Raw genomic sequence first — 57,671 nt, 5'->3', positions numbered from 1 at the left:
AAAACATAATATAACCATTCCTTCAGATTTAAAAGAAAATATAGAGCACTTAAGTTTTAGTCAAACTGCACAGTATTTTAAAGACAGATTTTCTCTTGAATCTTCCATAGAAGAAATAACAGATGAATGGAATAATATGGCCCTAAGTCAATACATCAATGATGTAACTCTTAAACCTGGAGCTAAGGAATTTTTGGCGCTGCTTAAATCTAATAATATTAAGATTGGTCTAGCTACAAGCAATTGTGATATGTTACTACAGGCTGCCTTGAAAAGCACAGGTATATATGACTACTTTGACTGCATCACCACTACTGGGGAAGTTTCAAGGGGCAAGAATTTCCCAGATGTATACCTACTTTGTGCAGAACGACTTGAAGTATCTCCTGATAACTGTATTGTATTCGAAGATATACTTCCTGCAGTAATAGGTGCTAAAGCTGCAGGGATGAAAGTAGTCGCAGTTCATGATTTATACGCTGAGCCTCAAAAGGAAGACTTAATGTCTTTAGCAGACTTATATATATATAAATATGACGACTTGATTGAAGCTGTTTAATAAAAACTCGTGCAAAGTCACGAGTTTTTTGTATATAAAAAACTTACATGAATAAAATATAATTATAAATAATTATATGGAGGCCCATATGTTTGCCTTTCTATTTATAATTCTTCTATGTCTATCACTTTATATTTCCTATTACTTTAATAATAAAGTTTATATTCAAAAAAGGCAGATAATGGTACTTAAGAAGCAATATGAAGAGCTTAAAGAATCCTGCAATGCAGAAGATAAAGCCTTAAATACTATAGTAATAAAATACAGGACACCTATTTACTCTAAAGTAAAAATTATGAGTTTTACTTATATTCATCTATCACCTTTAAATGACTCCCCTGTACTCTTCACTTTAAATCCCGAAACTATAATAAATGTGATAGACATGGGAGAAATACATGATATCCTTTGGCTTGAAGTCTTTTTCCCTCAAGAGGAACGAATTAATAATAAGGGATGGATTTTAGAATCGTCCATATGCTGGATCACAGAAGATAACCTAGACACTATACCTGATATAACTACTCTATAATTTTTATAGGGTAGTTCTATTATTGTATTATTCATTATGGTATACTACAAAAGTATTAAATATCGAGGAGGTTTTTTAATGGCAAGTAAGTTTTATTTATATAAAGGTCGCGGAAGAAAATCTGAGGCAGGTCATCCTTGGATATATTCTAATGAAATTGAAGGCTATGATGGAGAATACGTAAATGGTGATATTATAGAAGTTTATAATTTTAGAAATGAATTTATAGGCAAGGGCTATATAAATGATGCATCAAAAATCGCTATCCGTATAATGACTAGAGATATCAATGAGGAAATAGATGAAGATTTCTTTAGAAAAAGGCTAAAAAATGCATGGGAATATAGAAAAAAAGTAATAGATACTTCTAGTTGTAGATTTGTATTTGGTGAAGCAGACTTTTTACCAGGACTTATAATAGATAAATATGAAGATTATTATGTGATACAATCACTTGCCTTAGGTATAGATAAATATAAAGATATAGTAGTGAACATATTGAAAGAAGAATATGGTGCAAAGGGAATATACGAAAGAAGTGACGTTAGAGTCCGTGAATTAGAAGGAATGGAACAAACAAAGGGATTTCTTACAGAACCTTTTGACACTAATGTGATAATAACAGAAAATGGAGTTAAATATCACGTTGACTTGGAAAATGGTCAAAAGACAGGATTTTTCCTTGATCAAAAGGAAAATAGAAATGCAATACATAAACTTTGTAATGGTGCAGATGTATTAGATTGTTTTACTCATACAGGTTCCTTTGCGCTTAATGCCGGCATTGCTGGGGCTAAAAGCGTACTTGGCTTGGACATATCAGAACTAGCTATAAAGGATGCCACTAAAAATGCAGAACTTAATGGTCTTTCAGATATTGTAAAGTTTGAATGTCATAATGCTTTTGATGTTTTAAATAAATGGGCAAAAGAAGGAAGAAAATATGATGTAGTTATATTAGATCCTCCTGCCTTTACAAAATCCCGCTCCACTATAGATGGTGCAGTAAGAGGATATAAAGAAATTAACTTGAGAGGAATAAAAATGGTTAAACCTGGTGGTTTCTTTATGACTTGTTCCTGCTCTCATTTTATGAATCCAGAGTTATTTAAGGAAACCATAGCAGATGCTGCAAAGGATGCAAGAAGAACTTTACGCCAAGTAGAATTTAGAACTCAGTCTTCTGACCACCCTATATTATGGAATTCCGATGAATCCTATTATCTTAAATTTTATATATTCCAAGTAGTATAAGTATCAGTCTCTAGTAGTTGGGTGTAAGGGCATAGGATATATGAAAACTTTGCACAGCAAGGTTCATTAAAATTCTAATACCTTTAGCCCAACACCTATAAAAATGTCCGCATTTTTATATTATTAGCCCATCTACATATTCGGGAACTATGTCTATTATATCTTTTTTGCAACAGTATATTAAATCCTCTTCTAAGTTAAGCTCTTTTATCCTCTTAAAGTGACTGGCATTTTCTATGAACTCTAAGTTCGGGTTTTCCTTATATAAATAATGAGCTGTTTTAGCTATATCAGTTAACTCCACATCTAAATCCTTAACTAGGCATTCTATTATGTAACCGCTGCATAAAAAATCATCTATAGAAAACTCCCCATAAGTTCCTGCATTTACTAACACTATATCATTATTTAATTCTCCGAGCTTTTCAGCTACAGCCTTAGCATTTATTAAAGCTCCTATCAATATATTCCTTGCTCCCTCACTTCCTTTAATTGCTCTGGTTCCATTACTAGTAGTTATTACTATCACTTTATCTTCAACCATCTCGCATGTATATTCTAGCGGAGAGTTAGAACAATCAAATCCTTCTATCTTCAAGGCCTTTCTCTCTCCACCCAGTATATGTTTTTCTTTAGCCTTATTTACTATGTTTAATGCTTCTTCTATAGAAACCACTGGAATAACCTTATTACATCCATTATTTATTGCTGTTACTATAACCGAAGTAGCTCTTAGCATATCTATCACCACTACGGATTTATCAATAACTTTCTCCTTTTTTATATCATCAGCCGATATTATTAAGTCCACTTTCATTTTAACACCTCTATCTAAACTCTTTCTTTCCAAAGTAGGAATACTACATAAAAAACTATTGCATCCTTAAAATTTCTCAAATCAAAGTTTGTATCCTTATATATTTTATCTAGCCTATATATTAGAGTATTTCTATGTATATAAAGATTTTTTGCAGTATCGCTTATATTCAAACCACAGTTTATAAACTCTTCTATAGTAATAATTATTTCTTTATCTAAGTTATCAAGCTTATTTTTAAACATTTCTTTTATTTCATTCTTCATATTTATTGAAATAGCATCAACTATCTCCTCGAAAAATAATTTATCACTAAACAATACACCTTCCGGAACTTGAAATTTCTTTTTTAGGTATAACGTTTTTTTCCCATTACTATAGGCCCTCTTTAAAGAAAGGATACTTCTTATATTTATCCCAACACTTACCGCACAATCACAATATAATTCCATCATAATGGAATTCCTTATGCTTTCTGCATGCTCCATAACGTCTTCGAAATTTCCCAAAATTATAACATTGCCTTCATGGTATATGGAAATTACATCTTCACTATTATATGTTTCTTTTATAATTGCTAAGATTTCTTTATACTTATCTATTACATCAAATACTAACAGCGAACTATTATTAAATATGTATGGAATGACTTTTTTTGCATCTTCTTCTCGAATATCATTTCCAACCAAAATTTCCCTTAATAAATTTTCTCTTTTATTACTAACTTCCCTTAAATTATATTCTATTGTAAATTTAAGTAAAGGTGCATACATGTAGTTTTTCTCGTCTAGCTCTAATACGGCCCTATTATCAGATAAATTTAAATCCATGCTCATCAGACGTGTTTTATTAGTAATGCCAATAAAAGATATCCCCATTGTCTTACAGTAAAAATTAAATTTAATATTTGACTCATTAGAAAGCTCCATTAAAAAACTATCTATATTATGCACCTTTAACTCCCCCTAAAATATGGTTAACTCACTTTCTTTATCAAACAAGTGTATATTTTGAGGCAATAAAGCAATGGTTACTTTATCTCCTGATTTTGATTTTGATGAACCATTTACTCTTGCAGTAAAACTATGATTTTCCTTACTTAAATATAAATAAGTTTCAGCACCCATAAGTTCTGTTACTTCTACATCAGCAGAAAATACTGAACCTGGGTAAGTTTTAATTAGCTCCTCTTTATCACTTAAATGTTCTGGTCTTATACCCATAACCACTTCTTTTCCTATATATCCCCTATCCTTTATTATTTTAGCTTTATCCTGTGTCAATAGTACTTTATCTTGCCCAAATACTACATAGGCTTTGCCTTCAATTTCCTCAATCTTAGAATCTATAAAATTCATTTGAGGACTTCCTATAAATCCTGCTACAAACATATTCACTGGATGCTCATATATGTTTTGAGGATTATCCACTTGCTGTATTATACCATCCTTCATTACCACTATTCGCGTACCTAAAGTCATGGCTTCTGTTTGATCATGAGTTACATATATAAAAGTAGTTTGTAACTTTTTATGCAGCTTTGCTATTTCTGTTCTCATTTGAACTCTAAGTTTTGCATCTAAGTTAGATAAAGGCTCGTCCATTAAAAATACTTTAGGATTTCTGACTATTGCCCTTCCCATAGCAACCCTTTGTCTTTGTCCACCTGATAATGCCTTTGGTTTTCTATTTAATAGATGCTCAATATCAAGTATTCTCGCTGCTTCTTTAACCTTTTCATCTATCTCGCTTTTAGGAACCTTTCTAAGCTTAAGGCCAAATGCCATATTATCATATACAGTCATATGTGGGTAAAGTGCATAATTTTGAAATACCATTGCTATATCTCTATCCTTAGGAGCTGTATCATTTACAAGCTTATCCTCTATATATAATTCTCCCTCACTTATTTCTTCCAGTCCCGCTACCATTCTTAAAGTTGTAGACTTACCACATCCTGAAGGTCCTACAAATACTATAAATTCCTTGTCATTTATATCTAAGTTAAAATCCCTTACTGCTGTAACATTGCCTGGGTAAACTTTATACATATGTTTTAATGATAAACTAGACATATAATTCCCTCCTAATAACTTTTAATATATAATATTTTACCACCTAGGCAATATTAACTCAATTTACATAAATTACAAAATTATTAGTGATTTTTTGTATTATAATACAACCCTTGATATAAATTTCTTTCCTGAAGGCTTTTATCTATACTATTTAATATCTCCCATTTTTTTAAACTCCACTGTGGGCCTATGAGAAGACTTCGAGGAGAATCTCCTGTAAGCCTATGTATGACAATATCTTCTGGAAGCATTGCAATTGCTTCACATATTATATCTATATACTCTTCTTGTCCTAAAAATTTTAACCTTCCTTCTTCATATAGCTTTACCATAGGAGTATCTTTCATTAAATGAAGCAGATGGAACTTTACTCCTTGAATGTCTTGATGTGATAGATATCTCACAGTTTCAAGCATATCTTCTTTTTTCTCCTCTGGAAGTCCAAATATTACATGTGTTACTACATCTATATTTCTTTTTCTAAGTTGATTTAAAGCTTTTTCAAATACTTCTAAGGAGTACCCCCTATTAATTATTTTTGACGTTTTTTCGTGAATTGTTTGTAATCCTAGTTCTACCCATAAGTATGTCTTTTTACTGATTTCACTTAATAACTCTAGAACTTCTTCACTTAAACAGTCAGGTCTAGTAGCTATAGCAAGTCCTATTACTCCATCTTCTTTTAATGCTTGATTGTATTTTTCCCTTAGCTCCTCTATAGGAGCATATGTGTTAGTATACGCCTGGAAATACGCTATATATTTGCCTTCCTTCCATTTATTTTTCATCATTTTTTTTCTATCTTCAAATTGATCCGATATAGAAAACTTTCTATCCCCTGCAAAATCTCCAGAGCCTCTGGCACTACAAAATACACATCCTCCGCTGCTGATGGTTCCATCCCTGTTAGGACATGAGAACCCTGCATCTAAGGATATCTTGAATATTTTACCTCCAAATTTATTTCTAAGAAAATAATTTAAACTATTGTATCTTTTGTCTCCAAAACCTATCATATATACACCTCTTGTTTTTCAAGTAATAAGGTACTCATAAACATTATAATTTATGAGTACCTTCCTTTCAATTAACTCTACATCTTTGAAGGCTTAAATTCTTTTAAATCCAATTGCCATCTTCCTATATATTTTCCTATAGTTTTATCAGAATTTGTACGTGGAATAACCTCATAATTTAACACTTCCTCACTAAAAGAAGAATATACTATATCGACTTTATCTATGGGGTAGTTTTGCTCAAATTCATAAGGTATTAAATCTCCACCTTCACTTGCGTATAATCTTATGCATTTTCCTCCACCCTTCTTAGTATATTGCATAAGTATATATTTCTCATCTGATGAAAAAGTTAAAAAGTTTATTTTAGCATTTTCCAGTATATCAAGAGCCGTAATTTCCTTTCCTATAGGCTTTTCCCTTAAGCCGCTTCCATCTGCACCTCCTTGGCCTTGGCCCTGACCTCCTTGACCTCCCTGTCCTCCTTCATTTTTTCCTCCCTGTGTTGGCATACTTTCATCTACTCTTATAAGTCCAGCGAAAGAATATCTATCATTATATGTGGTTACTGCTATATCATATCCATGAAAGCTAAATGACATGGGGCCATAGTTATCTTTAGGCACTAATATCTTGTGAGTTCTAGCCTTGTCATCCTTTGAGAATGCGTAATTGGGCAGCCCCGCTGTGTCTACAATTAAATTTGACTCTACATTACTTTTACTTTTTAATCTTATTTGACTCTTATCTGCTCTAGCTTCCTTTTCTGAAGTACTTTGTATGTCTTCTATTTTATATTCCTTCTCTTCTTGTATTATTTTGATAGAATATTCATCTAAGGATGCATATGGTTCAGTTTCATTAGATCGAATGACTTTAATTTTAAAAATCCCTGAATTACCTACCTCATTAACTTCCTGCATACTATATCCTTTTATTTTTAATGGTTGCTTTTCTGTACTTTTAGTTGTCTTAGATAACTTTTTTGAATAAAACTTGTTAGCTTTTTCATAATCCTCTTGCATTAAATACTTTATGTAATTTTCCGCAATGCTCTCTGCTGCTTTTATATCAAATTCCTTGACTGGTTCTTCGCTTTGCTTCTTCTTAGAAGACATAAGTCCACAGCCGCATAAAGATACGGTAACTAATAAGCTTAAAATCAGGCTAATGCACTTTTTTATTTTCACGGCAATTCCTCCTTCCTCTTTTAATATAGTCTTTCACAAAAATAAATTTTTAGTTGAAAAATCATTTTTTTATAAATTATATATATACATATATGGAAAAGCATTTAATAAAAGGAGAAGATATGATTAAAAAAATTATTACTACTTTACAAATTTCTGCAGTTTTTATAGGCACTATTGTGGGAGCTGGCCTGGCTTCTGGCCAAGAAATTAAACAATTTTTCTCAACTTATGGGTATAAAAGCTTTATAGGCATATGCATATGCTGTATGTTATATATATTCACTTATTATATAATAGTAAATTTATCTCAAAAGTATAATTTAAAATCTTATAACGACTTGATAATGCTTATAAGCCCAGGTTTACTTGGAAAAGCCACTCATATATTTACTACACTATTTTTACTTAGCAGTGCTTCAATTATTCTTGCAGGAAGTGGTGCCTTAATACATCAATACTTTAATGTTTCAAAATGGGTTGGACTTATTATTATGGCCTTTTTAGCAGTTATTTTTCTTCTTCGTGATACCAAAGGTCTTATAGAGGTAAACTCAATTATAGTTCCTTCGTTATTTTTAGTAATAATAACAGTATTTATACTATATCTTTTCTTTTACGATAACATGAGTATTTCCTATATAAAGAGTATTAAACCTTTTAAGTCTCCTTGGCTACTTTCCTGCCTTCTTTATGGCAGCTTTAATATATTATCATCTAGTGGTGTAATGGTACCTTTAAGCCGGGAAATAAACAACTTTAAAATTACTTATATAGGAATTGTAATTGGTGCTTTAGGGCTGACTATACTATCATTAATAATAAATCTCTTATTAATTTTAAATATTCCTTATATATTTAACTATGAAATTCCACTATTATATGTTTCAAATAGATTTGGAGGCGCAATTCAAGTAGCACTTTTAGCTATTATTTGGCTTGAAATGTTTTCTACTGAAGTTTCCGATGTATTTAGTGTAAGCAAGAATCTAGAGCAAAAATTTAAAATTCCTTATAAAAATGGATGTTTTATTATCCTAACTTTAGCCATTTTAATTTCTCAAATAGGTTTTGTAAAACTTATAACTTTTCTATATCCTGCCTTTGGAGTTGTGGGAATAATATTCATAGTTCAATGCTTTATATTTTATTTTAAAAATAAACGGATGTTTTAAAATAATACTATATGTTGTATAATTATGATTTATAATTATAACTAATGAGGTGTTTGATTTGATAAGTATACTTTCTGAGTGTAAACTATGCCCAAGAAATTGCAATGTAAATAGGTTAAATAATGAAAAAGGATTTTGCATGGCAAGTATAAATCCTAAGGTAGCACGAGTATCTTTACATCACTTTGAAGAACCTTGTATTTCTGGAACAAGTGGGTCTGGCACAGTATTTTTTTCAGAGTGCAACTTATCCTGTGTATTTTGTCAAAATCATTCAATTAGTGAAAACCACGTAGGAAAAGAAATATCTATAAAAAGACTTAGTGAAATTTTCTTAGAACAGCAAGAAAGAGGTGCTCATAATATAAATCTTGTGACTCCTACTCATTATGTTCCACAAATAATAGAAGCTCTTGATATAGCTAAAGCTAACGGTCTTTGTTTACCTATAATATACAATACTAGTTCCTATGAGAGCTTAGAAACCATAAAATCTTTGAAGGGATACATTGATATATATCTGCCTGACTTAAAGTATTATAATGATAAGTTTGCCATAAAATACTCTAATGCTCCTAATTACTTTAAATATGCTTCACTAGCCATTGAAGAAATGGTAAACCAAACTGGTAAATGTGAATTTGATGAAAATGGGATAATAAGAAAAGGTGTTATAATACGGCATATGATGCTGCCAGGACTTTTATTTGACTCAAAGAAAATAATAGATTACATTTATAATAAATTTAAGGATTTAGTATATGTTAGCATAATGAATCAATATACTCCTTTAAATAAAGCCAAAGATTATCCTGAAATAAACAAGTCTGTAAATCCTAAAATATATGAATCATTCGTAGATTATTGTATTTCTATAGGAATTACTCAAGGATTTATACAAGAAGAGGGTACAGTAAAAGAAAGCTTTGTTCCTAAATTTGATATGAGAGGCGTCTAAAAACCTGTAGATAATATTATCTACAGGTTTCTTGTATTTTTTATCTGCTTAGTCGTTACAATGTTCATCAATTTAAATAATATACACCCTAAAAATATAGCCCCTATTGTATCTACAAAATAGTGTTGCTTTATAAACAAAGTAGACATAATTATTAGCGTTGCCAGCACACTACAAGTTATTTTTACTGTTATGCTTACTTTGTCGCTTGAATTTACATACATAGCCACTAACAATGAATTTAAAACATGGATACTTGGAAAACAATTGTAAGGATTATCTCTTTGGTATATAAATGCCACCATCTGTGAAAAAACATCTTTTTTTATTATTATGGGTCTTGGCACATGGGATGGATAGAGATAAAACACCCCATAGCTTATAAGCATTCCTATTGCTAAGCACGCCAAGAGTTTGAAGTAATTATCCTTATCTACTATACAAAGATATAACAAGAACCATGCTACATAGGCATACCACAGCATATATGGCACTACAAAAAAAGCATTAAAAGGAATGAGATCATCTATAAATGTATGCATAACAACTGACCTTACACTTGGTGTATTTAGAATAGGATATATCACGCTTATAATTGGAATTATTAAACTAAATACTGCTCGTTTCGATATTTCCTTCCATTTACAAAGGATTACATTATAAAGATGCTCCATAGGAAAGCTGCTGTAAATAAAATCTATTTACTGTAAAAGCAGCCTTCACCTCCCATTCATTATTATATTATATATTTAGCAAGTTCTCCTTTAAAGCCTTCTGTAACTTTCTTGAATTCTTGAATATTAGCGATAAGTTTCTTTAATTCATTAGTATAACTAGAAACATTAGCACTTACTTCTTCAGATGATGCCGAATTTTCCTCTGCAATAGCAGCTAAAGACTCTATATTTTCAAATACACTTGAAATTAAATTAGCTTCATTATTTAATTCATTAATAGTTTCTATCATAGAAGATGATACAGTTTTAACTGAATTAGTTGCTTCGTAACTTATATCCTTGACATTTTCTAAATTTTTAGTCTCAACTTCTAATATTACATATTGTGTATCTATTTCTTCAGAAAGTATTTTTGTTTGTTCTGCAAAACTAATTAGGTTAACATTAATCTCTTGTACAGCCTTTTTAGTTTCTTCCGCAAGCTTCCTTACCTCTTCTGCAACTACTGCAAAACCTCTCCCCTGCTCCCCTGCCCTTGCTGCCTCTATAGAAGCATTTAAAGCTAATAAGTTAGTTTGTTCAGATATTTCAGACACCATACATACAATATTTGTTATATCCTTAGCCTTATGTTGAAGTTCTATTCCTTTATTCCTAACCTGCTGAAACTTTTCAAGATTTAACATAATATTTTGGCTGCTATTTACTACATATTCATAGCTAGTATTAATTTTATTAATTGCCCTTTCAAGCTCTAACTTATTACTATTTTCACTGTTTACTATTTTCTTTAAATTTTGTATATTATCATTTAAAACCGCTACAGCATGTTCAGTGTTTTCAGCTTGACTTACAGCACTTTCTGCCACTTGCTCTACAACTCCAGATATTTCTTCTGATGTTTGATTCATAGAACTACTAATATTATTTATTCTATCTGCAAATGTATCCATTTCATCTGTAACACCTTTAAATCCAACAAAATCAGCTTTTATATTTCTTTTATATTGTTTTAAAAGTGTAAATATATCTTCGAAACTATCTCCAGTCACAATATCTCCGTCTTCTATGTACTTATTATTTACTATCTTTTGAATTTCTTCTTTTATTGCCTTCTTCGGTGCCATTAACATACTGCAAGTTATATAGGAAAGTACTCCATTTATAACTGGTATGGACAATGCTTTAAAAATATTATTTACTCCAATAAATCCTAGTGTGCTTATTAAAGATGTTATAAACGTAATTATTCCTACCTTTACCCCCATATCCTTTATAAACCCTAAGGACATAATTTTATTAAATCTATACACTCTCTTATAATATATATCATTCTCAAAAGTTAATTTAAGTTTTAGAGAATTTTTATTTCTTTCGACTTCCTGTATTCTTATATTTTCCTTGAAAAATCTTATACTTCCTTCTGTAAGTCCTAAGAAATAATCAAACATTCCTCTATCAGATTTATAGTAAAATATAGCTTCATTATTTGAAATAGGTTCTATAGTAACCAAAGGCGGCTTTGCCCCTGGAAACTTCTTGGTCATTACTACATGCACATCAAACATTGACTTGAAAAATGAATATAAATTTTCATGTTCGAAAAATGCTGGAAAATCCTTATGAAATGCAGTAATGTTATCTATCCCTATATTTTTCCACAAATCCTTTTCACTTATATTATTTTCATTAGCTATATATTCTATTACTTTTTTTACTTTAATATCCTCTACAGTTTCTACTGGAGAAAATATTTTACTTCTGTTCCATCCCACTGCTTCCATAGCTTCATTTACTACCTCATCTTTATAAAGACTTCTGCAAGTTCTTAACCATGTAGCAACTACTGTCCCCTTCATTTACCTTCCCCCTAATAAATACTTTTATATAAATTATAACTTATCATCTATGTTTTTACAAAAAATAATAGGTTATAATTAATATAAAATTGTAATATTCATAAAATATAGAATTTGCTTTGAGGGGTGAAAATTTGTTTAGGATTAAGAATATATTAATACTCTTCTTAATTATACTGACTTTTATACTATTTTTCCCAAGGAAAGTTACCCATGCAGTAGTAGCTGGGAAATATAATGACTATACAAAAGTATACATAAATAATAGGCCTCATAAAGTTAAACTATCAAAAACTTATGGTTTGGGGACAGTCTTAAGCTATAAATATAACCTTATAGGTATCTTCTCCCTTAAAGAGGAATTCCCTTTAAAGGATCGCATAATGAAAAAAAATATTAATACCTATGATCTTGAAAAGAAAGGGCCTATATCTCTCGTATCTAAGTCTCAATATTACTTTTATGATGGTAATGTACTTGTACCTTCTGACAGTGAAAAGATATTAGTGGGGAAAAATAACTTGAATATGTATCTTGATGATAAAGGCAAATTAAAAACTATTATCATCACCCCAGAGGATTATACTAATATGAGAATTGGAATATCCACTACAAAGTTTTCATCCATTTATCATCCAAATATTGAAATAGAATGTTTGTCTTCTACTCTACTCTATAGCTTAAGAGAAAACTTAAAATTAGATATAGCCAAGAATAGTAAAATTACTATTACTCCAAATACAGTGTTGTTAAATGATAAAGAATTAAAATTCAAAGAAAGACTTTATTTAAAAGGCGAAAACTTAAGGATTAATTCTATAAGAAGAGGTTCCCCTGATTTTATTCCTTCCTATAGTGGAATTCTTGAAATAACTTCTGAAAAGGACAATAAGTTGCTTATAATTAATGAAATTTCCTTAGAAAATTATCTAGTTAAGGTTGTTCCCTCTGAAATGCCAACCATTGGAGGTTTAGAATCCTTAAAGTGCCAAGCTATAGCTGCAAGAACTTATGCATTGTCTGATATGCTGCAATGTAGATTTGCAGAACTTGGGTTTTATGTAGATGATAGTACTCAAAGTCAAGTTTATAACAATACCCCTACTAATTCCATGGCAACTGAAGCTGTTAATTTAACTAAGGGACTAATTATGACAAACAAAGATCAACCTATAGATGCTAAATACTACTCAACTTCCCCCGGCCTCGGAACTTTGTATGATGATGTATGGTTCAAAGAATATGGAACTTCTGAAAATAAAGATTATTATTTTACAGGATATTATATTAATAATGTTAACAAATCACCAATAAACGAAGCAGAATGGCTACAGTTTTTTAAGAGTACAAAATATGATGCGATAGATTTAGAATCACCTTATTTTAGATGGAATGTAGAAATTAAAAAAACTTCTCTTGAAAAATCACTTATAAAATCACTTAAATACTTATTTGAGAATAGAAAGGATTACGTGAGTGTAAAGTCCAACAATTCATCTAAAGGCTTTCCAGAACTTAAAGAATTAAAAGATATTAAAGTAACTAAGCGTAGTAAATATGGAAATATAATAGAAATAAGCTTTATATTTTCTAACGCAACAGTAAATGTACAAAATGACTATAATATTAGAAGTGCCATAAGGCTTAATAAAGATTACACTGATGAAATTATACCTATTATAAGGCATAAAGGTGAACCTTTGATAAATAATAATCTTCTACCATCATCGTTCTTTTCTATTGATAAAGTTAATGATGCTTTTATAATATATGGTGGTGGGTATGGTCATGGAGTTGGTATGAGTCAATATGGAGCTATGGCGCTATCTAAGAGTGGAAAGGATTTTAAATCTATTCTAAACACATATTATAAAAATATAAATTTAACTAAACTATATTAAAAAATCTCCCGGAAAATTTTCCGGGAAATTTTTTTAACATTCTTCTGGATACATTGCAGTTGGTATAAAATTTTTAGTTTGTATGCCATATGCTGGAGGCACAAAAATTCCATTTTTAAACTCACTACCCTCTATGCCCCTTAGCTCTGCTATTTGCGTAACTGCTACATATATATTTGATATACTATACCAAGTAGCATAATCTACTACTCCATTTTGAGGTAAATTAAATATTTGTTGGAATACAGTTACAGACCTTGTGGTCTCTGCCCCAAATACTCCATCTACTCTTACCTTTGGAATAGCAGGATAATTTTGTGCTATTCTATTTAAATAAGTTTGTATTGTTCTAACATCAGTTCCTCTACTACCTTGACGCAGAGGTGTTCCAGGATAAGACTTGGGAATACCCTCCACCTCTTTTGCACGAGTTAAAGATAAGTCACTACCATAAAAGTTGGTTAATATCTCATATGGTGTTCTTCCCTGATCACCTAGAAATTTACTGCCCCATTGTGTAAGCCATCCTGGACACTGTACCTGCACACCATCACAATACTGAGCAAGTAATGGTTGCTTCCTATCAGGTCTTTTCATATAAGTTGCAAACAACTCATCTACAATAACACTTATCGTATCATATATATTTCTGCCATAACTAAAGGCATGATCAAAAGCAGTAGAACTTGTAATGTCAAAATTTTTTCCTTTTCCTCTATACCATTCTGTGTATATTCTGTTTAATGTGAAAGATATTATACACATAGCATTTGCTCTAATTGTATTTTGTGGCCATGTGGAAAATATCTCACAAGATGCCACATTTTTAATGTAATCCCTATACCTAACAGTATAATTAGGTGCTGAATCATCATCAGGTCTTCCAGCATGAACTACTATAAATTCAGGAACTACAGGTTCAGGTAAAACTACAAGTCCTGTAGGTGGAGGTGGATCTGGCTTATTGGGATCCTCCGGTATCTTAGGCAAAAAGTTTCCAACTAATGTATTTGGTTCAACAATTATTGTTTGCTCCGCTTGAACTTGCCTTGTAGCCTGAGGAATAAGATTACTTTGTTGAAGTGCAACCACATCCGGAAACACCTGACACCCCTCTATGAATTGAGGCACAAATCCATCTGCCTCAATCCTAATATCATATAAACTATATGGAAGGTTATCTGTAGGTATCTGTGAATATTCTAGTGGAGGAGCTGTAAGCTCTAGTTCCCCTGTAACACCTGAAGAATTACTTCTAAGTACTTTGGGAGCTTCTCTTGTAAGCTGCATATTACTAGGAAGTATAGTTACCCTTGCATTATCTACAGGTGTAAGTGAATTTCCTCTAAAAACTTGAACTTTTAGCCTGCCTATGGCCATAACATTACTCCTATATCATTTATTCATTATTATAAATATGAAGTAACACTTAATTTGTTGCCATTTATTTAATTTTTATTTTTACAGAGTTATTTCTAATTTATTTAATTTTGCTATTATCTTTAAACTTTTCTTTTCTATAGTCTCTGTTCTTACACTTCCTGCATTACTTATAAGCAAAACTTTATTACTATCTAAAATTTTTATTTGTCTTATTTTTCTTTCATTACCATACTCCACAAGACATATAGAGTTATTTTGCACTTCATTAGTTAGATTTGCAAATGCTATATCCCCTTTAGCAATTCTAAATCCCATCATTTCATCATCTTGTATTTGCAAAAATACTACCTTATCTTGCGGAAAACCTTCTATTTTATTTTCTATTATAGGCATTTTCTTATGTCCTAACATTTTGTTTAACTCATATGAATATATCGGTACATTTTTGATTACAGATCCAAATGCTTCATTCCATACATCATTTATCTTTTCCTTTTTAGGTTGATATTCAAACTTAGTCTGCTTTTCCTCTTTATATACTTCTTCTTCAAAGGACATAGTTATATCATTTAAGTCCTTTCCTAAGACCTTTCCTATCCTATCTATAAGAGATTGATTTATAACCTTTCTTCCACTTTCAACTTCATTGATAAATCCCTCAGCTACTCCAAGTTTTTTACCTAACTGCTTTTGTGTTAATCCCTTTTCTATTCTAATATTTTTTATCTTTTCTCCTATTCTGCTCATTAGTATCACCTCGTAAAATCATCTTTATTTATTTTTTTGCTTTTTAAACCATTCTCTTTCTTCAACTAAGTGTTCAAGTAAATTTTCAAAAGTCCATTCTATAGAAGTTGGAGTAATTACAGCTAATATAGGTGAAAAATCAAATGTTTCCCTTATAAGATTTATAGTGTATTTTAACTGTTCATCAGTAAAATTATTAAAGAGAATTATCTTTTCTTCTGGTAAATCTGCATTAAATACTTCTAAATTCAAACCATCCAATATATCCCTAATTGTCATTTTACCCATATCATTTTTAATAATCTTGTGTTTTGGCAAGTTATACTCAGATGCTATTTTTTTAAATGCATTACTTTCTTGTTCATTTAATCCATATATTAATATCATCTTATCATTTTCCAAAATCAAGCCACTCCCTTCCTTTATAATAATTATATAATATTAATTTCTTATTTCCATTATTAATCATTATACATTATTTATTATCTATTAAAAACACATATTTCAGAAATTACTGATAAGAATCATTGACAAAAATTATAGCAAGTTGTACAATCAAGCATATATTTTTTATATAGCCTATAATATAATGTAAAGATAAATATTAGTTATTTTAAGGAGGTCAACTATGTTAAAAGACTTGCTGTATTTAATACCACCTACCATGCATTCAGAAGAAAATTTACGCTCAATACTAAGTTCTCATACTGAAATAAAATTTGTTTCATTTGTGGGAATAGACCTTTCTGGTAATGATACTGATGAAAAGATTCCAGTTCCACTTTTTTTAGAGGACATGTCTACCTTTTTAACAGGTGGAGTGCAAACAGATGGTTCTTCTGTTTTCTTTCCTGGAATAGCAACTTTAAATAATGCAAAAGTTGATATGATTGCAGATCTTGATACTAATTGGTTTGTAGACTATAACTATGAACATATAGACTCTGAAACAAATAATCCTGTTGGTACGCTTAGAATACCTTGCTTTTTATATCATGAAAATAAGCCAATAGACTCACGATATATTTTAAAAAGCTCAATTGAACACATTAAATCCTCTCTTACGGAATTACTTAAATCTCATCCTTATGTGCTTTCCGAATTTAATATTACCTTCGATGATATAGAAGATATAGTAATAACTTCTGCTACAGAACTTGAATTTTGGGTTAAAACCCCTAATGATAAAGCCGAAACAGAAGAACTCTCAACATCTCAAGTACTTCATGAACAGTATTGGACTAGAACTAAAGGTTCTGTAAGAACAGCTTTAGAGCAATCCTTACTACTCTTAGAATACTATGGTCTAGAGCCAGAAATGGGTCATAAAGAAGTTGGTGGAGTAAAAGCTAAGTTAGATGATAGTGGTAAGTTAACTCACATAATGGAACAACTTGAAATAGATTGGAAGTACTCTTCTCCTCTTCAAGCTGCTGATAATGAACTACTAGCTAGAATAGTTGTTAAGGAAACATTTAGACGCAATGGCTTAGATGTAACATTCCTTGCAAAACCAGTAGATGGAGTTGCCGGTAGCGGAAAACATGTTCATGTAGGCATTTCCCTTAAATTAAAGAATGGAAAAAGAGTGAACTTATTTGCTACAGATAAAAACCACTTCCTAAGTGGTATTGGTTACTCTTCATTAATGGGAATGCTTAAAAACTATGAGGTAATAAATCCATTTGTTACTTCCACTAATGATTCTTTTAGAAGATTGAAGCCTGGATTTGAAGCTCCTGTTTGTATTGTCACATCCATAGGACATACAGTGGAAGTCCCTTCCAGAAATCGAACTATACTAGTAGGTGTAATAAGAGATTTACAAAATCCTTTAGGAACAAGATTTGAGCTAAGAGCTCCAAATCCTTTTACTAATACTTATTTATGTATTTCTACGTTATATCTAGCTATGCTGGATGGAATTAAATATTCAGTTTTAAATAATAAATCTCAAGACGATTTATTAAAAGAACTATCTAAAAAACCTGGAGAAGAAGCTGATTACTTAGAAAAAGATAGAGCTTACAGAAGTGAAGAAGATGTATTTGAAGACTTTACTGAAGAAGAGCGTGAAAATTTCTTTGGAAAGGTTCCTGCAACAGTATATGAAAATTTGACAGCTTTTGAGAAACATCCTGACAAACTAGCTGTTTTAAAAGAAGGAAATATATTAAGTGATAAAATCATTAATAGTTTTAAATTAATAACTATTAATAGATGGATTACAGAAATAACTACTAGGCTTATAAATAACTATGGTGAAGAAATAAGAAGCTACAAGAAACTTCATTCAATGGACAACGCATTAGATTTAGATTTATCTAATTGGATTGCTATTGATGAGTTAAGAAGATACTTAATGAAAGATACTTATACTACTAAGAGCTTATTTACAAGAATCAAAGATGCTGCAGATGAAAAAGATTATGCTAAAGTATCTGAATTACAACTTGAATTAGATGAAAGAATTGCTACGCTAAGGAAACTGTATTCTAATTACAAGAAAAATCTTTTAGATTTTTAATAAACTGCTAAGAAATTTCATAAGATAATAATTAAGGTAGAGAATCACCTAGTGGTAATTTTCTACCTTAATTATTATCTATAAAAATACCTAATACTTTTTAATATTCTCTTAGTGGAAATGATTTTACAATCATCTCTTTTTTATTATTAATAGGCTTCCACAGTTCAATTCTATCAACTGTTGCCATTCTGTTCATATTCTCCATCTTAGTAACTTCACATGCTGCATTATATTCTTTATTACTCCATTCCCTTGCAGCATAATTTGTATTAGCTAATGATACATGTAAGTCCCATTTATCTATATTTTCCCTAACATTAAATCCAGATAACTTAAGAGTTTCATTTAGGTTTCTACTAATTCTTATTGCATATCCCTTATTTTCAATTTTTAAATTGACAGATTTATAAGGTGGATCAAAACATAAAGCACCATTTACAGAAACCTTAAACCTCTTATATGGCTTTAGCACATCTTGAATTATAGGTATAAGCTTTTCTAAATTAGGATTATCTATAACTTCTAGCGTCAAATGTATCGCAGGAGTACTACGATATATCTTATACTTTTTAGATATTTTTTTTTGCATTTCTTCCATTGACTTTCGTGATTCTTCATCAAATAAAGCAACTAAATAATATTTCATTTTTTTCCCCCAGTTATAGTATTTATTAAACTTTAATAATATTAATTACACATGCATATAAAAAATCCTTCGTGGGAAAATAACTTTGTCAATTATATCAAAAATATTATTGGCATTAATATAGAAAAATATGTAGGAGGGATTATACTATGAGACACGATCATAATGATAGTATAGCATGTATAGTTGATGAGTGCAAATTTCACTGTAAGGATGATGACTACTGTACCCTTAATCAAATTAAAGTATCAAAACATGAATCTGTAGCTAATACTGTAGAATGTACAGATTGTGGTAGCTTCCAAAAAGAATAATAATTTCCTAGAAATCCAAAGGTTTTATATAATTCCTTTGGATTTTTAATTATTTTTTTAATATGCTTGTACATATTTTAAAATTTCATGTTAAAATAATATGAACTTATGATATAATAGGGGTTATGAATAAATAGTCATGAATTTTTCAATTTACATCAGTAAATTTACATATAAATTAAAATTTATAGATAAGGATGGATGCGGGGATGGAAAAGTTAGTTATCAATGGTGGTAAACCCCTTTATGGAAGCATTGATATTAGTGGTGCTAAAAATGCTGCAGTAGCAATATTGCCTGCTGCAATAATCGCTAGTAAAGGAACTTGTTATATTGATAATATTCCTAATATAGAAGATGTTCATTGTATAGAACGAATTATAGAAAACTTAGGTTGTAAGGTATCCATAAAGGATAATTCTGCTGTTATAGATAGTACAACTTTAAATAGCTATAATGCTAATAGTGAAGATGTAAAAAAAATGAGAGCATCATATTACCTTATAGGTGCTTTACTTGGTAGATTTAAAAAGGCCAGAGTCGAGATGCCAGGAGGATGTCCTATAGGTGTAAGACCTATAGATCAACATATCAAAGGTTTTGAGGCCCTTGGTGCTAAAGTTACTCTTGAAGATGGTGTAGTAACTGCTGAAGCAGATAAACTTATAGGAACTAATATTTTCTTTGATGTAGTCAGTGTTGGAGCTACTATTAATGTCATGCTTGCCGCTACTTTAGCAGAAGGTATAACCACACTAGAAAATGTAGCTAAGGAACCTCACATCGTAGATGTAGCTAATTTTCTAAATAGTATGGGTGCAAATATAAAAGGCGCAGGAACTGATATTATAAGAATAACTGGTGTAGAGGAATTAAAAGGATGTTCTTATAGTGTAATTCCAGATCAAATAGAAGCTGGAACTTATATGATTGCTGCAGCTGCCTGTGGTGGAGATGTTACTGTAAATAATGTTATACCTAAACATTTAGAATCCATATCTGCCAAACTTATAGAAATGGGTGCAGAAGTTATTGAAAATGGTGAATCTGTACGTGTTATATCCAGTAAAAACCTAAAGGGAGTTAACATCAAAACATTACCTTACCCAGGATTTCCAACAGATGTTCAACAACCTATGAGTACTTTATTATGTATTTCTACGGGAACAAGCATAATAAATGAAAGCATCTGGGAAAGCCGATTTAAACATGTTGATGAGCTGATAAAAATGGGTGCATCCATAAAAGTAGATGGTAGAATTGCCACTATAGTTGGAGTAGATAAACTTAAAGGCGCAAAAGTGGAAGCCACAGATTTAAGGGCCGGAGCTGCTATGGTAATAGCTGGTTTAATTGCTGAAGGAATTACTGAAGTAATTAATATTGAGCATATTGACAGAGGTTACCCTTATATAGAAAATAAATTTAATAAGCTAGGTGCAGATATTAAGCGCGTATCTTATTCCTAAGGCAAGGTGAATTAATATATGTTTTTTTGTTCTTTATATAGTGGTAGTAGTGGAAATAGCATATTAGTTTCTACAGAAAAATCAAAAGTACTAATTGATGCAGGATTGCCTGGGAAAAGTATTGAAAATGCTTTATCAACTATAGGGCAGTCCCCTAACGAAATAGATGCTATATTTGTTACTCATGAGCATACAGATCATACTAAAGGTGTTGGAGTTTTATCAAGAAAATATGATATTCCAATATATACTGACGCTCTTACTTGGGAAGCCATGAGTAAGTCAATTGGGAAAATCAAGGAAAAGAACATAAAAATTATTGAAAATAATCATGTAAATATTAAAGACATGGATATTTTAAGCTATAGAATATCTCATGATGCCGTTTCTCCTCATGGATATTCTATCTGTAGCAATAATAAAAAATTTTCCCTTGCTACAGATTTAGGTTACTTTTCTAAGGAAGTAGAAGAAGCTTTAAAAGGTGCTGATGCCATACTGCTTGAAAGTAATCATGATGTAGAAATGCTAAAGTTTGGTCCTTACCCATATGTTTTAAAAAGAAGAATATTAAGCAATGAAGGTCATCTTTCTAACGATGATTGTGGAAAAGCAATCATTAATTTAATGGATGGCAACTTTAAAAGGATAATGCTTGGACACTTGAGCAAAACCAATAATTATCCTGAACTAGCTTACGAAACTGTAAAGAATATTCTTATAGAAAACAAATTAAAATTAAATAAGGATATCGATTTGCTTATGGCTGACAGAAGTGCACCCACTAAATGTATAGAGTTTTAAAAGGGGTGAAGTTAATGAAAAAATCTATTATCTTATCGTGTTCTTTTATGCTATTTTTAAGTTTTACCTTTTCAGGTTGTGAAAAAACAGATGTTTTAAGCTCAGAAAATAAGCAAAAAGTACAGCAATTTACCTTATCTGAAGCTGATAACGATACTTTAGAATTAAATTTGTACTTTAATTCCTCTAAAGATAATAAGAAAGTAACTATTACTAAGGAAGAGCGAATTATTAAGGAAAATGAACTGATTGGTGAAATTATAGTTCGTGAACTTATAAAGGGCCCTGCAGTAAATAGTAGCCTAAGCCCTATTTTACCTAAAAACACAAGACTTTTAAGTTTCTCTATTAATGACGGAATTGCATATGTAAATTTAAGCAAAGAAGCTATTTTAACTATGTCTCCTGTGGCTGAAGAAGCCTGCTTAAGAAGTCTTATATGGTCACTTACCCAGTTACCTTCAATTGATAAAATTAAGATATTGGTAGAAAATAAAACTGTTGATACCTTAGGTGGCAACTTTAATATTGCTAAACCTATAGGAAAATCTGATGTAGAACAGTTAGAAAAAAGATAAATATATTTTTTCTAGCTTGCTTTTAATTGAAATCTTTAACTTTTTTTATTATAATATTATTGTAAAATTTTATACTTTTTACAAAAGGAGAATGGATATGAGTTTATATACAGAATGGACAGATATGGTTGTAGAGTATGTTAAAACAAAAGGTGAAGCTGCTTTTTGGAAGGAATATGGTGCTATTGAAAAAAATATATATACCAAAATACTTGCAAATCATACAAAAGAAATTAGTGGAAAACTAGAAAATTTAGCTAATGACTTTAATACTTCTACAATATTTTTTATGGGATTTATTGATGGAGTAAATGATAGCTTAATTAACCCTCTAGATTTAGATGCTATAGATGCTAATGCAGAGTTAAATTTAGCTATAGACTTTGATAAGCTATATTTCAACATGTTAGATGCTAAAGCTGATTACCTTTATACACTTCCTCAATGGGAAGCTGTATTCTCCCCTGAAAAGAGAAAAGAAATTCGTAATCAGTGGAAGGAATCTAAAGTTATAGTTAATAACAATAAAGTAGGCAGAAACGATGCTTGCCCATGCGGAAGCGGTAAGAAATACAAAAAATGCTGTGGTAAAGAAGCTTAATAAAAATTAATACTTATAAATTTGAAAGTCGGGATATCCCGACTTTCTTCATTAGGAGAATTAAAATGAATATAACAATAATAACTGTAGGTAAACTAAAAGAAAAATATCTTAAAGAAGCAATAAATGAGTATTCTAAAAGATTAAGCAAATATTGCAGTCTTGAAATTGTAGAAGTTGCTGATGAAAAGACTCCCGAAAATGCTTCAGCTAAGGAAGAAGAAAATATTAAGCTTAAAGAAGGCCAGTCAATTTTAAAACATATTAAAGATAATATGTATGTAGTTGCCTTGGATTTAAAGGGAAAAATGATTTCATCTGATGAACTTGCCGGTTTTATAGAAGACCGTGCCTTATCAGGCAGCAGTCATATAACCTTTATTATTGGTGGTTCCCTAGGTATTGCACAGGAAGTTTTAAATAGATGTCATTACAAGCTATGTTTCTCTAAAATGACATTTCCTCATCAACTGTTTAGAGTAATGCTTTTAGAGCAAATATATAGAGCCTTTAGAATAATAAAGGGTGAACCGTATCATAAATAACGGAGACTTCCCATAAAACTGTTGATGTGACTGGCTTTAGCAGTGATATTTACAAAAGTATATAATGATTTGAAATAGAGCCTTACAAAATAGCAAGGCTCAGGCTGTTAACAGATATACTTGTTACAATATTTTTTATTGCCCCCAAAAGGGGCTTGAAACGCAATCTCTAACCATATAAACCTTATCTATTTTGTTGAAAGTGACTTAACAAAATCATCTACCATGGACTGAAAGCTTTCTTCCAAGTTAACCTCACCATGGAAATATCCAAAGGAATACAAGGAGACAAAACCATGTAAAAAGCTCCTTAATGTTCTTCCTTTATGAACCAATTGAGTTTTATCCTTGATATAAAATTCTAAAATCTGATAAATAATACCAGTGGTTTCTATTACTAAACGATATACTTCCTCATTTTCCGTGCTTGGAATATTCATAAAGAGTCCATAAGCAGTTCTATTTTCAAAAGCAAAATCCTTGTAGACAAAAGCAAATTCTCTGACAGCAGCTTCACCGCTTTTACCAATCAATCTTTTCATTAATATCGAATTCAAATCATTTAAAAGATATACTGTCATTCCTATTCTAAGATCATCCATATTGTTGAAATGATTATATAAAGAAGGATATTTTATACCCAGTTTTTCTGCAAGTTTAGGGAAGGTGACCTGATTAAGACCGATTTCATCAGCCAATGAGAAAGCAGTCTGAATAATCTTCTCCTTTGTTAAATTTCTTTTTTGCATCAGTATTTCACTCCTCGAAATTCATTTTCTTATAAATAGTTTAACATTATAAAGTATATTTATCAAACTATAAACAATAGTTTACAAACTATTGTTTATAGTTTATTATATATTTTATAAAGCTATATGCAGAGGTGATATTTATGAAAATGTGGAAAAGAAATTTAATAGTCTGCTGGTTTGGCATGTTTGTAACAGGCATAGGAATGAGTCAGATTGCACCGGTAATGCCGCTATATATAAAACATCTTGGTATTTCTAATACGTCTTCAATTGCTGAACTTTCAGGAATTGCCTTTGGTATCACCTATATAATCTCAGCTATATTTTCACCTATCTGGGGTAATGCTGCTGACAAATTTGGGAGAAAGCCAATGCTGTTAAGAGCAAGCCTTGGTATGGCGGTGGTTATAGGCTGTATGGGTTTTGCACCAAATGTATATGTGCTAATAAGCTTGAGATTGCTGCAGGGGTCTATCACAGGCTACGGTACAGCCTGCACTACACTTATTGCAACTCAGACTGATAAAGAGCATGCAGGATATGCATTAGGTACACTTTCAACGGCAAATATTGCTGGATCACTAATTGGACCAACTATTGGAGGTTTAATAGAAGAGATGTTTGGGTTACAGCCTGTATTTTTTATAACAGGTGCACTGCTTTTAGTTGCTTTTATCACAACAGCACTATTTGTAAAAGAATCTTTCATTCGTGAAGATAAAAAGCCGCTCAGCACAATGGAAGTTTGGAATAGTGTTCCTGAAAAGAGTTTGACCATTATTTTATCTGTGACCTTTTTTGTAATAACTCTGGCATTATATACTATTGAGCCAATCATAACGGTATATGTCACACAGTTAAGCAAAAATGCCAGTCATATTGCTCTTATATCAGGATTGGCATTCTCAGCTTCGGGTCTGGCAAATATAATTGCTGCTCCAAATTTAGGTAAGCTTTCTGACAAAATAGGAGCTCATAAAGTTATATTAATTGCGCTTGTAGCTGCAGGACTGATTTATATACCACAGGCTTTTGTAAAAAACCCTTGGCAGCTGATGGGGCTTCGCTTTTTATTAGGATTAACTCTAGGAGGATTAAATCCGTCTGTGAATACCTTGGTTAAGAAGATTACACCAACTTCTATTACGGGGAGAATTTTTGGCTTTACCATATCGGCAGGTTATTTAGGTGTATTTGGGGGTTCTGTTGTAGGAGGACAAGTAGCAGCAAGGTTTGGTATTAGTTATGTTTTCTTTATTACAAGTGCATTGTTACTATTAAATGCTGTGTGGGTTTATTTTAAAGTGTATAAAAAATATAACTTGAATTAGTGGAGATACATAAATATTAATAATCTTTATGCGATTAAAAGGAATACAGGAGGGATTTTAAATGAAAATTAAATGGTTTGGACAGTCATGTTTTATGATAACATCTGAAAATGGGATAAAAATACTGATGGATCCTTATAAAAATGTGTTGGGGTATAAATTGCCGGAAGAAATTACAGCGGACATAGTAGCAACAAGTCATGATCACAGTGACCATAATCATATAAGTGCAGTAAAGAGCAGTTTTGTACACATAAATGGAACCGGTAAGTTTTTAGAACATGGCATAGAAATAAAAGGTGTGGAAACCTTTCATGATAAATTCTCAGGAACCAAGAAGGGTAAAAATATCATATACAACCTTAAAATTGATGGAATAAATGTTTGTCATTGCGGTGATTTAGGACATACTTTGGATTCAAATCTTGTAAAGGAAATAGGCAATGTAGACATACTGCTTCTTCCTGTTGGCGGTGGCTTTACAATAGATGCCTTTGATGCAGTTAATGTAATGAAGCAGTTAAAGCCCACAGTGGTTGTACCTATGCACTACAGAACAAAAGCATTAGGAGTATTGGGTCTCGTATTTGCCAAGGTTGATAAATTTATATCAGCTTCAGGATTGCAAGCAAAAGAGTATACAAAACTTGAATTAAGTAGTATAGATATTAAAGATTATTCAGGGATTGCTGTACTTAAATATGATTAAGATTTATCTTTGAGTACTGGAAAAGCTAATGTCATATTCTTAACTTATAACTCTATAAGGTCTACGTTATACCCGTTACGGTGAGCCGTACCATAAGTAAATGAGGTTTTAGCCTAAAATAACATACCATAAGCAAAGCTGGATTCAGTTGGAGAGATAATACGACATTGAAGCTTCCGTTATATGAAGCATTATGTAGATATATATTTGAGCGCTTTACTGCAAAGGATACCGATACTCGATTCTATAAATAAAAAACATAAAAACCACGACTAATTAATTAGTCATGGTTTTCAATAATTTTCACGTAACTATTTATATCTAGTGAGGCCTGGCTGTAGAAAGCGAGTTAAGCTTATCTAGTGGGAAGTAATAATCCATGTATTGTCTCAATACAAGGCCGGTTGCTGGGCTGCCTGGTATTACCTCCTGGCAAAGCACTTCTGAGCGTATTAAGCTTTCCGGCTCATTTATTCCAAATAGTAACCGCATACATGTAGAACTGCTGAATCTGGGGTTTATTTCGAAAATTACTGGCATGCAATCTTTAAGGCGCAATTGAATATTTATAGCCCCATAGGCTCCCAGTGTACTTGCAACCATGGCACAATAATCTGCAATGTGGTGATAATCGTCAGAAACTGCAGCAATAGAAACCCCTTCCAGCAAGTCCCTCCTTAAGGCTATCTTGGAAATTACCTTTCCCTTTTGATTTATGCAAATCCCTACGGTAAACTCTTGCTCCTCATCTGTAAGATATTCCTGTATAATTAGGCTTTTCTTACCCTTTATATTTTCAAGCAGCTGCTGCTTATCCTTAACTAGAACAACACCTACTGAGCCACGTCCAAAACGCGGCTTGACTATCAAGGGAAACCCAGTACTTTCAATGAATGAGGAGAGCATACCAGTATCTTCAGGATACCTGATACTTGCAGGAATTTGAAAACCGGAGCATGATAAATGGCACATAGTCAGCCACTTATCGGTGCAAAGCTCTATCACTCTCGGAGAATTTACAAACACCTTTGCTCCTGTAGATCTTTCAAGAGATTCTCTATTTCTGGAATAAAAGGGAAGCTCCGCTGTAGAGCCGATAAATATCGCTTTAATCTGATGATTTATACAAAGATTTTTAATAAACATATAATAGCTTTCTTCATCTGATACCTGTGGAGCGATAAAGCTTTTGTCGGCAAAAAATAAGCCTAGGGAATATGGGTTAGCGTCAATTGCTATTGTTTCAACAGGAAGCACCGATTCTTTCAGTGACCTGATAATACCCAGCCCGTATACGGAACCTGCACCTGTAACCAATACACTGAGAGCACCATTGATTTCATTCATAATTACACTCCTCATAAATTTTTTTACACAGCTCTATATTTAACCGGTGACCGGATCTGAAGCCTATTACATGTCCCAGTACCTTTTTCCCAAGTAAGCCAAGGTCTCCGAGAAGGTCAAGCACTTTATGACGGGCAGGTTCATTGGGCCATTTCCAGGATCTGTACTCAGCCCCGGATTTGACTACCAATACATTTGAGCTGACTTTCCCGGTAAGGTTTACAACATCTTCAAGTTCTGACTCAATTATATAAGAACGGGCATCTGCCAGCTCTTTAGCAAAGGTTTCAGCAGTTATGTCCATTTCAGCTACTTGAGATAATTGCGGCAGATTGGGATAGTCAACCACATAGGTTAGTTTAAATCCATCGTAGGGAAGAGCTATCAGGAACTTTTCATATTCCATATCCCCTAAGCTTTCACGTTTATATACAATAATGGGCTTAAGTATTTTTATCATTTCCTTCTTGGCATTTTGCTCCACTATCCCAGCTTCTGTGAGCGCTCCTTTGAACGCTTTACTGCTGTAATCCTCTGTTACGGGCAGGCTGGCCTGTTCCAGCTCAATAAATACGTTGTCGAGTCCTAATCCTGATAAGGCTGCCAAGGCATGCTCCGTGTGTTCGATGCGAACATCTCCATCAACAAGAGAAGTCCATCTGTATTCAACCTTTGCTTTTTCAAATGAACATTTTACTTTAGGGCGGCCTGGCAGGTCATTACGGATAAATATTATACCAGTACTCGGCGGCGCTGGATAAAAAGTTACCTTTGCATCAGTTTCGCCAGCAATGCTAGTACCTATTAAAGAAACTTTTTGTTTAATAGTTGTCTGATTATCCATTTCAATTTCAATTCCTTTCAACTAAACTGCAAAAATCAAGAATTTGTCTGGCCCGTTCCTTATAACTATGTTTTAAATAAACCTCCAGCTGACCATTGCGCGCTATTTCTTGCCGTGCTGCGGTATTTTTAAGAAAATAATTTACCAGGTCAACTGTATCTTCTGGGGAAGAAGCACATGACAGGTGAACATTATTTATAAACAGCTTGGTGACAGATTGTGTTGGTACCGTAAGCAAAAAACCGCCCGAACCCAGTACTTCAAAAGTCCGAGATGTTAACATGTCATGGTCATTTTGCAAACCTAATATAATTCTAGCTGAATTATATACTTTATTTGTTTCCTCATAAGGTAGTTCACCTTTAAGCATATGCTTTGGGATCTTAAAACCCATTAGCTCCTCATTAAAACGGTCCCATCGCTTACCCCAAATAGCAATATTATATCCCCTTTCCACTAAAGGCTTAAGTAATATCTGAACGCTATCCTTCCGATATGACTTCCACTCTCGTCCCCCATTCCCAATTAGGACCACATCATAATCATATTTACTGCTTGGGGGTTCATTCTTATTGAATTCCGGATTGCAGCCAAAATCCAGATGCCCGGCGGGAAGCCCAAGCTCCCTGTATTTATTTACACTACCAGGATGTATGGTCATAATTGCATTAGGTTTAAAGGTTTCAATACACCTGAAGGAACACTTTTCGGTCCATCTTGGATCTTCAGTTGCCCAATACACATGTTTCACCTTATATTTAGAAGCTCTTTTCGTAAGCTCGTCTATATGCTCACGGCTATACCTGCGGTAAGCCCATCCCGTTGTTATCATAATATCAGGCCTAAAGTTGTCAATTGCCTCTATTATAGAACTTCTACTTAAATCCCTCAGGATAAAAACAGGGCAGTTCAATTCTCTAAAACCCTGGGGCAGCCCAAGAGTATATTTAGAACTATGTGCAAAAAACAATATTCTTTTCATACTTACACCTCTTTCAACAAAAGCTTGCGTGTGCCCGTTGCCCCACAATTAAATAACATATCAACTATAGACAAATTGGGTATAAAATTGCCCCAAAGCTGCGGATATGCTATAGGCTCATAATCCAAATACTCCAATTTAATACCTTGTTTTTCAAAAATCTCTGGCTTAATATATGCCCTTCCTCCAATACCGGACAGGTAACTGTCAGCAGAAAAGTGGGAGCAGATTCCAGCTATCAGTTCATTTTTTCGAAGCTCAGAAAATTGAGGTAACTCTGATAAAAACACAAGCTTTGTTTTAAGTCTCAGCAGGTCATGTACCAGCTTGATGAAAGCTATGTTGGTATCTATAAGATATCCGGTATCTTGCAATACCTGCTCCATCATGGGGAAAACTTCTTTGAAATGAGGTGCTTTTGCGTAGTTTACTTTGAGTGCCATAAGATGATGCCTTTTAAAGCCCGGTATAACAGTAACTTCATTAAACCGCTGCAAGCCCATGCCTTTGCGTTTCACCGGCACAGTCAGTACCTGAGTCCCTTGGGAAGTTTTGATAAGATTCCTATTATCTAATGAACTGCCTGTTTGAAACTGAGCAGTATCTAAAATGAAAAAAATATCACACTGTGCCATCTTAACAAAATATCCCGGCCAGGGAATATAATTCGGTTGATGACCTGCTAATTTCATTGCCTAACTCCTTTAAATTATTTGCTATTGTTTACTTCATACAAATAGCATTCACGCAATACCCCATGCCCTCCATAACCTTCTTTGAAACGAAACAGCCCTGTATTGACTCTACTTCCTTTTACCTCAGTGGAAATACCCCAATCTAAATATAAAAAGCCGTTTTTTAGTCCCCATTCCATCATATGACCAAAAATAAGGTTTAACGGCCGCTTATGTTGGAAACCATCGTGGTGGGCAATATAAAAACAGTTTATAACTCTGTCGTTCAGTAAAAATGCCAAAACACCCGCTGCAGGAGTTACTCCTTCATATGCTGCAAAGAGTTTTATCCTGTGAGGATAAAGAGTTTTTAGATGTTTAATTTCATCTAATGTATGTGCAGGCTTTGCATTATGATTATGTTTAAGCTTATTTTCCAGAATAGGCCAAAAATCATTTATATCGGCATCCTCCACCACTGATAACCCACTTTTCAATGCCTTCTGATAGTTTCGAAAAGCTGTGTCACTCATTACCCGCTTTACAAAAAATTCCTCACTTTTTTTTAGCTCAAGGACTGTGGCCAGCTCTGTATACTCAAGCCTAAACCCAGAAAACCTTAAAGCAAAGTCAAGTTGGTCCGAAATCTCCTTATGGTAAACCTTCGGAACAGGTTTTAGCCGTATATAGTCAAAACCAGCCATGACACAATATTCCACAAGGGCACTTACGAGCTCCAGGCATTTTTTAGTGCTTAGACTGGACTTTATTATGAGCCCTCCATGGGAAGCGCCGGGGTGGGAAACTAAGATTCGTTTATCCTCTTGTTGTACTACGGCAGCAGGAAGAACAGCAATGATTCCCTTATCCTCCATAAATATCAGGGAATGATCTGAAAACCTGTCTGAAGGATGATAACCCAGGAATCTTCTCTCCTGCATAAAAGTGCCGTTAACTGAGGAACTCACAAATCCCTCCCATTCATTCTCAAGTTCTTTTGAATAGCTCTTTACAAACAATATAATTTCACCACACTTTCCTGATTATAGTGCTTACCATCTCCATCAAAAGATGTTGATTTTCTCTCCGCCTTTTGCGATAGATTGTGAAATGCAATCAGTTATTTTTGCCACAAATTCTATATTTTTTCTGCCGCTAAGAGGCTCCTTGTGTTCTCTAATGCATTCCATAAAATGAATACACTCCTGTGTCAGAGGTTCCGAATTGTCTTCCACTGCCAAAAAATGCTCCTGCTCTCCGTTATGGAAGATTTTGATTTTTCTATCGTCAGTCTGTGCATCGTCAAATACCAATTTTGTTTTCGATGCAACCAGTGTCATTTTCCTGGTTTTTTCCGTATGAATAAAGCTAGCAAATATAGAAGCTATTTTACCATTGGGGAAACCCAACAGTATATTTATAACATTGTTATAAGGACTTTGAATATATCTTTCACCATGGGCAATTACCCAGATAGGGTCCATCCCTATGAGGTGGCGGGAAAGATAAATATCATGAACTGCCAGATCATGAAGAACATCTACTTTGGGAGCCTGAAAGGTGGAACTGGTTCTGGACATGTTGAAGTAACATAGATCATCAATAATATGTTTTTCTTCCAGAAGCTCCTTTATCCTTTTCACCGCAGGATGGTAAATCAATGTATAGCCGGCCATCAATACGGTATTTTGAGCATCCGCCAATTCAATTAGATCATGACTGTCTTTCCTGTTAATTGTCACGGGCTTTTCTACGAGAACAGCTTTGCCTTTACTTATTGCTTCCTTCGCCAGCATGTAATGACTTTCAGGTGTTGTGGCTATAATAACCCCCTGTACCTCACTGTCATTCAATATATCTGCTTTATTTTCAGTTAACCTGGTCTGAGGGTAAACAGTAGCTGCCTGATTTAGCTTTTCATAGTCTAGGTCGCAGGCCCACTTCAATTCACAGCCCTCTATTGCATTTACAGTTTTCAGATAATTTTTTCCCCATTTTCCACAGCCTATCAAAGCAAGCTTCATCATTGCAATTACCTCTCAATTACATACTAATTATATGCCGGAGCACCATATATTAGCCTATTCACCGCACATAGAAAATATTACTTACACTAGCGATCCTCATCTGGTAAAGTTAAAAAAATAAAAGGAACTAGTAGCTGAACTCAGAAGGTTCAAGAGCAAGCATTACACTTCCAGGCTTAAGAGACAACATCACCGAATCAGAGGTTTCAGCAGCTATGGATGTGGTTATAGCATGTGGCGGAGATTTAAAATCCAAGCATGCAGCTCAGATTACTGAGAGGAATGTTACTGATCTTAAGGTTACTATTTTTGGCGGTAAGACATTAATGTGCAGGAGAAGTTGAATCAATTAGAAGTTACATCATTATTGAAAGAAGAAACAATATAGTAACAGAAAACATATTGTAAAATCTATTGTAAAAGCCTGACTTGCAACTGATGCAGTGAACCATACCATAAATAAATGTAGTTTCTTAATTGTAAATTAAGATGGTATAATATAAATAATCCAATTAGTGAAGTAAAATCATATTACTCTTAAGGAGAAGATGCTATGAAAATATCATATGAATGCATTCACTGTCTTGCTAGACAAGCAGTAGAAATAGCTGAAGAAGCTACAAGCAATGTACTAATACAGGAAGAAATAATAAAAAAATCTTTGAAAGAATTAGCAGAAATAAACTTCAATGAAACAGCACCTGAAATAGCCTTTAGGATGCATCAGCATGCTAAGGATATTACTAATATTACTGATCCATATGCAAGGCTAAAAGAACAATATAATGAAATTGCTAATGAAATTTATAAAAAAGTCATTGAAGAAAAATGGCTAGATAATGCAGAAGATCCCTTCGATATGTCCTGTAGGCTGGCTATTGCAGGAAATATTATAGATTTTTCAGTTGGTCTAAAGCTAGAGCATTCAGATGTTGTTAAGTCCGTTGAGGACAGTATCAAGCATGATATTTTTGGTACTGGAACAGCAGCTCTGCGAGAAGCAGCAGAGAAAGCAAATAATATTATGTATATTGCTGACAATGCTGGGGAAATCATATTTGATAAATTTTTATTAGAGAATCTTCCATTAAACAAGGTTACTTATGTGGTAAAAGGAGGTCCAATAGTTAATGATGCAACGATGCAGGATGCAATAAGTACAGGAATTGTAGATCTAGTTAAAGTTATCGACAATGGACACGCTGCACAGGGAACCATATTAAAAGATTGCTCAAGTGAATTTAATAGTGAATTTAACAAGGCAGATCTTATTATAAGCAAAGGACAAGCTAATTTTGAAACATTAAGTGATATTAAAGATAAAACTATATTTTATCTTTTGCGAGCAAAATGCAGTTCAGTTGCTTCTGCCATCGGCTGCAAACAAATGGACTATGTGCTTACAAATTACTAGTAGAGTAAAGGATATTCTATCGGCTTTTTTAATCTTGCCACTTGCCATGTGGGTGGCACTTTTAAACTCCGTAGGAGTCATTGGGTGAATATTGTTATTAAACACCTCTAAAACTTCACTGATACCTTCATTTTCTGTCCCATTAACTCCATTCCTATAAACATCAGCAGCAGAGTTCCCTATTATTTCTTCTGCTTCTTCTTTTTGTTCTACTTCTTCAATTTCTTTTTTAATTTCTTCTTTAATTTCTTCTTCCCCTAGGTCCTTATAAGTCCCTTCTAAGCCCCTTGTTTTTTCCTGAAAGCCCTCTACGCCATCAAAAATCAAATGTATAGGGCATACTAGCTTCTTACATAAATCATAAAGCTTATATACAAACTCTCTATGTTTGACTTCTTTTATTTCCTTATTTATGCATTTTATTGTGTTTGGGCTGTTTATAAAGTTGTACTTTATCCAGTTTAAAATCATAATCTCTTTTGTTTCCTCACAATATTCTATTTTGCCATAAGTAATAAACCTCTCTAAAAGCTTACCCACAGTTTCTCTATTATAGCCTGTCTCATATTCAATAGTTCTTTTAGGAAGTTCAAAAATCCCACATTGTTTAGTATTGGTGCATTGAAGCAAGTATACATAAAAAAACTTCTCCTCCGGTGTTAAATCCATAACAAAAGCGTCTCCCCAAAAGGATAATTGTAATTGTCTATATAATGCCATAAGTAATCCACCTCCAAAAAATCTCTACCTATATATTTAATATGCAATAATATAAAAATTGCTGTAAAAAGTTAAAGTTTTTAATCAAAAAATAAATATAGGTTATTGTACTTAGCATCACTAATGAAATTAAGTTACAATCACCTATATTTTATAGTATGGATAGCCTCAAATGGACATTATTATATATTTTGAATCTGCCAATCTATAGGTTTTTTACCTATGGAGATAAGAAATTTATTAGTCTTAGAAAAAGGCTTACTTCCAAAAAATCCTCTATGAACAGATAGTGGACTTGGATGAACGGATTTTATTATGTAATGCTTTGGGTTATTTATTATATCAACTTTGGATTGAGCATTTTTTCCCCATAATATAAAGACAATAGGTTCTTCCCTATCATTTAATAGGCTAATTACTTTATCAGTAAAGTGCCCCCAACCTATTCCTTTATGAGAATTTGCCTCGCCTGCTCTAACTGTTAGTACAGTATTAAGAAGCATAACTCCTTGATCCGCCCATTTCTTTAAGTAACCATTATTAGGGATATAACAACCTATATCACTATTAAGTTCCTTATAAATATTCATAAGAGAAGGTGGTGCTGGTACGCCTGGCTTTACAGAAAAGCTTAGTCCATGTGCCTGATTAGGACCATGATATGGATCTTGACCTAATATAACCACCTTTACATCCTTATAATCAGTGTAATGTAGAGCATTAAATATATCATACATATTAGGATATATAGCTTTTGTTTTATATTCATTTATTAAAAAATCTCTAAGTTTTAAATAATATGCATTTTTAAATTCATCTTCTAATAAGTCCTGCCAATCATTTTTTAATATTTGCATGTTATCACCCTATAATATTATATCATAAAAATAAATAGCCATATCCTTTTATAGGACATGGCCTTGTTGATAAAATCTTAAAATGCCGGAATAGATGATCCCTTAGTTGTTTCTTTTATAAGCTTTTTAGTTTCATCAGTTTGGTAAATTTCTACTAATCTTTTAAGCGCTGCATTGTCTTTATCCTTAGCTCTTGCAGCTATAATATTAAAGTAGTTTTTAACACTATCCTTTTTAGTATCCTCAATGTATATGGAATCTTCTAGCGGAGAATACCCTGCTTCCACCGCAACACCGTTATTAATAGCCGCAACTGCTACGTCTTTTATTGATCTTGGAATTTGTGTTGCTACAAGTGGTATTACTTCAAAATTTTTAGGGTTTTCTACTATATCTTTAACAGTTGGTGTTATGCCTGAGCCTTCCTTCAATTTAATTAAACCTGCTTCCTGAAGAAGTAAAAGTGCCCTTCCACCATTCGTTGCATCATTAGGTATAGCAATTTTATCTCCATCTTTTAGCTCTTTTAAATCCTTTAAATTACCTGAATATATTGCCATAGGTGCTAAAACAGTATTTGCTATAGATACAAGATCTAGGTTGCGGTCTTTTTTAAATTGTTCAAAATATGCCACAGTTTGAAATGTATTTGCATCTATTTCTCCATCATTTAATGCCATGTTCGGCCTTACATAATCGCTAAAGCTTACAATCTTTAGTTCAATATTTTCCTTTGACAGTCTCTCTTTTACATTATCCCAAACTTTATGATCATCCCCTGTAACTCCTAGTTTTATAACCTGCTTTTTACTTGCATCCGCAGATGCTTCCTTTGACTGTCCACATCCAACAAATGCTGTAGCAGTTATTACTACCCCTAATACTAACGCTGCTAATCTTTTTATTTTCATTATTAAAGCCCCCTTAAATTATGTTAAATATTTTATTTTGTTAATGGCTTAATTTCTTTAGTAAAAAGTCACCAAAGCTTTGTATCCCATTAACTAGGATTAGAAGAATTATTATAGTAGCTACCATTATGTCAGTTTTAAAATACTGATAGCCATATCTTATAGCAAAATCTCCAAGTCCACCCCCTCCTACAGTTCCTGCAACAGCTGAAAATCCTATTAAGCTAACTGTTGTAATTGTTAGAGCATAAACGATACCTGGGAGCCCTTCCTTTAATAAAATCCTGTAGATTATCTCAAAAGGACTTGAACCCATGGCCTGTGCTGCCTCTATTACTCCCTTATCAATGTCTAAAAGAGCTGACTCAATTTGCCTTGCCACAAATGGAACAGACCCAAGTACCAATGGAACTATGGCGCCCTTTAATCCAATTGTTGTTCCAACTATGAGTCTTGTAAAAGGTACAGCTGCTGCTAAAAGTATTACGAAAGGAATTGAACGAAATATATTTATTATTTTCCCAACAGTACTATAAATTCCGTTATTCTCAAGTATATTTCCCGGCCTTGTTACCACAATAATTATTCCTATTATTATTCCTATAGCGGTTGAAATACTTCCTGCTATAACTACCATAAGTGTGGTTTCTCCTAACGCCTTCATCATATCAGGAAAGAGTTCTACTACATTCGGCATAAAGGTATTCAGAAGTTCCAGCATTTTTAATCACCTCCACATAAATATCATTTTGTTTTAAATAACTCATTGATTGAATTATTCCTTCTTTAGAACCATTAAATTTGACAATTAAATTTCCTATAGGTACTTCTTGAATTATTTCAATATTACCAAATAAAATGCTTGCATCAACCTTAAACTTTCTAGAAACCTTTGAAATAAAGGCCTGGCCTGATTTCTGACCTACAAATGATATCTTTGCAATCACTTCCTCTTCAGTAAGCTCTCCTATAAAGGACTCCTTATCTAAAACCTCATAAATCTTATCATAATGAAATACTGTAGATACAAAATCCTTAGTCATTTGTGCCTTAGGATTTATAAATATCTGAAGAACATCTCCTTCTTCAATAACTTCTCCCCCCTCCATTACTGCTACCTTATGGCATATTTCTTTAACAACTTCCATTTGATGAGTAATGATAACTATTGTAAGTCCTAATTCTTCATTTATTTGTTTTAAAAGCTTTAAAATGGATCCAGTTGTCTGAGGATCTAATGCTGAAGTAGCTTCATCACATAAAAGCACCTGTGGGTCATTTGCTAGTGCTCTAGCAATGGCAACTCTTTGCTTTTGTCCTCCACTTAGCTCTCCAGGATAAACCTTTATTTTATCGCTTAATCCCACTAGTTCCAAAAGGCTTTCTACCTTTTGCTTTATTTGTTCTTTAGTAAGACCTTTTCCTTTAAGAGGATAGGCTACATTTTCAAATACATTTCTACTCCTCATAAGATTAAAGTGCTGAAAAATCATACCTATCTTTTCCCTAGTTTTTCTAAGCTCCTTCGGTGATAACTTTGTGAGGTTTTTCCCATTTACAATTACCTCGCCGCAAGTAGGAGATTCAAGTAAATTAATACATCTAATTAAAGTACTTTTCCCTGCTCCACTATATCCGATAATTCCCATTATCTTGCCAGCTTCTACATGTAAGTTCACTCCCTTCACAGCCTCTATCTTATGCTCTTTAGTTTCATAGACTTTTTTAACATCCTTTAAATAAATCATTCATTTCCCTCCCCAAATAAAATAAAAAATCCTCTTTCCCAGATGAGAAAGAGGATAACTTCAATAAAAAAAGCCCCATGGAAGGACCGCTTTTAAACTATTACCTTCCCTCATCTTTCAGACTAATGTCTGCAGGATTTAGCACCTTGCTTTGCAAATAAGCATTGCTGGTTGCTGAAGCTTCATCGGGCCAGTCCCTCTGCTTCTCTAGATAAGGATCTATATTCGATTTTTAAGTTAGCATTTTCTGCTTGAGACTTATTATATTCTCATCTTTTTTAAATGTCAATAAAATTTTTTATAGAAAAATAAACTTTTTTTGCTATTCATATAATAAATATACTTTAATATATTTGGGCAAAGTATTGAAAAATAAATTATTAAATTAAACATAATTCACAAAATTTTTTATTTAATCATGTAATAATCATACATTGCCGTCAATCCAACAAACATTATAAATTTGTTGACAATTCTTACTTATGCATATATAATCTTACTCAATTAATCTTTGTCATGATAAAGTTAAAAGTTAATAAGTATCCTTATCAAGAGAGACCGAGGGATTGGCCCTATGACGTCTCAGCAACCAGCAGGTATCATTAGCCTGTATGGTGCTAAATCCAACAGAAGTTTGTTCTGGTAGATGAGGGAAGGTGTTAAATTTAAATATTGCTCTTATAAGAGTTTATGTTTTAAAATCTTCTTCCATCTAGGAAGAAGATTTTTATTTTATCTAATTTTATTAGCGCAAGTTTATAAAGACTAGTATCTTTATATGCTTATAAAAAGGGGGAACTATTACAATGAGTAAAATAATAAATAACTATCAAAAAAGCATTATTGATAAATTGGACAATGAAAGAGATAAATATATAAAAATAAGTCATCAAATTCATGATAATCCGGAGATAGGTAATCAAGAGTTTTTTGCATCTAGACTTCTTGCAGACACCTTGGCTGATTCAGGTTTTTCTGTAGAAAGAGCTGTAGCAGGTCATGCTACTTCCTTTATAGCAAGAAAAAAATCAACAAAGCTTGGAGGTCCTACTATAGGATTCTTAGCAGAATATGATGCCTTGCCAGGACTAGGACACGCCTGTGGGCATAATATGATTGGAACAATTAGTACCGCAGCCGCTATTTCCCTTTCATGCCTTTTAGATGAAATAGGTGGAGAAGTTGTAGTCCTAGGTACTCCTGCAGAAGAAGGTGGCCCAAATGGAAGTGCCAAAGCAAGTTTTGTTAATCATAATTTGCTTCAGGGTATAGATGCTTGTATGATAATTCATCCAGCAAATACAACAGGGGTAACTGGAAATTCTCTAGCTGTGGACCCACTTGATTTCGAATACATAGGCAAATCAGCCCATGCTTCAGGTTCACCTGAAAAGGGTATTAATGCCCTAGATTCGGTTATTCAGCTTTTTAACGGTATAAATGCCTTAAGACAACATGTGCCTACGGATGTACGCATACATGGAATTATTACTCATGGTGGTGATGCCCCAAATATAGTTCCTGATTATGCAAAAGCAAGATTTTTTATTCGTGCAGCTACTAGAAAAACTTGTGATGAAGTTACCTCTAAGATTAAAAACATTGCGCAAGGTGCTGCTCTTGCCACTGGTGCGAAACTAAATATAATAGCCTTTCAAAATAAAGTTGACAACTTTCTTATCAATAAAAGTTTTGATGAACTATTTATTGAAAGTTCTAACTTGCTTGGTTTAGAAATAAGCACCAAGGCAAAAGAGGGATTAGGGTCAACAGATGCAGGAAATATAAGTCAGGTTGTTCCTACTATACATCCTCATATAAAAATTGGTGGTAATACCTTAGTAGGACATACCCCTGAATTTTGTGAAGCATCTGTTTCTAAGGAAGCCGACGAGGCATTAATTATCGGTGCAAAAGCTCTAGCAATTACTGGACTCACTTTGATTACAAATAAAGATAAATTACAAAAAATAACATCCGAATTTAATAGAATTAAATCCAATTAATCTTTAACCCATTTCTATGTAAATATAAATTAGCATAATATTTTATTGAATTGATAAACTAATGGTTAGAATAGATAATAGAAAGGATGAAGCCTATGTATTCTAACCCAAGTATTTCTGTTTACAACGAAATAGGAAAACTAAAATGTGTACTACTTCACTGCCCTGGGGAAGAAATTGAAAATATAGTGCCAGATTATTTAAGAAGACTTTTATTTGATGAAATTGCTTATTTAAAACAAGCTCGCAAAGAGCACACTGAATTTGCCAATATTTTAAAAAAAGAAGGTGTGGAGGTCCTATACTTAACAGATTTGATGGCAGAAATCTTACAATATCCACAAATCAGGCAAGAGTTTTTGACAGAGTTTATGGAGGAAGGCGGTGTAGTTACATGGGGCTTACAAGAAGCCATTATGGAATTATTTAACCCATATTCCCCTCATGAACTTATAAAAAAATGTATATCTGGAGTCCGTAAAGAGGAACTTAGGCATATTAAGCCTAAATCACTAGGCGATATGGTTAAAAATCCTTACCCATTTTATTTGGATCCTATTCCAAATCTTTATTTTCAAAGGGATCCATTTGCCTCAATTGGAAGAGGGATTTCTTTAAATGTGATGGCAAATACCACAAGGAATAGAGAAACTTTATTTGCTAAATATATCTTTAATTATCACCCTAGATTTAAAGATGTAAGCCGTTGGTACAACCGTGATAAGACACATCCTATCGAGGGTGGAGATATTTTAGTTCTCTCTGACAAAATACTAGCTATAGGTATTAGCGATAGAACAGATCCAATGGCTATTGAAAGATTATCACATAAACTCTTAGCTTCAGATGAACCCTTCGAAGTAGTTTTAGCCTTAGATATTCCAAAAGCAAGGGCATATATGCATTTAGATACTGTATTTACAATGGTAGACTATGATAAGTTTAGCATATATCCAGGAATTGAGGATCCTTTAGATGTATATAGAATAACTAGAAGCAAAAATAATGAGATAAGCATTACTTATGAATGTGATGACTTATGCGATATACTAAAAAAACATTTAAGTCTACCTGCGGTAAACTTAATTAGATGTGGAAACGGAGATCCAATTGCTGCTAGCCGAGAGCAATGGAGTGATGGAAGTAACACTTTGGCTATTTCTCCTGGGAAAGTAATTTGTTATGATCGTAATTATGTTACAAATGAAGCACTTCGCAAAAATGGCGTTGAGGTGTTAGAATTCCAATCCTATGAGTTATCACGAGGACGTGGCGGTCCAAGGTGCATGAGTATGCCTATAATTAGAGAAAAGCTATAGATAAATATTAAACTTAATATTTATAATCTATTTAAATCTATATTTTTGTTATAATATCTATGATTTCTAGTACCCTTTATTAATTCTTTTTAATACTATAAATGTATAATAATTAATTAAAGGATTTTAATATGTTTTATAAGGGTGATTTTCACATACATTCTACAGCATCTGATGGCGACCTTACTCCAAGTGAAATAGTAAACCTTGCAAGCAATGAACATATGGATATAATATCTATCACAGACCACAATACTATATTAGGTGTTGAAGAAGCTATTGAAGCAGGTATAAAACTTGGGATTACGGTAATTCCAGGGGTTGAATTATCTTCACGTTATAAAAATAAGAGTGTTCATATTTTAGGTTACTTTAAAGATGATAGATATAAGGATAAAACTTTTGAGAGATTTCTAAACCTTGTAAAAAATCATAGAGGAAATGATGCAAAGCACTTAATAAATCTACAAAGCAGTTATAATAAAAATAGCCATAGATTATCTGTTAATGATGGAATTAAGGCGTTAAGATTATTTGGAGCAACAGTAGTTTTAGCTCATCCTATTCTTATAAATAAAAGCTGTCTTACAGAAGTTATTAATATGCCCTTTGATGGTATAGAAGCAAAGCATTTTAGACATACACCTAGTGATATGGAGTTTTTTATGAAAATAGCTATTGAAAGCGGATTATTTTATACTGCTGGTTCTGACTTTCATACAAATAAGCAAACTGATTTAAAACATGGACTAATCGGAGATGTATATCTGAATTCCCGGGAAATAGATGCGTTTTTAAACATATTGCTTTAAACTATAAAGTCGCCTAAATGGCGACTTTATATATCTTTTGGTATCCTTAAAAATATTTCACCTATATTACACTCTATACAATCTTCTTTTATTGATATATTTCTACTTCTTAGCATTGTTTCATCTAGCCCCCTACCTCCAGCACGGATTGTTTCAAAAACCCCTTCTAAATCTAACTGCCCATAACCCCATTCAGGATTTGGATAGATATCCCCTTGCCTTCTTCTTGCCCCTCTTATAAAGTAAGTTTTCATCTTTCCTACAAAAAGACTTGGATCATTACCATCTACTAATCCCCATTGATATAATAGGGCACAAGCTCCAGCGTAAACTGCTGCTGCTACACTGCTGCCACTAATAGTAGTAACTCCTCCTCCTACTGCCGTAGTTTTAGCATTTATGCCTCCAGCCGCTATATTAGGAACTACTCTTCCATCCCTAGTATACCCTCTACCAGATTCCACAACTATTGCATTAGTATTTTGATTATAAAAGGCAGCTACTAGTACTTGTCTTGCAGTAGCTGGTGTTTGAATTGTAACAAAGGGTGTAGGGTTTAAAAATCTCGTTCCTTCCCTAACCAATGGCTTTTGAGGAAGCCATGCATCATATCTTCCATCTAAAACGAGATCCCCATATAGTACAAACTGCCATACTCCAGGTCTAGCATTTTCAATTCGTATTAATATTAATTCATCTCCTGTTAACTCTTCAGGAAGTGAATATTCTACAAATACTCTGCTTCTTTCAAATACTAGGTTTATTTGTTCTACTTCTTGAAGCTTAGCTGGAATTCTATCTATAGTTTCTCCTGAAGGTGATACTATACCTATAGAAAACACATCAGGCCTTCTTACCCATATTTGAAAAACTAAGCTTCTTTGTTCTGGAGCCATATTTAATTCAATAACTTTCCTATCACCCTGCTTTTCTAAAGTTCCAGAAGTATGTCCGTTTTCATCTCCCTCATTTCCAACACCTGTTACCACCGCTATCCCTCTTACCTTTGAAACTTCATCTATATATCTTTCTATAATTGTATTGCCATCATGTGGTCCACAATTAGTTCCAAGTGGTATAAAAATCACTGTAGGTTTGTTCAACGATTTTGCCACGTCAGATACATATCTTATAGCTGTTATAATATCAGTTCCCTCATACACAGGTACTGGAGTTGAAATACTTGCTATTCCTTCATCTATAGCATCAGCACTGGCCTGTCTAAGCTTTACAACTATGAATTGTGCGTCAGGTGCAGCCCCAATAATCTCCCTATTATATCCTCTTGCTCCTATGATACCTGCCATTTGGGTTCCATGGCCTATAGTATCTCTTTGCCTTACAACCCCGTAAGGATCTCCATTGTTTCTTGAAATATTTATTGCCTCATTTATTTGTGTTCTACTATATTCAGTACCATAATTAAGTCCCTGTGGAGGGGTTGCACTATTATCACTTTGATCCCAAATACTTAGTATCTTTGTTGTATCATCTTCGTACATGAACTCTCTATTTAAATAATCTATTCCCGTGTCTATTATTCCTACATATACTTCTGTGCCTAACAAATTAAGATATGGATTTATGTGAAATTGATATATATTGGCAGCTTCTTGAGGTTGTGTTTGCATTAATGTATATAACGATGGCCTATCTACATAAACTACTTCTGGTATTCTTAAAACTTGTGTTTCTCTGCCTCGTTCTACAGACACTATGGCATAATTTTCATCCAAAATTGCTGCACTTGCATAAGGTACTTGCTGAAGTCTTTCAACTATATCTCCATCATACTCTACAAGATAGTTTAAAATTATTGGCTCTTGACTAATTTCTTGAACTTCAGGAGACGTTTGCTCCTGTGACGATGGCTGAACTTCTTGCTGCTCACGAGTTAATTTACAATAGTTATCATTTATATTCAATAAATCACCTCTAAAAAGTCTTAATAAATCAAAGGATGCTTGTGCACACACCTGACCATATCCCCAAGTGGGGTTAGGATAAATAACTTGAGGTCTATCCTTCTTGGCACCTCGTACAAGATAATATTTAAGTCTTTCTCCATATAAAAAGGGGTCATTCCCATCTACCATTCCCCACTGCATAAAAAGTGAACATATTCCGCTTACATGAGGAGCTGCCATAGAGGTTCCACTTTTAGTATCTAGCCTACCACCAGGTATTACAGATTGAATATCTTCTCCCGGAGCCACTAAATCTGGTTTTATTATATTCCCTTGAAGTTCCCCTCTTCCTGAAAAACTTGAAATAGTATTTGTAATTCCATTATAACTTCCTACAGAAAATACACTTTCTACTGTAGCTGGTATACCTATAGTAAAATATACTTCAGGCTCTAAAAACTTAGTGTTCGGATTTAGGCCTTCCGTTATAGGAAGCCATATATTATATCTTCCTTGATATTCCCCCTGAGATGTAATATTCAAATTCCAAACTCCTGAGGATAAAAAATCTCCTGTAGGTATTAAGCTTATTACAATTTCTCCATTCATGTTATACGGTTTAGGGCCTGTATAATAAATAAAGTATCTATCTTGTCCTATCGTGCCTTCTTTGTATCCTTCAGTTATTCTAATTTGCTCTGAGCGTATTCCACTAGGATTTACTATTTGTATAGTAATATCATTTAATACAGGCTTATATATTTGAAATAATATTCCTCTCTCATCTGGTGCTATGTTCAAAGGTATTGTTTGATTTTGTCTTAATTCACCGCCTGCATGATGTGCCTTATCTCCTTCGTTTCCAGCTGCAACTACAAAACTAATTGGATTTAACCTGCAGACAGTATCAATATATTGTTCAAATAAAGTACTTCCTGTATGTGATCCATCATTAGTACTAAAACTTAAATTTATTATCAACGGCTTATTAAGTTCTACAGCTTTTTCTAAAAGAAACTTTATTCCTCTCATAATTAAAGTATCCTTAGTATAATTTATTTGTCCTCCTGCAGTTATCTTAACCATAGCTATAGAACTTTCAAAAGCTACCCCATAATTTTCCCTGGAAATCTTTCCACCAGCACAAGCTATACCTGCAACATGAGTTCCATGTCCAAGGGTATCTCTTTGCTGAACTATACTAAATGGGTTTCCAGATTGAAGTGCTCTATTTATATCCGCTCTGTTATATACCATTCCCCCTTGAGATAAATCATATATATAATCAATTCTTGTAGTACCATCCTCGTTTATAAATGCAGAACTTGTATAGTCTATTCCAGAATCTATAAATCCCACTAGTGTCCCCTTCCCTGTCAATCCGCTGCTCCATACTGGTGGAACACAAGAAGCTCTATTACTATTCAAATCTGATGTGTATACTGTCCTTGGAAGTTCTAAATATTGTATCCCCCTTATTTCAGAAATCCTTTCTATGTCACCTACATTTAAAATTACAATTCCAAAATTATAGCCTAAATCTTCAAATGTTCCTCCTATACCTGTAACTTGGCTAGATATTTCCTCAGGCCGAACATTATATATTACTGTTAATTCCACTTTTCCAGTTAAAAATTGTTCATTCTTTGATAACTCCGCTAACTTTGCCAATACACTTTGTGGTACATTTATTAAAAGATTTAACAATCCATTGGTTTTTATAAATATTCCCCCAAAAATTATTTATCAAATTATTTTATGATTAATAAACTGTACATGTTACAATATAGGTGAATATTTAATATTCCTTATCAATTGGTTTTATTAATGCATAATATATATAATATATCTAACCTGAAGGGGTGAAAAAATGACAACTTCTAAGTATTTAATAGTGTTATCCTTTGATGCTATGTCTTCAGAAGATTATGACTATATAAAAACTCTTCCAAACTTTAAGTTTATTTTAGATAATGGTTCCCATATAGAAAAAGTAAACTCTATATATCCAACCTTAACTTATCCTGCACATACATCTATCATTACAGGTATGCTGCCTAAAAATCACGGTATAGTAAATAATACATTGTTTCAACCTGGAAAACAGAGTCCTGATTGGTATTGGCATAGGAAATATATAAAGCACCCTACATTATATGATCTAGCTAAAGAAAAAGGATTAAAGACTGCAGCGCTTCTTTGGCCTGTAACCGCTGGTGCTAATATAGATTATAATCTCCCTGAAATATGGCCAAATAAATGGTATGAGAATCAAGCCTTAGTTTCCCTTTTAAGTGGTTCTTTCTGCTATATACTTAAATTAAATAGTAAGTTTGGTAAGCTAAGAAAAGGTATATCTCAGCCCTTCTTAGACAACTTCATACTGCAGTCTGCATTGTACACTATTAAGAGTAAAATGCCTAACTTACTTTTAGTTCACTTTACAGATGTAGATACAAATAGGCATTTATATGGATATAACTCAAAAGAAGCTGTAGATGCTATTCACCGTCATGACTTTAGATTAGGTGAAATAATAAAGGCTACTAAAGATGTTGGTATATATGAAGACACTACATTTGTTATACTAGGTGATCATAGTGCATTAGATGAACATACCATAATAAATACAAATGTGCTCTTTAAAGAAAAGGGTCTAATTACCTTAGATTCAAATGGAGATTTAAAAGACTGGGAGGCTTACTTTAGCAGCTGTGATGGAAGTGGCTATGTTTATTTAAAAAGGCCTCATGATAGTCATTTAGTTAAAAAGGTTGAAGATATACTTATAGATTTTATAAAAAAAGAAGATAGTGGAATAGAATCTTTACTTAATAGAGACCAAGCAATAGGCTTAGGGGCTAATGATAAATGTTCGTTTATGCTTGAAGCTAAGAAGGGGTATTACTTTTTAGAAAAATATACTGGAAGTATTTTTGAGAAAGTAGATGAATCCCTTATAGGGTCTAAAAAACACTATACAAAGGCTACTCATGGTTACTCTCCTTTAAAACCTAATTACAGTACAATGTTTGCATCTATGGGTAAAAATATAAAAAAAGGAGGAGTAATTAAAGAAGCTAATATTGTTGATGAGGGTCCTACCCTTGCTAAAATACTTGGTATTTCCATGGAGAATACTGATGGAAAGTTAATTAATGATTTATTTATCTAGATCAGCGTATCTTATAAAGTCTGATTACTCCTATCACCTATTTGCATTTTTATAATAGAATAATAGTATATTAGTTCTTATCATATTGGAGGTCTAAATGTCATCTTTAATACTTTATATAAGTGCTGCAATTTTGCTTATGCTATCTTACTCTAGAGATAAAAACAAAACTAAGGAGGCACTTATTAAATCCCTAAAATCCTTTGAAAATATAATGCCTCAATTTTTAGGGATAATATTTATAGTTGGAATAATGCTTGCACTACTTAAACCAGAAATAATATCAACTTTTATTGGTAAGAATTCTGGGGCTTTGGGAGTATTTTTATCTTCAATAATTGGATCCATAACAATGATGCCAACCTTTGTTGCGTTTCCTACTGCTGACATGCTCCTTAAAAGTGGCGCAGGTTATGCTCAAGTTGGAGCACTTGTATCTACATTAACACTGGTAGGAGTAATTACTCTTCCTCTAGAATCTAAATATATTGGTAAAAAAGCTGCTTTTTTAAGAAACTTTGTGGCTTTTTTGTTTTCTTTTATTGTAGCACTTATCATAGGGTGGGCTTTTAAATGAAGTTTGCTAAAATATTAAAAAGATACAGTTTCTTTTTATTTTCTATTCTTATTACTATTCTGTTAACCTTATTTAATAAAAATATTGGGTTAAAGTCTTTTACTATAACGCTATCAAGTTTTAAACAAATGCTTTCAGTATTACCCCCGATAATGATAATGCTAGGATTAATGGATTCATGGGTTTCTAGAGAAACAATGATGAGATATATGGGAAAGAATTCAGGGCTTTTAGGAATATTACTTTCTATACTTATAGGTTCCCTTGCTGCTGGACCTATGTATGCAGCCTTTCCCTTTACAACGGTATTATTAAAGAAAGGTGTACGATTCAGCAATATACTAATATTTATGAATGCTTGGTGTGTCACAAAGATATCAACATTTTTATTTGAACTTACAGCTTTAGGTTATAAGTTTACCTTTGCAAGGCTCCTTATAAATCTTCCTGGTATAATCCTCATGGGCTTTATAATAGAAGGACTTTTATCCCATGATGAACTTGAAAATCTTTATTTAAATGCTGGAAAAACTGATAAATAAAAGAGGCATGTAGTAGTATTTAATACACTGCATGCCTTATAAATTTACAAATTTTTATGTATTTTATTTATCCCAACATTCAACATTTTCTAAATTAGGTATATTATTTTTATTGAAATAAGGATCCTTTCCCTGTTTAAATTGAACTTCGTAATCCTTTAACGCATTGAAAGCTACTTTTCCAAGCATTGCAATAGTAACTAAGTTTATAAGAGCCATAAATGCCATAAATAAATCAGCCATATCCCAAACTATTTGCACTTTAGCCATTGTTCCAAATATAACCATACCAAGTACCGCTATTCTATATGCAAAAAGCCATCCCTTATTTGCTTTAATAAATTCAATGTTTGTTTCGCCATAATAATAGTTACCAATTATTGAACTATAGGCAAACAAAAATATACATATTGCTATAAATGTATTGCCCCAATTTCCTACCTGCGAGCTTAAGGCCTTTTGAGTAAGCTGTATTCCTGTCAAATTAGCTTCAGCATAAACACCTGAAAGAAGTATCATAAATGCTGTACAGCTGCATATTAAAATAGTATCTGTGTATACTCCAAGTGTTTGTATAAATCCCTGCTTTACAGGATGAGTAACCTCTGCTGTTGCAGCTGCATTAGGAGCACTTCCCATACCTGCTTCATTTGAAAACAAACCTCTTTTTATTCCCATCATAATAGTTGTACCTATTGCACCTCCTACAAAAGGCTGTAATCCAAAAGCATTTTTAATTACAAGATTAAACATGTGTGGAACTAGCGTTATGTTTCTTATAACTACAAATAATGCAATCAATACATATGCCACTGCCATTACAGGTACTATAGCCTCTGCTACTTGAGCTATTCTTTTTACTCCTCCAAATATAATAATAGATGTTAGAGCTATTAATACTATCCCTACTACAAGTTTGTTTACACCAAAAGCTTCCTCAAAGGCTCCAGATATAGTATTAGCTTGCACTGAATTAAAAACTAATCCAAAACTTACTGTTATAAGAATAGAAAAAATTATACCAAGCCATCTTTTATTTAGTCCTTGTTCCATATAATATGCAGGACCACCTCTATATCCACCATTTCCATCCTTAACCTTATAAATTTGTGCTAGCGTACTTTCTATAAAGCTAGAGGCTCCTCCTATGATTGCTATAACCCACATCCAAAACACTGATCCAGGACCTCCAGCTGCAATAGCAATTGCTACTCCTGCCATGTTCCCTGTTCCAACTCTTGAAGCTGTACTTATACAAAATGCTTGAAATGATGAAACATGACTTTTATTTTTTTCTGTTATAGCCTTTCCTGCGCCTTCTCCTAAAAGCTTAAACATGGTTTTAAAATATCTTATTTGAACAAACTTTGTTAAAAACCCAAAATATAAACCCACGCCTACCAAAACCGCAATTAATACATAAGACCATAGTATATTATTTACCTGGCCAATGGTATTCGTAAAAAATTCTGTCATATTGTTCCCTCCTATTTATTTAATGCATTTAAAATTATATCAAATAACTTATGAAAATTTAACCTTTTTTATTTCTATAAATACTTTTTCTGAATATAATAATTCAGATATTTCATAAAAACTTTGAAGATAATAATTTGTATATAAATATATAATATTAATATATAATAAATAGTAATTAGCATAATTAGTTATATTAATACTTTATTTAATATATTTTTAGGAGGTAACTATGAAATTATTACTTACTAACGACGATGGCATACAATCTCCGGCATTACTTGCCTTAGCAAAAGAATTAGAAAAGGACCATGAGCTTGTAATAGCTGCACCAGATGCTCAAAAGAGTGCAACTGGTCATTCAATAACAATTGAAAATCCTATTATAATACGACCAGTAAGTTTACAAGGCATATCATCAAAAGCATATAGCATAAGTGGCACTCCTGCAGATTGTGTAAGAGTTGCAATAGATAAGCTTACAAGTGATAGCTTCGATATGGTTATATCAGGAATAAACTTAGGAACTAACCTAGGAACTGATGTACTTTATTCGGGGACTGTATCTGCTGCAATAGAAGCTGCCATTTATAAAATTCCATCAATAGCTATTTCTTCAGAGGTACGCAAGGATAAACTTTGCTATGATATAGCTGCAAAATTTGCACCTAAAATTTTAGATACGGCAATGAAAAATGGAATTTATAAAGATTTAGTTTTAAATGTAAATGTACCTTGTGTTGAAGAGAAGGATATTAAGGGAATACAGGTTTGTCCTATCGGCGGTAGAACTTATGATAATTATTATTTAGAATCAACTACTGAAAACAACGAAATTTCAGTACTGTTAAGAGGTACTTTAAATAATAATATAGGCGACGGAACTGATAAGTTTTACTTTAATAATGGCTATGTAACTATTACTCCTCTTCACTATGATTTAACTAACTTTAAAATATTGCATGAAGTTGATAATTGGTTTAAATAAATAATCTTATTAAACTTTACCTTGACAGAAAATATTTGAATTATTATAATTATTAGATATAATAATATGTAAAAACTATGATAGGAAGAGTATGTATAGGATATAACCAAAGCGAGCTGATGATGGTGCAAGATCAGTGTGAAGCCTTTACAGAAGAACCTCCTTGAGTTTCTAACCGAAATTTTACGTAAAAGTAGGCTTAGAGGTTCCCAACACCTTATAGTTGGTATGTAGATTTTTCTATGTAGCTAAGAGGCCTTTTGGCAAATTGGGTGGTACCGCGAATATAAGACTTTCGTCCCTTTAGGATGAAAGTCTTTTTTTATTTTACAAATTATTTATAACATATAAATAAATTTTTACATAATATAATTAGATATAGGGAGGATAACTATGGAAACTATATTAATTAAACAGCTTTACAGAGAAACAGAAAAGTTTACAGACAAAGAAATTAGCATATCTGGGTGGATAAGAACTCAAAGAAATTCTAAAACATTTGGTTTTATAGAATTAAATGATGGAAGTTTCTTTAAAAATGTTCAAATAGTATTTGATGATAAGCTTGATAACTTTGCAGAAATTACAAAACTTGCTATAAGCTCATCCTTAACAGTAGAAGGAAAGGTAGTGGCTACACCTAATTCAAAGCAAGCTTTTGAATTACACGCTTCAAAAATAATAATTGAAGGACTTTCATCTTCAGATTATCCACTGCAAAAGAAAAGACATACTGTTGAATTCTTAAGAACTATAGCACACTTAAGACCAAGAAGTAATATGTTTTCTGCAGTATTTAGGGTGCGTTCACTAGCTGCCTTTGCTATACATAAATTCTTTAATGAAAGAGCATTTGTATATGTTCACACTCCAATAATTACTGGCAGTGATTGTGAAGGTGCAGGAGAAATGTTTAAGGTTACCACTTTAGACTTGAATAACATTCCCAAAACTGAAGACGGTAATATAGACTTTTCAAAGGACTTTTTCGGTAAAGAATCTAATCTTACAGTAAGCGGTCAGTTATCTGCTGAAACCTATGCATTAGCTTTTAGAAATGTATATACTTTTGGCCCTACATTCAGAGCTGAAAATTCTAATACTGCAAGACATGCAGCTGAGTTTTGGATGATCGAACCTGAAATGGCTTTTGCAGACTTACAAGATGACATGGATTTAGCTGAAGATATGGTTAAATACGTAATTAACTATGTAATGGAAAATGCTCCTGAGGAAATGGAATTCTTTAATAGCTTTGTAGATAAAGGCTTATTTGAGAGATTAAATAATGTAGTTAATTCAGAATTTAAAAGAGTCTCCTATACTGAAGCTGTAGAACTTCTTAAAAATTGCGGAGAAAATTTTGAATATCCAGTTGAATGGGGAATAGATCTACAAACTGAACACGAGAGATACTTAACAGAAAAAATATTTAAAAAACCTGTATTTGTTACTGATTATCCAAAGGATATAAAGGCATTTTATATGAGATTAAATGATGATGATAAAACAGTTGCTGCTGCTGACTTACTTGTTCCTGGAGTTGGGGAAATAATAGGTGGAAGCCAAAGAGAAGAACGTCTTGATGTCCTTGAAAAAAGAATGGAAGAATTAGGTCTTAATAAGGAAGATTACTGGTGGTACTTAGAGCTTAGAAAATATGGTGGTACTAAACACGCTGGATTTGGCTTAGGCTTTGAAAGAATAATAATGTATATCACCGGAATTTCTAATATTAGAGATGTTATTCCTTATCCAAGGACTACAGGTTCTGCTGAATTTTAACAAATAATTTTTAAAGGGGGAGTTCAATGGCTTTTTTAGATGCCTTAGGGAGTGTATTTAGCATAGTAATAATGATAGCACTAGGGTATTTTCTAACACATAAAAAGTGGATTGATGAAGAAAATGCTAAGGTTTTTGCAAAATTAATTACCAATATAGGACTTCCTACTATGATGATAAATAACTTAATGGTTAACTTCGACAAGGAAAAACTTTTAGATGCTGGCAAGGGACTATTTGTTCCCTTTGCCTCCATTGCTTTATCTTATATTTGTGCCAAGATCTTTTGTCGTATATTTAGAGTAAGAAAGGGAAGACAGGGAGCATTCCAATCTATATTCTTTGTATCAAATACCATATATATGGGTCTTCCTGTAAATCTAGCTCTATTTGGAGAACAAAGTGTTCCTTATGTACTTTTATATTATATAGCAAATACAACATTCTTTTGGACAATTGGGGTTTATGAAATAAGTAAAGATGGAAAGACTGGTGGAGCTAAGTTATTTTCTAAAGATACATTAAAGAGAATAATTTCCCCTCCACTTTTAGGTTTTTCATCGGCTATAGTATTAATTCTTTTAGGTATTAAACTTCCAAGCTTTATATTAGATAGCTGTAGATATTTAGGAAACATCACTACACCTTTATCTATGATCTTTATAGGTAATACTATTTACTATGTTGATTTTAAGGGAATTAAAGTAGATAAGGATATGATCGGGTCACTCATAGGTCGTTTTGTAATTTCTCCCATATTAGTTCTTATTGTTATTCTTGTTTACCCACTTCCTCCACTAATGAAAAACGTATTTACTGTACAAGCAGCAATGCCTGCAATGACTAACACAGCTATTATGTCAAGGATTTATGATGCAGATTATAAATATGCAGCTGTTATGGTTGCAATTAGTACCTTATTAAGTGTACTTATTATTCCTATTTATAAGGTTTTGTTAACCTAATGTAAATAAAAAAAACATCGCTTTGCGGTGTTTCTTTTATTTATCAACGATTTAACCTAAGAAAACCGTTTTCACATTTACTTTAATCCATTTTTCACACATATATAAAAAAATTTTCATGTAACCGATTGCTGCACCTTTAACTTTTTAATAAGTTTATATAAAATATATTATGTAACTAAAATCTTAAGAAGAGTATATAGAAAGGCGGCCTTACAATATGAATCTTAAAAATCTTTTTGTAATGCAAGAAAAGCTGGATGAATATATAATAAACCAACATAATCTTCAAGATAAACCCCTTTTGCCGCAAAAGTTACTTGCACTTCAAGTTGAAATAGCGGAGCTTGCTAATGAAACACGTTGCTTTAAGTACTGGAGCACTAAAGGTCCATCTTCAAAAGATGTTATCTTGGAAGAGTATGTGGATTGTCTTCATTTTATATTAACCATAGGCCTTGAAAAAAACTATACTGATATATCACTTACTATACCTGATGTTAGCTTACAAGCAGATATAACAGATAAATTTACAAACTTGTATATAGATGTAAATGATTTTATAATTTGCCCTTCTAAAGATCACTATCAAACTTTATTTGAAGACTTTCTGTTATTAGGTAAGTATTTAAATTTTACAGATGAGGATATCGAAAAAGGTTATCATAAAAAAAATTTCATAAATCATCAAAGACAGGTTATTGGATATTAAGAGGTAGTTTTTAACTACTTCTTTTTTTTATAATTACATTCTTCTTTGGTTACACTAAAAAAAAGGAGAGTGATAAATTAATTATGCTAGGAATAATTTTTTCGATAATTGCAGGAATAGCTATGAGTTTTCAGGGAGTATTCAACACAAGACTTGGTGAAAAAATAGGAATTTGGGAAACAAATGTATTTGTTCAAGGCACTGGCTTAATTGTTACTTTAATAGCACTTCTAATTTCGGGAAATGGCAGCTTTAAAAACTTACGTGCAGCAAACAAGTTATACCTTACCGGTGGAATATTAGGTGTGATAATAATATATACAGTTATGATGGGAATAAAATCACTTGGTCCTACCTGCTCCATTGCAACTATATTGGTAGCACAATTAACTGCCGCTGCTATTATAGATGCCTTTGGACTTTTTGATTCCGCCCAAGTTAAATTTGGACTAACAAAAATAATTGGAGTTGGAGTTATGATTATAGGTATTATTATATTTAAATGGAAATGTTAAATTCTTAGGAGATACATTTTGTACCTCCTAAATATTCACAAAATGAATTTTAAAAATTTATATAGTTTTTATCACATATATATATCTTTATTACTATAATATATAATGGAATAAATTTTAAGGAGTATCTTACTATGTATTTTTTTAAAAGTAAATTAAGCCCTGATTTAAAGGTACTCGTAAAAAATAAGCTTTACAAAAGCTTAAGAGTTATTATTCATTGTAAGCTGCTCCAAGAAAAAATAGAGGGGAAAATAAAAAGCTATAGAGGCCATGTTATTCATTCACTTCCTGATATAAATTGCATTGTAGCTAATTTATCTCCTAATGCAATAGAACGGCTATTGGAGTTTCCCAGTATAAGCTATATATCCTTAGATACAATGGCTTTTCTTTGCGCTAAAAGCATATTAAAGTCAAATGGATGTGCTTTACAAAGCAATCATAAGCTTACTGGAAAAGGAATTACCATTGGCTTAATTGACAGTGGAGTTTATCCACACATGGATTTAGTAAATCCCTATAATAGAATTAAGTGCTTTATTGATTTAATAAATCAATATAAGTATCCATATGATGATAATGGACATGGAACCTTTATAAGCGGCATATTATGTGGTAATGGATCTGCATCTAAAGGAGTTTATAGAGGGGTAGCTATTAATAGCAATTTGTATTGCATAAAAGCCTTTGATAACTTAGGAAAGGGTTATGTATCTAATATACTATTCTCTTTAAACAAGCTAATAGAGGAAAAGGATATCTATAACATAAAGGTTATATGCTTACCTTGTGAACTTCATGAAAACAATGAATTTATATTATCATTATTTTCTAAGTTATTTCAAAAGGCAGTTGATAATGGAATAGTTGTTGTTGTTCCTTCTGGACATAATGGAAACATAGAATGTTCTATAAGAGGTATAGCAACTTTATCAAATTGTATTACTGTAGGTGGAATTGATACTTCCTCTGATGATTTAAAGGCTTATGCCAATTCATCCTCAGGACCTGTAGGAAAGTTAGATAAACCTAACTTATCTGCATCTTGTGTAGATATATGTTCTCTAAACTCTAATATAAACTATATATCTGAACGTAATAATAGGCGTATATATCCTCGACCTTTAGATGACCCCTATATCACATATACTGGTACCTCCTGTGCAGCAGCCTATATATCAGGGCTTTGTGCTTTATTATTTGAAACTAATCCTGATCTTACATTTAAAGACGTTACTTCTCTTTTAAAAATATCTTGTAATATGCTAAATATATCAAGATGGATACAAGGTGCTGGAGTAATAGATATAGAAAAATTACTTCCATAAGTCACTAAGGAGTAATACAATCTTATATTGCATTACTCCCTAAAAATTAAAATTCTGAATACATACCCATATTTCTAAATTTATCATATCTTTTTTGTAACAACTCTTCATCTGATAATAAAGATAATTCATTAATTTTGCTTATTAGACTTATCTTTAATTCTTCGGATAATCTTTCTACATCTGTAGATGCATCTCCTGATGGTTCCTTTAAAATCTTGTCTATTATCTTAAACTCTTTTAGGTTTTGTGCAGTTATTTTCATTATCTCTGAAGCTTCTTCAGCCCTTGAAGAATTCTTCCATAATATGCTTGCAAATCCCTCAGGAGTTAATATAGAATAAATGGCATTTTCAAGCATCCATACTTCATCAGCTACGGCTAAAGCTAAAGCTCCTCCACTTCCGCCTTCCCCTATTACTATAGAAATAATAGGAGATTTGATTTGACTCATTTCTAAAATGTTGTTTCCTATAGCTTCCCCCTGACCTCTTTCTTCTGCTCCTATACCTGGATAAGCTCCTGGTGTATCCACAAAACAAATAATGGGCCTTTTAAACTTTTCTGCTTGCCTCATAAGTCTTAATGCCTTCCTATATCCCTCAGGATTTGGCATTCCAAAATTTCTTTTTATATTTTCCTTTAAATCTCTACCTTTTTGCTGAGCTATTACTGTGAAAGGCATGCCATTTATAGTAGCTATTCCACCTATTATGCATCCGTCATCTCCAAAGTATCTATCTCCATGCATCTCTATAAAATTATCAAATATTTTATCTATATAGTGAAGAGCAGTAGGTCTATTAGCCTTTCTAACAAGGTTTAACTTTTGCCAGGCCGTTAATCCATTGCATTCTTCAATACTTTCCTTACCGTCTTCATTGTTTTCAATGTTATTAATATCCTTAATACAGTCATTTCTATGAACCTTTACTAAATATCCTAGGGCATTTCTTAAATTTTTTCTGTGAATTATCTTATCTATAAATCCACGCTTTAACATAAACTCAGCTGTTTGAAATCCTTCTGGAAGCTTTTCATTAACGGTTTGCTCAATAACTCTTTTTCCTGCAAAACCAATTAGTGCTCCTGGCTCTGCAATTACTATATCTGCCACCATTGCAAAACTAGCAGTAACTCCTCCTGTGGTAGGATTTGTAATTACAGAAATATATAGTAATCCCTTTTCCTTAAATCTTGCAAGTGCTGAATTAACCTTAGCCATTTGCATTAGAGAGAACATTCCCTCCTGCATTCTAGCACCACCTGATGCTGTAAAAATTATAAGAGGTAATCCTTTTTTAGTTGCAAATTCAATTGCTCTTGTAAGCTTTTCTCCTACTACAGATCCCATACTTGCCATTAAAAATCTGCTATCCATAACACAAATTACAATATCTTGTTCATTTATAGTTCCTGTTCCTGTAATAACAGCTTCTTTAAGTCCTGTAGTTTCCTTTGAAAGCTCTACCTTTTCTTCATATCCTTCAAAGTCCAATGGATTCAAAGTTTTCATTTCTTTATTTAGCTCTTGAAAACTTCCTTCATCTAAAATAGATTCTAGTCTTTCATATGCAGGCATCTTAAAATGATACTTACAAAAATTACATAC

Annotated in this window: 55 protein-coding genes, 2 riboswitches and 1 other annotated feature (2 of these 58 cut by a window edge); of the genes, 29 read left to right on the top strand and 26 right to left on the bottom strand. The window is 32.6% G+C overall.

The window, feature by feature from the left end:
* The 3 genes from BSD9I1_RS16115 to BSD9I1_RS16105 form a co-directional block, all read left to right on the top strand.
* On the top strand, positions 1-559 hold the 3' portion of the coding sequence (locus BSD9I1_RS16115) for an HAD family phosphatase (RefSeq protein ID WP_186431197.1). 95 nt of this gene lie to the left of the window's left edge; only the last 559 of its 654 coding nucleotides appear in the window; its start codon lies beyond the left edge, outside the window; the stop codon is at positions 557-559.
* Between the two features lie 181 nt (positions 560-740).
* Positions 741-1,091 (top strand): hypothetical protein, encoded by a 351-nt coding sequence (locus BSD9I1_RS16110; protein ID WP_186431196.1) that lies wholly within the window; start codon positions 741-743, stop codon positions 1,089-1,091.
* A gap of 78 nt (positions 1,092-1,169) precedes the next feature.
* The gene (locus BSD9I1_RS16105) at positions 1,170-2,345 is read left to right on the top strand and encodes a class I SAM-dependent rRNA methyltransferase (RefSeq protein ID WP_035306828.1); all 1,176 of its coding nucleotides are present in this window, start codon (positions 1,170-1,172) and stop codon (positions 2,343-2,345) included.
* Between the two features lie 115 nt (positions 2,346-2,460).
* Here the strand turns inward: BSD9I1_RS16105 and BSD9I1_RS16100 are convergent, their stop codons facing one another.
* From BSD9I1_RS16100 to BSD9I1_RS16080, 5 genes are all read right to left on the bottom strand, one after another.
* The gene (locus BSD9I1_RS16100) at positions 2,461-3,162 is read right to left on the bottom strand and encodes a 2-phosphosulfolactate phosphatase family protein (protein ID WP_186431195.1); all 702 of its coding nucleotides are present in this window, start codon (positions 3,160-3,162) and stop codon (positions 2,461-2,463) included.
* A 14-nt stretch (positions 3,163-3,176) separates the two neighbouring features.
* A complete protein-coding gene (locus BSD9I1_RS16095) occupies positions 3,177-4,115 on the bottom strand; it encodes a CdaR family transcriptional regulator (protein WP_186431194.1) in 939 nt (312 codons plus the stop codon).
* 12 nt (positions 4,116-4,127) lie between these two features.
* Positions 4,128-5,237, bottom strand: a complete 1,110-nt coding sequence (locus BSD9I1_RS16090) for an ABC transporter ATP-binding protein (RefSeq protein WP_186431193.1) — start codon at positions 5,235-5,237, stop codon at positions 4,128-4,130.
* A gap of 83 nt (positions 5,238-5,320) precedes the next feature.
* The gene (locus BSD9I1_RS16085; RefSeq protein ID WP_186431192.1) at positions 5,321-6,256 is read right to left on the bottom strand and encodes a TIGR01212 family radical SAM protein; all 936 of its coding nucleotides are present in this window, start codon (positions 6,254-6,256) and stop codon (positions 5,321-5,323) included.
* 77 nt (positions 6,257-6,333) lie between these two features.
* Entirely contained in the window at positions 6,334-7,446 is a 1,113-nt protein-coding gene (locus BSD9I1_RS16080; RefSeq protein ID WP_186431191.1) for a hypothetical protein, read from the bottom strand.
* 122 nt (positions 7,447-7,568) lie between these two features.
* Between BSD9I1_RS16080 and BSD9I1_RS16075 the strand changes: the two genes are divergently transcribed.
* Both BSD9I1_RS16075 and BSD9I1_RS16070 read left to right on the top strand, forming a co-directional pair.
* On the top strand, positions 7,569-8,621 hold the full coding sequence (locus BSD9I1_RS16075) for a transporter (RefSeq protein WP_186431190.1): 1,053 nt from the start codon (positions 7,569-7,571) through the stop codon (positions 8,619-8,621).
* 58 nt (positions 8,622-8,679) lie between these two features.
* A complete protein-coding gene (locus BSD9I1_RS16070; RefSeq protein ID WP_242966527.1) occupies positions 8,680-9,579 on the top strand; it encodes a radical SAM protein in 900 nt (299 codons plus the stop codon).
* Between the two features lie 20 nt (positions 9,580-9,599).
* On the opposite strand, the gene BSD9I1_RS16065 is transcribed toward BSD9I1_RS16070, so the two are convergent.
* The gene (locus BSD9I1_RS16065; RefSeq protein ID WP_186431189.1) at positions 9,600-10,253 is read right to left on the bottom strand and encodes a phosphatase PAP2 family protein; all 654 of its coding nucleotides are present in this window, start codon (positions 10,251-10,253) and stop codon (positions 9,600-9,602) included.
* A 62-nt stretch (positions 10,254-10,315) separates the two neighbouring features.
* Positions 10,316-12,115: a heme NO-binding domain-containing protein gene (locus BSD9I1_RS16060; RefSeq protein WP_186431188.1), complete on the bottom strand. Its 1,800-nt coding sequence runs from the start codon at positions 12,113-12,115 to the stop codon at positions 10,316-10,318.
* 383 nt (positions 12,116-12,498) lie between these two features.
* Between BSD9I1_RS16060 and BSD9I1_RS16055 the strand changes: the two genes are divergently transcribed.
* Positions 12,499-14,016: a SpoIID/LytB domain-containing protein gene (locus BSD9I1_RS16055; protein ID WP_186431187.1), complete on the top strand. Its 1,518-nt coding sequence runs from the start codon at positions 12,499-12,501 to the stop codon at positions 14,014-14,016.
* 33 nt (positions 14,017-14,049) lie between these two features.
* Here BSD9I1_RS16055 and BSD9I1_RS16050 read toward each other — a convergent pair whose 3' ends face one another.
* The 3 genes from BSD9I1_RS16050 to BSD9I1_RS16040 form a co-directional block, all read right to left on the bottom strand.
* Positions 14,050-15,396 (bottom strand): peptidoglycan-binding protein, encoded by a 1,347-nt coding sequence (locus BSD9I1_RS16050; protein WP_186431186.1) that lies wholly within the window; start codon positions 15,394-15,396, stop codon positions 14,050-14,052.
* A gap of 81 nt (positions 15,397-15,477) precedes the next feature.
* The gene (locus tag BSD9I1_RS16045) at positions 15,478-16,146 is read right to left on the bottom strand and encodes a helix-turn-helix domain-containing protein (RefSeq protein WP_186431185.1); all 669 of its coding nucleotides are present in this window, start codon (positions 16,144-16,146) and stop codon (positions 15,478-15,480) included.
* Positions 16,147-16,170: 24 nt separating this feature from the next.
* Positions 16,171-16,548, bottom strand: coding sequence for a DUF3783 domain-containing protein (locus tag BSD9I1_RS16040; protein WP_242966525.1), 378 nt, complete (start codon positions 16,546-16,548; stop codon positions 16,171-16,173).
* A 226-nt stretch (positions 16,549-16,774) separates the two neighbouring features.
* Between BSD9I1_RS16040 and BSD9I1_RS16035 the strand changes: the two genes are divergently transcribed.
* Positions 16,775-18,673 carry a glutamine synthetase gene (locus tag BSD9I1_RS16035; protein ID WP_186431184.1) on the top strand — a complete coding sequence of 633 codons (1,899 nt, stop codon included), beginning with the start codon at positions 16,775-16,777 and terminating at the stop codon, positions 18,671-18,673.
* Positions 18,674-18,773: 100 nt separating this feature from the next.
* Here the strand turns inward: BSD9I1_RS16035 and BSD9I1_RS16030 are convergent, their stop codons facing one another.
* Entirely contained in the window at positions 18,774-19,322 is a 549-nt protein-coding gene (locus BSD9I1_RS16030; protein WP_035306799.1) for a 2'-5' RNA ligase family protein, read from the bottom strand.
* Between the two features lie 149 nt (positions 19,323-19,471).
* Between BSD9I1_RS16030 and BSD9I1_RS16025 the strand changes: the two genes are divergently transcribed.
* From BSD9I1_RS16025 to rlmH, 6 genes are all read left to right on the top strand, one after another.
* The gene (locus tag BSD9I1_RS16025; protein ID WP_186431183.1) at positions 19,472-19,636 is read left to right on the top strand and encodes a DUF1540 domain-containing protein; all 165 of its coding nucleotides are present in this window, start codon (positions 19,472-19,474) and stop codon (positions 19,634-19,636) included.
* Positions 19,637-19,845: 209 nt separating this feature from the next.
* Complete coding sequence (locus BSD9I1_RS16020; protein ID WP_035306796.1) at positions 19,846-21,105, top strand: UDP-N-acetylglucosamine 1-carboxyvinyltransferase; 1,260 nt, start codon at positions 19,846-19,848, stop codon at positions 21,103-21,105.
* A gap of 18 nt (positions 21,106-21,123) precedes the next feature.
* Positions 21,124-21,909 (top strand): MBL fold metallo-hydrolase, encoded by a 786-nt coding sequence (locus tag BSD9I1_RS16015; protein ID WP_035306792.1) that lies wholly within the window; start codon positions 21,124-21,126, stop codon positions 21,907-21,909.
* A 14-nt stretch (positions 21,910-21,923) separates the two neighbouring features.
* Positions 21,924-22,487: a GerMN domain-containing protein gene (locus BSD9I1_RS16010; RefSeq protein WP_035306908.1), complete on the top strand. Its 564-nt coding sequence runs from the start codon at positions 21,924-21,926 to the stop codon at positions 22,485-22,487.
* Between the two features lie 97 nt (positions 22,488-22,584).
* Entirely contained in the window at positions 22,585-23,088 is a 504-nt protein-coding gene (locus BSD9I1_RS16005) for an SEC-C metal-binding domain-containing protein (protein WP_186431182.1), read from the top strand.
* A gap of 65 nt (positions 23,089-23,153) precedes the next feature.
* The gene (rlmH, locus tag BSD9I1_RS16000; protein WP_035306785.1) at positions 23,154-23,633 is read left to right on the top strand and encodes a 23S rRNA (pseudouridine(1915)-N(3))-methyltransferase RlmH; all 480 of its coding nucleotides are present in this window, start codon (positions 23,154-23,156) and stop codon (positions 23,631-23,633) included.
* A 188-nt stretch (positions 23,634-23,821) separates the two neighbouring features.
* Here rlmH and BSD9I1_RS15995 read toward each other — a convergent pair whose 3' ends face one another.
* A complete protein-coding gene (locus BSD9I1_RS15995) occupies positions 23,822-24,382 on the bottom strand; it encodes a TetR/AcrR family transcriptional regulator (protein WP_186431181.1) in 561 nt (186 codons plus the stop codon).
* Positions 24,383-24,525: 143 nt separating this feature from the next.
* On the opposite strand from BSD9I1_RS15995, the gene BSD9I1_RS15990 reads away from it, so the two are divergent.
* Complete coding sequence (locus BSD9I1_RS15990; protein ID WP_186431180.1) at positions 24,526-25,716, top strand: multidrug efflux MFS transporter; 1,191 nt, start codon at positions 24,526-24,528, stop codon at positions 25,714-25,716.
* A 61-nt stretch (positions 25,717-25,777) separates the two neighbouring features.
* Positions 25,778-26,425 (top strand): MBL fold metallo-hydrolase, encoded by a 648-nt coding sequence (locus tag BSD9I1_RS15985; protein ID WP_186431179.1) that lies wholly within the window; start codon positions 25,778-25,780, stop codon positions 26,423-26,425.
* A 321-nt stretch (positions 26,426-26,746) separates the two neighbouring features.
* On the opposite strand, the gene BSD9I1_RS15980 is transcribed toward BSD9I1_RS15985, so the two are convergent.
* The 6 genes from BSD9I1_RS15980 to BSD9I1_RS15955 are packed head-to-tail and all read right to left on the bottom strand — an operon-like array spanning position 26,747 to position 32,299.
* Complete coding sequence (locus BSD9I1_RS15980; protein WP_186431178.1) at positions 26,747-27,772, bottom strand: ATP-grasp domain-containing protein; 1,026 nt, start codon at positions 27,770-27,772, stop codon at positions 26,747-26,749.
* Positions 27,765-28,637 carry a UDP-3-O-acyl-N-acetylglucosamine deacetylase gene (locus tag BSD9I1_RS15975; protein ID WP_186431177.1) on the bottom strand — a complete coding sequence of 291 codons (873 nt, stop codon included), beginning with the start codon at positions 28,635-28,637 and terminating at the stop codon, positions 27,765-27,767. The genes BSD9I1_RS15980 and BSD9I1_RS15975 overlap by 8 nt, the downstream gene beginning before the upstream one ends.
* Positions 28,624-29,598, bottom strand: a complete 975-nt coding sequence (locus BSD9I1_RS15970; protein WP_186431176.1) for a glycosyltransferase — start codon at positions 29,596-29,598, stop codon at positions 28,624-28,626. The genes BSD9I1_RS15975 and BSD9I1_RS15970 overlap by 14 nt, the downstream gene beginning before the upstream one ends.
* Before the next feature lie 2 nt (positions 29,599-29,600).
* The gene (locus BSD9I1_RS15965) at positions 29,601-30,290 is read right to left on the bottom strand and encodes a WbqC family protein (protein ID WP_186431175.1); all 690 of its coding nucleotides are present in this window, start codon (positions 30,288-30,290) and stop codon (positions 29,601-29,603) included.
* A gap of 17 nt (positions 30,291-30,307) precedes the next feature.
* Positions 30,308-31,291 (bottom strand): GNAT family N-acetyltransferase, encoded by a 984-nt coding sequence (locus tag BSD9I1_RS15960; RefSeq protein ID WP_186431174.1) that lies wholly within the window; start codon positions 31,289-31,291, stop codon positions 30,308-30,310.
* 45 nt (positions 31,292-31,336) lie between these two features.
* Positions 31,337-32,299, bottom strand: coding sequence for a Gfo/Idh/MocA family protein (locus BSD9I1_RS15955; protein ID WP_186431173.1), 963 nt, complete (start codon positions 32,297-32,299; stop codon positions 31,337-31,339).
* Positions 32,300-32,433: 134 nt separating this feature from the next.
* Here BSD9I1_RS15955 and BSD9I1_RS15950 point away from each other — a divergent pair, with 134 nt between their 5' ends.
* Both BSD9I1_RS15950 and BSD9I1_RS15945 read left to right on the top strand, forming a co-directional pair.
* A complete protein-coding gene (locus BSD9I1_RS15950) occupies positions 32,434-32,643 on the top strand; it encodes a DUF2922 domain-containing protein (protein WP_186431216.1) in 210 nt (69 codons plus the stop codon).
* A gap of 209 nt (positions 32,644-32,852) precedes the next feature.
* On the top strand, positions 32,853-33,713 hold the full coding sequence (locus BSD9I1_RS15945; protein WP_186431172.1) for a DUF89 domain-containing protein: 861 nt from the start codon (positions 32,853-32,855) through the stop codon (positions 33,711-33,713).
* Here the strand turns inward: BSD9I1_RS15945 and BSD9I1_RS15940 are convergent.
* The 5 genes from BSD9I1_RS15940 to BSD9I1_RS15920 form a co-directional block, all read right to left on the bottom strand.
* The gene (locus tag BSD9I1_RS15940; RefSeq protein WP_186431171.1) at positions 33,657-34,433 is read right to left on the bottom strand and encodes a hypothetical protein; all 777 of its coding nucleotides are present in this window, start codon (positions 34,431-34,433) and stop codon (positions 33,657-33,659) included. The genes BSD9I1_RS15945 and BSD9I1_RS15940 overlap by 57 nt on opposite strands.
* 182 nt (positions 34,434-34,615) lie before the next feature.
* Entirely contained in the window at positions 34,616-35,290 is a 675-nt protein-coding gene (locus tag BSD9I1_RS15935) for a uracil-DNA glycosylase (RefSeq protein ID WP_186431170.1), read from the bottom strand.
* Between the two features lie 77 nt (positions 35,291-35,367).
* Entirely contained in the window at positions 35,368-36,201 is an 834-nt protein-coding gene (locus BSD9I1_RS15930; protein ID WP_186431169.1) for a MetQ/NlpA family ABC transporter substrate-binding protein, read from the bottom strand.
* A 40-nt stretch (positions 36,202-36,241) separates the two neighbouring features.
* Positions 36,242-36,922 (bottom strand): methionine ABC transporter permease, encoded by a 681-nt coding sequence (locus BSD9I1_RS15925; protein WP_186431168.1) that lies wholly within the window; start codon positions 36,920-36,922, stop codon positions 36,242-36,244.
* Positions 36,870-37,949 carry a methionine ABC transporter ATP-binding protein gene (locus tag BSD9I1_RS15920; RefSeq protein WP_186431167.1) on the bottom strand — a complete coding sequence of 360 codons (1,080 nt, stop codon included), beginning with the start codon at positions 37,947-37,949 and terminating at the stop codon, positions 36,870-36,872. The genes BSD9I1_RS15925 and BSD9I1_RS15920 overlap by 53 nt, the downstream gene beginning before the upstream one ends.
* A 107-nt stretch (positions 37,950-38,056) precedes the next feature.
* A riboswitch (SAM riboswitch) is annotated at positions 38,057-38,167 on the bottom strand.
* Positions 38,168-38,491: 324 nt separating this feature from the next.
* Positions 38,492-38,602, top strand: a riboswitch (SAM riboswitch).
* A 153-nt stretch (positions 38,603-38,755) separates the two neighbouring features.
* Here BSD9I1_RS15920 and BSD9I1_RS15915 point away from each other — a divergent pair.
* The 3 genes from BSD9I1_RS15915 (at position 38,756) to BSD9I1_RS15905 (ending at position 42,086) form a co-directional block, all read left to right on the top strand.
* Positions 38,756-39,955, top strand: coding sequence for a M20 family metallopeptidase (locus BSD9I1_RS15915; protein ID WP_186431166.1), 1,200 nt, complete (start codon positions 38,756-38,758; stop codon positions 39,953-39,955).
* A 95-nt stretch (positions 39,956-40,050) separates the two neighbouring features.
* On the top strand, positions 40,051-41,274 hold the full coding sequence (gene arcA / locus BSD9I1_RS15910) for an arginine deiminase (protein WP_186431165.1): 1,224 nt from the start codon (positions 40,051-40,053) through the stop codon (positions 41,272-41,274).
* Between the two features lie 131 nt (positions 41,275-41,405).
* Positions 41,406-42,086: a PHP domain-containing protein gene (locus BSD9I1_RS15905; protein ID WP_186431164.1), complete on the top strand. Its 681-nt coding sequence runs from the start codon at positions 41,406-41,408 to the stop codon at positions 42,084-42,086.
* A gap of 26 nt (positions 42,087-42,112) precedes the next feature.
* Here BSD9I1_RS15905 and BSD9I1_RS15900 read toward each other — a convergent pair whose 3' ends face one another.
* A complete protein-coding gene (locus BSD9I1_RS15900) occupies positions 42,113-45,700 on the bottom strand; it encodes a S8 family peptidase (protein WP_186431163.1) in 3,588 nt (1,195 codons plus the stop codon).
* A 163-nt stretch (positions 45,701-45,863) separates the two neighbouring features.
* Between BSD9I1_RS15900 and BSD9I1_RS15895 the strand changes: the two genes are divergently transcribed.
* From BSD9I1_RS15895 to BSD9I1_RS15885, 3 genes are all read left to right on the top strand, one after another.
* Positions 45,864-47,168 (top strand): ectonucleotide pyrophosphatase/phosphodiesterase, encoded by a 1,305-nt coding sequence (locus tag BSD9I1_RS15895; protein ID WP_186431162.1) that lies wholly within the window; start codon positions 45,864-45,866, stop codon positions 47,166-47,168.
* A gap of 97 nt (positions 47,169-47,265) precedes the next feature.
* The gene (locus tag BSD9I1_RS15890) at positions 47,266-47,745 is read left to right on the top strand and encodes a permease (protein WP_186431161.1); all 480 of its coding nucleotides are present in this window, start codon (positions 47,266-47,268) and stop codon (positions 47,743-47,745) included.
* On the top strand, positions 47,742-48,287 hold the full coding sequence (locus BSD9I1_RS15885) for a permease (RefSeq protein ID WP_186431160.1): 546 nt from the start codon (positions 47,742-47,744) through the stop codon (positions 48,285-48,287). The genes BSD9I1_RS15890 and BSD9I1_RS15885 overlap by 4 nt, the downstream gene beginning before the upstream one ends.
* A gap of 63 nt (positions 48,288-48,350) precedes the next feature.
* Here the strand turns inward: BSD9I1_RS15885 and BSD9I1_RS15880 are convergent, their stop codons facing one another.
* Entirely contained in the window at positions 48,351-49,763 is a 1,413-nt protein-coding gene (locus tag BSD9I1_RS15880) for a sodium:alanine symporter family protein (protein ID WP_186431159.1), read from the bottom strand.
* A gap of 232 nt (positions 49,764-49,995) precedes the next feature.
* Between BSD9I1_RS15880 and surE the strand changes: the two genes are divergently transcribed.
* The 6 genes from surE (at position 49,996) to BSD9I1_RS15850 (ending at position 56,059) form a co-directional block, all read left to right on the top strand.
* Positions 49,996-50,751: a 5'/3'-nucleotidase SurE gene (surE, locus tag BSD9I1_RS15875; RefSeq protein ID WP_186431158.1), complete on the top strand. Its 756-nt coding sequence runs from the start codon at positions 49,996-49,998 to the stop codon at positions 50,749-50,751.
* Between the two features lie 68 nt (positions 50,752-50,819).
* Positions 50,820-51,057: a binding site (T-box leader), on the top strand.
* Positions 51,058-51,144: 87 nt separating this feature from the next.
* A complete protein-coding gene (asnS, locus tag BSD9I1_RS15870) occupies positions 51,145-52,536 on the top strand; it encodes an asparagine--tRNA ligase (RefSeq protein ID WP_186431157.1) in 1,392 nt (463 codons plus the stop codon).
* Positions 52,537-52,562: 26 nt separating this feature from the next.
* Entirely contained in the window at positions 52,563-53,501 is a 939-nt protein-coding gene (locus BSD9I1_RS15865) for an AEC family transporter (RefSeq protein ID WP_035306707.1), read from the top strand.
* A 220-nt stretch (positions 53,502-53,721) separates the two neighbouring features.
* Positions 53,722-54,213, top strand: coding sequence for a dUTP diphosphatase (locus BSD9I1_RS15860; protein WP_035306704.1), 492 nt, complete (start codon positions 53,722-53,724; stop codon positions 54,211-54,213).
* An 83-nt stretch (positions 54,214-54,296) separates the two neighbouring features.
* Positions 54,297-54,728, top strand: a complete 432-nt coding sequence (locus BSD9I1_RS15855; protein WP_035306701.1) for a DMT family transporter — start codon at positions 54,297-54,299, stop codon at positions 54,726-54,728.
* A 134-nt stretch (positions 54,729-54,862) separates the two neighbouring features.
* Positions 54,863-56,059 carry a S8 family serine peptidase gene (locus BSD9I1_RS15850; protein ID WP_035306698.1) on the top strand — a complete coding sequence of 399 codons (1,197 nt, stop codon included), beginning with the start codon at positions 54,863-54,865 and terminating at the stop codon, positions 56,057-56,059.
* A 46-nt stretch (positions 56,060-56,105) separates the two neighbouring features.
* Here BSD9I1_RS15850 and BSD9I1_RS15845 read toward each other — a convergent pair whose 3' ends face one another.
* A protein-coding gene (locus BSD9I1_RS15845) for an acetyl-CoA carboxylase carboxyltransferase subunit alpha (RefSeq protein ID WP_373419359.1) crosses the window boundary here: on the bottom strand, positions 56,106-57,671 show its 3' portion. 183 nt of this gene lie beyond the right edge of the window; 1,566 of the gene's 1,749 nt are visible here — the last part of the coding sequence; its start codon lies off the right edge, out of view; its stop codon occupies positions 56,106-56,108.

This window comes from Clostridium sp. BSD9I1 (genome assembly GCF_900185645.1).
Lineage (GTDB): Bacteria > Bacillota > Clostridia > Clostridiales > Clostridiaceae > Clostridium_AK.
The sequence above is the reverse complement of the archived record's forward strand: the minus strand, read 5'-3'. Positions and strand labels throughout refer to the sequence as shown.

Excerpts from the sequence above, each read along its gene's own strand:
- BSD9I1_RS15995 (WP_186431181.1), bottom strand. The coding sequence starts at position 24,382 with ATGCAAAAAAGAAATTTAACAAAGGAGAAGATTATTCAGACTGCTTTC.
- BSD9I1_RS15955 (WP_186431173.1), bottom strand. The coding sequence starts at position 32,299 with ATGATGAAGCTTGCTTTGATAGGCTGTGGAAAATGGGGAAAAAATTAT.
- arcA (WP_186431165.1), top strand. The coding sequence starts at position 40,051 with ATGTATTCTAACCCAAGTATTTCTGTTTACAACGAAATAGGAAAACTA.
- BSD9I1_RS16025 (WP_186431183.1), top strand. The coding sequence starts at position 19,472 with ATGAGACACGATCATAATGATAGTATAGCATGTATAGTTGATGAGTGC.
- BSD9I1_RS16020 (WP_035306796.1), top strand. The coding sequence starts at position 19,846 with ATGGAAAAGTTAGTTATCAATGGTGGTAAACCCCTTTATGGAAGCATT.
- BSD9I1_RS15865 (WP_035306707.1), top strand. The coding sequence starts at position 52,563 with ATGGCTTTTTTAGATGCCTTAGGGAGTGTATTTAGCATAGTAATAATG.
- BSD9I1_RS16010 (WP_035306908.1), top strand. The coding sequence starts at position 21,924 with ATGAAAAAATCTATTATCTTATCGTGTTCTTTTATGCTATTTTTAAGT.
- BSD9I1_RS15915 (WP_186431166.1), top strand. The coding sequence starts at position 38,756 with ATGAGTAAAATAATAAATAACTATCAAAAAAGCATTATTGATAAATTG.
- BSD9I1_RS16110 (WP_186431196.1), top strand. The coding sequence starts at position 741 with ATGGTACTTAAGAAGCAATATGAAGAGCTTAAAGAATCCTGCAATGCA.
- BSD9I1_RS16105 (WP_035306828.1), top strand. The coding sequence starts at position 1,170 with ATGGCAAGTAAGTTTTATTTATATAAAGGTCGCGGAAGAAAATCTGAG.
- BSD9I1_RS16055 (WP_186431187.1), top strand. The coding sequence starts at position 12,499 with ATGAAAAAAAATATTAATACCTATGATCTTGAAAAGAAAGGGCCTATA.
- BSD9I1_RS15970 (WP_186431176.1), bottom strand. The coding sequence starts at position 29,598 with ATGAAAAGAATATTGTTTTTTGCACATAGTTCTAAATATACTCTTGGG.
- BSD9I1_RS15905 (WP_186431164.1), top strand. The coding sequence starts at position 41,406 with ATGTTTTATAAGGGTGATTTTCACATACATTCTACAGCATCTGATGGC.
- BSD9I1_RS15945 (WP_186431172.1), top strand. The coding sequence starts at position 32,853 with ATGAAAATATCATATGAATGCATTCACTGTCTTGCTAGACAAGCAGTA.
- BSD9I1_RS16045 (WP_186431185.1), bottom strand. The coding sequence starts at position 16,146 with ATGAGCAGAATAGGAGAAAAGATAAAAAATATTAGAATAGAAAAGGGA.
- BSD9I1_RS15990 (WP_186431180.1), top strand. The coding sequence starts at position 24,526 with ATGAAAATGTGGAAAAGAAATTTAATAGTCTGCTGGTTTGGCATGTTT.
- BSD9I1_RS16030 (WP_035306799.1), bottom strand. The coding sequence starts at position 19,322 with ATGAAATATTATTTAGTTGCTTTATTTGATGAAGAATCACGAAAGTCA.
- rlmH (WP_035306785.1), top strand. The coding sequence starts at position 23,154 with ATGAATATAACAATAATAACTGTAGGTAAACTAAAAGAAAAATATCTT.
- BSD9I1_RS15985 (WP_186431179.1), top strand. The coding sequence starts at position 25,778 with ATGAAAATTAAATGGTTTGGACAGTCATGTTTTATGATAACATCTGAA.
- BSD9I1_RS15855 (WP_035306701.1), top strand. The coding sequence starts at position 54,297 with ATGCTAGGAATAATTTTTTCGATAATTGCAGGAATAGCTATGAGTTTT.
- BSD9I1_RS15935 (WP_186431170.1), bottom strand. The coding sequence starts at position 35,290 with ATGCAAATATTAAAAAATGATTGGCAGGACTTATTAGAAGATGAATTT.
- BSD9I1_RS15930 (WP_186431169.1), bottom strand. The coding sequence starts at position 36,201 with ATGAAAATAAAAAGATTAGCAGCGTTAGTATTAGGGGTAGTAATAACT.
- BSD9I1_RS15940 (WP_186431171.1), bottom strand. The coding sequence starts at position 34,433 with ATGGCATTATATAGACAATTACAATTATCCTTTTGGGGAGACGCTTTT.
- BSD9I1_RS16090 (WP_186431193.1), bottom strand. The coding sequence starts at position 5,237 with ATGTCTAGTTTATCATTAAAACATATGTATAAAGTTTACCCAGGCAAT.
- BSD9I1_RS15980 (WP_186431178.1), bottom strand. The coding sequence starts at position 27,772 with ATGAATGAAATCAATGGTGCTCTCAGTGTATTGGTTACAGGTGCAGGT.
- BSD9I1_RS15860 (WP_035306704.1), top strand. The coding sequence starts at position 53,722 with ATGAATCTTAAAAATCTTTTTGTAATGCAAGAAAAGCTGGATGAATAT.
- BSD9I1_RS16085 (WP_186431192.1), bottom strand. The coding sequence starts at position 6,256 with ATGATAGGTTTTGGAGACAAAAGATACAATAGTTTAAATTATTTTCTT.
- BSD9I1_RS16015 (WP_035306792.1), top strand. The coding sequence starts at position 21,124 with ATGTTTTTTTGTTCTTTATATAGTGGTAGTAGTGGAAATAGCATATTA.
- BSD9I1_RS15850 (WP_035306698.1), top strand. The coding sequence starts at position 54,863 with ATGTATTTTTTTAAAAGTAAATTAAGCCCTGATTTAAAGGTACTCGTA.
- BSD9I1_RS16050 (WP_186431186.1), bottom strand. The coding sequence starts at position 15,396 with ATGGCCATAGGCAGGCTAAAAGTTCAAGTTTTTAGAGGAAATTCACTT.
- BSD9I1_RS15925 (WP_186431168.1), bottom strand. The coding sequence starts at position 36,922 with ATGCTGGAACTTCTGAATACCTTTATGCCGAATGTAGTAGAACTCTTT.
- BSD9I1_RS15920 (WP_186431167.1), bottom strand. The coding sequence starts at position 37,949 with ATGATTTATTTAAAGGATGTTAAAAAAGTCTATGAAACTAAAGAGCAT.
- BSD9I1_RS16065 (WP_186431189.1), bottom strand. The coding sequence starts at position 10,253 with ATGGAGCATCTTTATAATGTAATCCTTTGTAAATGGAAGGAAATATCG.
- BSD9I1_RS15890 (WP_186431161.1), top strand. The coding sequence starts at position 47,266 with ATGTCATCTTTAATACTTTATATAAGTGCTGCAATTTTGCTTATGCTA.
- BSD9I1_RS16100 (WP_186431195.1), bottom strand. The coding sequence starts at position 3,162 with ATGAAAGTGGACTTAATAATATCGGCTGATGATATAAAAAAGGAGAAA.
- BSD9I1_RS16035 (WP_186431184.1), top strand. The coding sequence starts at position 16,775 with ATGTTAAAAGACTTGCTGTATTTAATACCACCTACCATGCATTCAGAA.
- BSD9I1_RS15880 (WP_186431159.1), bottom strand. The coding sequence starts at position 49,763 with ATGACAGAATTTTTTACGAATACCATTGGCCAGGTAAATAATATACTA.
- BSD9I1_RS16075 (WP_186431190.1), top strand. The coding sequence starts at position 7,569 with ATGATTAAAAAAATTATTACTACTTTACAAATTTCTGCAGTTTTTATA.
- BSD9I1_RS16060 (WP_186431188.1), bottom strand. The coding sequence starts at position 12,115 with ATGAAGGGGACAGTAGTTGCTACATGGTTAAGAACTTGCAGAAGTCTT.
- BSD9I1_RS15895 (WP_186431162.1), top strand. The coding sequence starts at position 45,864 with ATGACAACTTCTAAGTATTTAATAGTGTTATCCTTTGATGCTATGTCT.
- surE (WP_186431158.1), top strand. The coding sequence starts at position 49,996 with ATGAAATTATTACTTACTAACGACGATGGCATACAATCTCCGGCATTA.
- BSD9I1_RS15965 (WP_186431175.1), bottom strand. The coding sequence starts at position 30,290 with ATGAAATTAGCAGGTCATCAACCGAATTATATTCCCTGGCCGGGATAT.
- BSD9I1_RS16005 (WP_186431182.1), top strand. The coding sequence starts at position 22,585 with ATGAGTTTATATACAGAATGGACAGATATGGTTGTAGAGTATGTTAAA.
- asnS (WP_186431157.1), top strand. The coding sequence starts at position 51,145 with ATGGAAACTATATTAATTAAACAGCTTTACAGAGAAACAGAAAAGTTT.
- BSD9I1_RS15885 (WP_186431160.1), top strand. The coding sequence starts at position 47,742 with ATGAAGTTTGCTAAAATATTAAAAAGATACAGTTTCTTTTTATTTTCT.